This is a genomic window from Nonomuraea cypriaca (assembly GCF_015645445.1).
GTDB classification, from domain to species: Bacteria; Actinomycetota; Actinomycetes; order Streptosporangiales; family Streptosporangiaceae; genus Nonomuraea; species Nonomuraea cypriaca.
In genome coordinates, this window is sequence record NZ_JADOGI010000021.1 from 1 (window position 1) to 53489 (window position 53489).

Consider the following 53489-nt stretch of genomic DNA (forward strand, 5'->3'; position numbering starts at 1 on the left):
GAAGCGCGGCGCGCGCTCATCCAGTACATCGAAGGCTTCTATAATCCGCGGCGACTTCATTCAGGGCTCGGTTATCGACCCCCGCTCGAAGTCCTCGACGAATGGTTCGATAATCAGTCGGTTGCGTGATAGAGTCGACCATATAGTTCATTTGGGACGTGTCCGGAAAACGCCGGGCTCCTCACCAGCGGCACATCTGGACGCTTGGCCTCAGGCAGGAGGGCGTACTTACGCAGAGCCGTACGCAAGATCTCGGCGTTCGGACGGCCGGGACGGTCCTTCGTGAGAGCGGGTAGGACCGTGGCGAGGCCGTCAGAGATGCTGTCGCGCGTCTTGGCCGCCGCGTGCGGCCACTTCATGTCGATGTACGCCCTGACGAAGTCGTAGACGGTACGGGCCTCCTTGGCCTTAAGCATCGACTGAGGGAGGCCCGTTTCCAGGTCGAACAGCTCGCCCTTCTTGGCGGTCTGGCGCAGGTCTGAGAGCCAGTTCTTCGCCTGTGCCGATGTGCGGAAGGTCTTGGACTTCTCCCGTGCCGCTACGGTCCAGCGCACGGTGTAGGAGATCGTCTTGCGGTTCTCGCCGGGCTTGGTGGACTTGTTCGGGCGGATGTCCCAGAACTTCACGTCGTAAGAGGCGTTCACGCGACCTCCCGCAAGGACTCCAGCCAGACGTTGAGTTCGCTTCGGTAGATGCGCAGTTCGCCGTTAGGCAGGCGGATGCCGTCGGGTGCCTTGCCGATCTCGCGCCAGCGGTAGAAGGTGCGGCGGGAGACTCCGCCGAGCTCGTTGAGGACCTGGCGGACGGTCAGCAGCTCGTCGTGCTTGGTCATGCGGCCCTCCCCGTGTCCTCGATTGCCGAAAGTTCTTGTCCGGCTGCTCTGGCCTCCAGTTCGCGGAGGTGAGCGCGCCAGCGTTGGCGTTCATGGACTGATCGGAGAAGGCGAACGGCGAGAGGTAGCACGTTGGAGTCTCCGACCGGTACGGGGCGCCAGACGTAGCGGTGTGGGTCAGAGGGCTTGTCGGCCTGGCCGAGGGCTTCGAGGACCCAGGTGCGGCGGTCCTGCTTGTGCTCGGCCAGAGTCTTGTTGGACCACTTGCGAGAGACGAGGATGCGGCGTCCGGCGTAGCCGAGGTGTTCGGGCTTGTGGGCCTTGCCCCGGCAGCGGCCGGGCTTCATGCCGGGCTTAGCGTCCTTGGGCTGGATGCCGTAGCGGAGCCAGTTTGGGCAGGTGGGTGAGCAGGGTTCGTAGCGGAGGGCGTCCAGCATGCGGGTCGCGTGCTGTTTCTGAGCCTGGCCGCCGTCGAGGGCGTCGCCGATGGACTTGGTGAGGTACTTGGACAGGTAGCGGATGCACTGGTCGGCGTCTGGGGTGCCAGCCAAGACGCCTTGGACATCGACCTGTTCGCCGAAGCGGATGACGTGCAGCGGTTCGGCGTCCTCGTCGAGTGTGTCGAGGGCCTCGCCCCAGGTGGGCAGAACTTCACCGGTAGCCGGGTTCAGGTAGCCGGTGCCGTCCTGCCAGACGGGCATGTGATCGCCCTCGAAGAGCACTTCGTCAGCTTGGGGCCACCAGACCTGGTGGTAGGTGGCGGCGGCGATCTGCTTGATCTCGGCTCGTGGGAGCGTTCCACGGATGGCCATGTGCAGGTGCGGGGCGAGCCGCTTCTGAGGCTCCACAGCGGCGAAGTACTGCACGTCATAGCCCGCGACGCGGCGTAGGTTCTGCACGAAGCGATCGACGAGCTTGGAGAAGTGCAGCGCGTCCCGTGCGGCGCGGCGGTAGTCGTAGGCGTCGGGGTCGATGGGTGCGCCGTCGCGAACCTTGCCGTACGAGGGCAAGGTGAGCGTGACGAACAGGGACGGCCGGTAGGTCTTGCCGTCGGTGCCGTGGAAGGTGCGTCCAAGGGTGGTGTGGGTCATCTTGCGCTTGGGCAGGTCGGGCGCGTCCTGTCGCCGCTTGGTGGAGCGGGAGCGCTTGGCGGTGGTACGGCCCAGGACGTTGCCGCGCATGCCTGCGGCGTTGATCTCCTCGTCCAGGCCGGTGATGATCGCGTCGAGTTCGGTGGTGTCGTCGCCGGCCTTTTCGGCGGCCTCGCGCTGGGCTTGGTAGTCGGCGCGGAACTCCACCAGCCAGCGCTGTTCCTCGTTGGCCTCGTCGGGTGTGATGGCGGGTTCGGCGTCCAGATGCCAGCCCTCGCGGCACTGGGCCTTGCGCAGTTGCTTGTTGCGCTTGGCGCACGGCGGGCACTTGCTGTCGAGGGTGGCCCCGCACGGGACGTCGATGATCTCGGACGTGCCGGTGACGATGTCGAGCCGCTTGAGTGGGATGGGACGGATGCAGACGCCGTGGAGCTTGGCGACCTCTACGAGCACGTCGCGGGCCATCGGCATGGCCTGTCGGACGGCCCGGGGGAGGGCGCGGTCGTGCGGATGGGTCATGCGGTCCTCCCTTCGTCGGCGTCGGTGACGATGAGCGCGGTCTGGCCGCACTCGGAGCACTCGACCAGGGCGCGGACGGGATCGAGCCAGAGGACGTTCAGGGCGAGGCAGGTGGCGCAGCGCAGGCCGTGGAGCAGGTGAGTCATGCGGCCTGCCCGTAGTAGGCGACCATGGCGCGGATGTCGGCGTCGGAGACATAGGCGGCGCGGACCCGGATCGGTTCGGGTGAGCTCTCCAGCCGCATGTACGCGACGCCTGCACCCAGCTCCGGGACGGGTGAGATGTGATCGGCCAGAGCGCCCCGGTCGCGTGCGCCGTCGCCGAGGACCATGTCCACCTGCTCGGACTCATCCAGCCGGAGCGCGATCTTGTCGGGGAACAGGTTGCGGATGTTCATGACCTCCTTGCGCGGGTCCTGGAGAGCGGCCATGACGCCGACGCCGACCGATCGGCCTTGGGTGGCGAGCGTGGCCAGGGCAGCGGAGATGCGCTGCCGGAGTTGCCGGTCGGGCTGGTAGGCGGTCAGGAACGCCACCTCGTCGACGAGCACCAAGACGAACGGGTCCTCGATCGTTGGGATGTGGGAGCGCTGGAGACCGGCGAAGCGAGTCGCGCGCTTCTGCATGACGGAGACGGCCTCGTCGAGCAGGTCGGCACAGTCGGCGGGATCGGCGGCGTAACGGCTCTCGAATAGCTCGCGTCCGAAGGACAGCTCCATCAGCTTGGGATCCAGCGCCCAGACTTCGGCCAGGCCCGCCCGCATCGCGGGGAGCAAGCCGCGGATGGTGTCCCACAGGAACGAGCCCTTGCCGGCCCCGGTTGCGCCCGCGATCAGGACGTGGGTGCCGTGGACCTTGAGCCGGAGTGGTCGGCCGTCCTCCTGCTTGCCGATCTCGACTGGTCCGACCGATGGCTCATCCGGGATGGGCAGGGCGGGCATGGGCGCGGCCAGCGGATCGGTTCGCGGGACGGTCAGCAACAGTCGGCCGCCCTTGATGAGCGCGATTCGGCAGGAGGTGGCGCCGAAGCCTTGGGCGAGGTTGTCGATGCGGTCGGACCAGTCCTTGACCGCCTGGCCGCCGAGCATCCGGATGGTGATGCGGTCGGCCCAGCCGTCGCAGGTGATGCGGACCAGACGGGGCATGTAGACGCGTCCGTTGACGCGCTTGGCCAGGCCGGAGACGTCCATGACGCCGTGCCAGTGACGCCGGTAGACCGACATCAGCCGCCACCAGGACAGCAGCCGGAAGCCGATGAGGCGGGAGAAGGAGTCGGGCTCGGTGAAAGCCCAGGCGAGCAGGGACAGGACGACGAAGCCGAGCGTGGACACTGCGGCAGGCCAGCCGTACCAGGTCCACACGACTCCCAGGGCGACCGGGACGGCGACCGCGACCGGATGCCGCCAGGTGGTGCGGATGAGGGCTGACAGGAAGCGCCAGCCGTAGACGAGGAAGGTGATGATGGCGGGTGTCTTGAGCACGGCCGGTCAGAAGACGACGGCCGTATCGGGCGTGGTGGAGACGAGGTTGCGCGCCTCATCGCCAGGCAGCCGCTTGAACATAAGCTGGGTACCTCTCGTGATGTGGAGTCAGGGGAGAACCGAGGGGCCGCCGGAAGTTGCCGCTTCCAGCGGCCCCGCCTCGTAGGTCAGGCCGCCGTGTCGGTGGCGTCCTTGGCCGGCTCTTCGGTGTGCAGCAGTTCGCAGTCGGCCAGGTAGCGAGCGGCGGCGTTGAAGATCTCCCGGGCGATGTCCAGGTCGGCGTCAGTGACCGGCCCCGCCCCGGTGGTCGAGATGTGCACGCTGGCCTCGTGAGAGGCGAACTCCAAGTACGGGCGCGGATTGCTGACCAGCAGTCCGGCGCGGATCTGGAGGCGCGGCGTGTGGAAGGAGACCCCGACGTGCGGGTCGGAGTCGGGTCGCATGGACACGGTGACGTAGGTGTACGGCCGGTGCTCGCTCACGCCGCCACCCCGCGTCCGTCGGGCAGGCCGTAGAAGCTGCGCTCCATGGAGCGGGCGAAGCGGTGAGCCTCGCGGGCGAGCTGGCGCGCGAACTCCAGGTCCTTGACCGTCACGGGTCCGCTCGTGGTGACTAGGACGGAGGTGGCGCCGAAGTCGAGCGCCAGGACGGGCTCACGGCGGGTGAACGGGTGGTTGAGCGTGCGCGCGGCGTTCCCGGTGGTCAACCGGATCACGCTGTTACGTGGGGTACGGCGACGGGTCATCAGGCGGCTTCCTTTCCGGCCTTGGTCGTCGAGGCGGTCTGAGTGGGTTGGGCGGTCTGGCGGGGAGCGTGCATCTCCTGAACCTTGATCGAGAAGGCGAGACGGCCTGCCGCGTTGACGTACGGTGTGACCGTGATGCCGTGGAACTCGACCGGCGTGAACGGCAGCCCCGGCATCGGCTGCGGCGGAACCGGCTGGACCGGCGCGAGGATCTTGACCGCCACCGTCTTCTGAGCGGGCTTGAGGGTCGGGTCACCGTCCATGACCGCGACCTGCCAGACCAGCTCTGCGGTCTGCTTGTCGCGGGCCTGCACGAACCGGCCGTTGGACGAGGCGTCGAAGTCCTTGACGGGCTCGACCTCGCCGACGATGTAGCAGCCGTGCGGGAACACCATGGCGAAGGTGACGGGGATGGGGCCTTGCAGAGCCATAAGGCTTATTCCTCCCTTGGCTGACAGGCACTTAACCTATCAAGTGATGCTCTGAGATTAGGCAGTTCAAACTTGCTAGGTCAAGTGCCTGTGGCGAAGTTGTTTGGCAAAGAGTCGCACGTCGGCGGCACATTGGTGACGATTGCCAGCCCTTCCATCTATTGGAGACAGACCGGGCAATGATGTAGCAATGGGGGAAACCCGTACGGAGCGAGAGACCAGAATTTCGGTCGTTATCGGCCTGCTCGCCGCTCTGTGGCTTGTCGGGACGACGACACTCCTGAGCCTGGCCCTCAAGGAGCTGCTACGGCTGCGATACGCCGTACAGTTCACCGATCAGGAACCGGATTCCCTCCTGGAGGAGTACGCCATTGCCGCCGCGATTATCGGAATCGCCGCGCCCGCCGCAGGTGCCATAATCGCGGAGAAAACAGGCCGAGGCGGCATCGCCGCACTCTTCGGCGTCGGAGCAGCCCTATGCATGATCGTTGTATTGGCCTTCGTGAGCGGGATGCAGGGCAGTCCTCAAAATGCGGACCGCATCAGGAGCGTCCACACGGAACCTGCGATGGTTTGTACCGTCCCACCCGAAAAGGTGCTGGAGGTCCCAGGATGCTGAGCCCTGCTGCAAGAACTCAGGCGATCGGATAGGCGTCTTCGAGTTCGTGGCGATCAGCGGGAAGTAGCACCTCAACCACGGCAAGAGGCCGGCCGGAGGCATCCCGGACAGCTCCGAATACAGCCAGGAGCGGCGTGTTCTTGGGCATGCCCAGTTGCTTGGCCTCCTGGGCGGTGGGCATGCGCGCGGTGATCTGCTCCACGATGTGGTCGAAGCGGACGCTCTTGCGTGCCTGAAGATGCTCGCGGAAGCCCTGACGCAACGGCTCACCGCTGGTCAGATCTGTCCCCTCAGACAGTTCCAAAGGCAGCCAAAGCGACACCAGCTCGGTCGGCTCACCCTCGCGTGTCATCAACCGCCGACGAAGGAACGCTTTGCTCTTGGGCTGCACGTCGAGCAACACGCCGACCCGATTCGGCACGGCGACCGCGCCCACTTCGACGACCTCGCCCGTGGAGTCGGTCTCCGGCTTGGTCAGGTACGCCTGCCCGGGACGCTTCTGCTCCATCGAGGCCATCGCCGGACGGCCGCGCACGAAGCGGCCCTTGCCTTGCTGGGACTCGATCCAGCCCTGCTCACGCAGCACGCGAAGAGCGGCGACCACGGTGGGACGAGAGACGCTGAACTCCTGGATGAGCTGGTTCTCGCTGGGGAGGAGTGTGCCCGGCAGGTACTCTCCCGCCTCGATGCGCCTTTGGAGAGTCTGCACAAGCTGCGCATACTTAGGCGGAACGGACTCAAGCGACATCATGACCGTCCAACAGCCGACAGGTTGTTTTACCAAGTTTGAGCGTATCCGGCTCGTCGCCGGCTGTCTACGCGGTTCGCGGGAGCCGTGCACGAGGAATCCGGCAGGCAGCGCAGTGACCGGGCTGGGAAGGTTGCCGCGGGGGCTGCAACTGCAACTGCCTGCCGGGAGAAGGCGCGACGAGCCAAGGTCACGGCCCCCACCCCCTCCGGAAGGGACCGCGCCCGCCTTGCCGCGCCCGTCATCACCTGGCGATGTACTCAGCCAGGACGTTCGCCGCCCCCTCGACATCAGTGGTCGGGTGCCGCCTCTCGGCGTTCTGCCAGGAGTAGTAGGCCCCGCCGTACCCGACGAACACCCACACCGGCATCCCTGGCACGGGCTTGTGCACCATGAGCGCACTGTTGTTGTCCCGCAGCTCGGCGTTGACGCCGAGGTTCGTGAGCTTGTCGCGCAGCCGGACGAGCAGGTCGCCCTCTTCCTGACCCTGCGAGAAACCGCTCACCGCTGCTTGAATGATCGAGTTCATCTTCCGCTCCCTTCGGCCCGGCCGTCTCCGAGGCAGTCGAGACACTCCCGCTCCCCACTCGCGTCGCAGCTTGATCCCGCGTCCCCGGCAAGCAGGGCAGGGCGACGTCTTGCTTGTCTCGTCTGGCCGGATCACCGTCGCCATCTCCTCGTTCATCCGGCGTTCCCTGTGGCGGGAGGCCGCGTGACGTACCGTGGTTGATTGATGACAAGTCCACCGGCAACCGCGTCTGAGCAGGACCCCTGAACGGCCCCCTCATTTCCCCTTTCGAGCCCCCAGCCGGGAGGAAGACCCGAAGATGCCCGACTACATCCCAAACGTGCGCCTTCGCGCCTGGCGCAACCAGGAGCAGCTCAACCGCGCGCAGATGGCCGAAAAGATCAACGCCACGCCCATCGGTGTCGCACAAAGGTTGGCCTGCGATGAGGAGCGAATCCGGCGCTGGGAAGCAGGCGAAGTCAGGTGGCCACGCACCGAATATCGGCTGGCCCTGACCCAACTGACCGGGAAGGCACCGGAAGAGCTCGGGTTCTTGCAGGGGAGGCAGAGCGAGAGCCGTCTCATTGAAGCCCAGGTAATGCCCACCGACGCACTACGAGCCGAAGCCGACTTGTACGGGACGATGGAGCTTGCCCAGCAACTCCAGGCATCTGACGTCGGAACGGGCACCTTGGAGGCTCTCGCCGAAGCCGTCAATCTGCTGTGCCGCGCCTACCCGGTGGTGCCCGCCGGCACCCTGCGGGATCGCACGCAGAAGCGCCTGGCCCAGATCAATCACCTGCTCGCCGGGCGCCTCACCCTGGACCAGCATCGTGAGCTGCTCGTGATCACCGGTTGGCTCACCGCCTTGCTGGGATGTGTTCATTACGACTTGGGGGAGAGGGAGGAAGCCGAAACCGCCCGTCGTGCAGCCTTCGAGATGGGACGCCAAGTAGGTCACGGAGAACTCATGGGATGGGCACACGAAATGTCAGCCTGGTTCGCCCTCGTCGAAGGCCGCTACGAAGACGTCGTCACCGCCGCCCGCACGGGCCAGGCCGTGGCCGGCACCAGCAGTGCCATGGTCCAGCTCACGCTCCAGGAAGCCCGCGGTCTGGCTCGCATCGGCGACCGCCGGGAGGCCGACCGCGCCCTGACCCGCGGAGCCGAAGTGCTCGGTGTCCTGCCTGTGCCTGACCATCCAGATCACCACTTCATCTTCGACCACGCCAAGTGGATCTTCTACGCCGCCACTTGCTACACCTGGCTCGCCGATGATGACCGCGCTGAGGAACACGCCCGCGAAACCATCCAGATGCACACCCGCTCGGATGGCACCTCCAAAGCCCCCATGCGCATTGCCGACGCGCGCATAGACCTGGGCATCATCCACGCACGACGAGGCGACCTCGACGCCGCAGTTGAGGAGGGCATGGCCGCATTCGACATCGACCGACGGTCTCTCACCGACCTGGTCAACCGGGCGGGAGATCTCCATCGCGTCCTACGACAGCGCTACCGCCGAGAACCGCTTGCCGAAGAGTTCCACGCACGGTTTGTGACTGCCAGACGGGCGCTTGCCAATCGTTGTCCAGATCTGCTCGATTAGCTTCGAGGGTTCCGCAAGCCTGTGCAACTTGAAGCTCGCTACCTGAGCTGCCTTACGCGACGAGTCCACGGCGTACGAGGTGATCAGACGATTCGCTGGCTCCGCGTAGGCCCCCGGTTTGGGGTTGCTGGGGTGAAGTCCCTACCTGCGGCTTGAGCAGCAATGGTGAACGTTACATATTTATCGATTGCGGCTGACCGGAACCCCTCACGGTGGATAAAACATAAGCCAGTCGCATTTAGGATCTAGACATCTGCAAAGCTATGGGTTTACGTTTCCCAGGTGGATGATGTTGAGCCTCCCCTTGAGGGGCCCCTGGGCCAACGGCCTGAAGAGGACCGCGGCCATGAAACGGCACGGTGGTTTGCCTATCAATATGCATGCACAGTACAAGACTGCCTTCGAATGCTGATCGAGCCAATCCCATGGGTGCTCTGCGAGTGGCATACAGACTTCGTATGCTCAGGCACAGACGGCATCGGTCCACATTGGCTTGTTTCCGTCAAGCATAGGCGGCCCAACCAGGGCGCGTGGCCGCTGTCAGAACTCTGTGGTCGCGGCGGCCTTGGAACGCTCTATAAGCGCTGGAAAGCGAGCGAGTGTGAGCACAAGTGTCGTCTAATCACGAATTCGCCCTTGCAGCCGGGGAAGAATCAAGCAGGAGCTCTTGCGAAGCTCTTGGATCGGGGGAGTGCTTATATCAATTTCGAAGATGAGATTGCCCACTACGCCTCCGCCCTGCAATCTGGACTGGGGGCGGAAGATGCACCATCGGTCATTCAGTTCCTTCGATCACTCAAGATCTCGACCACATCAGGCGACGAGATTGGGATGAGAGCTTTCGTTATAGAAGAAGTCGCTAGACCAATCCTCCTTCGCCTCGGGATTCAACCGGCATTAGCGCGTGCGGCGTATAATGCCGCATTTTCCCTGGTAGAAGACGCTGTGCAAGGTCTCGATCCGGAAGTGCCAAACCCGATCTGGGCTAGCAGCGAAAACCTGCTTGAGGTAGAGCGTGGTCATAGAACTTTAACCCGCGACCGTTTGATCAGAGCGCTTGTCGATGCCGGGCTACCCATAACCAGCGATACCGATACAGGAGGAAGGTTAGCGATAAGTGCAATGAGCCGAAAGCTAAGAGCAGGTTGCGTGGGGCCTACAGTGACAAAAAGCGCGCCGCGTCTTCGCCGCGATTGGTTTGAGGTGGAAGCAGCCTACCGTGCCGATGTGCCCACAAGATTTAATGACGAAGTGCGACGAATAAGGTCCGAAGTTGCGAATCGCGCAGGAATAGCCGAGAGTACTACGAGAATGCCTGGTCAGACCTATGGCATGAAGATGCATAGCGAACTCAGCAAGTTGCTGAGTGACTCGGGTTTCAAACCCAATCTCCCAGTTGGCCCCCCAGAGCTTATGGGATGTGCTTACCAGTTGACCGATGAGTGTGAGGTTTGGTGGTCCGATGAATTTAACCCGAGTGGAGAGGCTCCTTGGACGCTGGTGCAGGCTCCCCCAGAACAACTAGCGCTCCTTCCAGAAGATTTCAACTCAGCAAACGGCAAGGATAATTCGTTATGACCTCAGATCATAGAGGCAGATCAAGTGCGTTGGATTATCATGCGGCGCGGTTGCTGATACTCATCACTAGCTTCACAAGGCCGCGAGGCGGGGGCATCGACGGATTGACAAAGCTAGCTAAGTTGGACTTCTTGATCCGCTATCCCGTTATGTTGGAGAAGCTTTTATCGGTTCTAGATGAAAGGCTGGATCTCCACATTGCTAAACCCACACGCAGCGAGCGCCTTGCCGTAGAGAGTCGTATGGTGAGGTATAAATTCGGCCCGTGGGATGATAACTATTATCCAATAATAGGAACATTGATAGGTCTAGGTCTGATTGAGAAAGCTTCTGGCCGAGGTCGCATCGCAGTCAGGTCAACAAGAGCCGGCGTGGAGCTTTCTACCCGACTTTCTAATGATGAAAATTGGTCGGCGATTGCGGCAAGATGCCGATTCGCAGCACAGCATTTTGATATGAGTGGAAACCAGCTTAAAGAGCTAATCTATGCCAACTTGCCGGATGTAATCGATCGACCACACCGAACCTTGATCTGATCTATCGGAGAGAGTACAGAGGCATGAGTGTCTACTTGCAGTTCCACAGCATAGATCTGAATACCGATGTGGATAGCAGCAGTTACTCGTTCACATCAGGTCTCAACGCTGTAATTGGTAGCTATGGCACAGGCAAGAGCAGCCTCTTCGAGCTGATTAAATTCGCACTTGGTGCGCGGAATGTCAAGATCATGCCTACGGTCAAGCAGCGTTTGCGATCGGTGGTCCTTAATGTGACTCTAGGATCGAATCGAATGCAGCTGCAAAGGAACGCAGGCGAGAATCACATACTGGTTTCCAATTCAGACGGCACAACAGAGCGGTGGACCGCCACGGGTGGAAAGTTGCCAGCGGCAGGCGACCGCTTACTTGAAAGGGTGGGAATTCCTTCAGTGCGCCTCAGCAAGAAGGGAGCGGAGAAGGGTGACCCTCTGACCTTCTTTGACTTGTATCGGTACGTTTATCTGCCTCAATCGGATGTCAACTTGTCTGTTGCTGGGCACGCCGATCGATTCCTAAATCGAAAAAGGAAAGCTATCTTCGAGCTTACTTATGGCTTGTCGAGCGAGGAGATTAGAGAACTCGAGCTTGAGATTTCTTCTCTTGAGACCAAGCGTGACAACATGCGCCTATCCGCTAATGCGGTAAAGCGGTTTCTTGGCGATGTAGGAGCTCCAGAGGAGTCGGAGCTTCATGCTGCCGAGCTTGAAGCCAGGGCTGCTCTTACGGAGGCCGAACAGCGTCTCCAAGCAGTAAAATCCCTTGCATATGACGCACTGCCGGGAGATCAGGAGAGTCTACGATCCCGAATATCTGCCCTTCGTGTCGCCGCAGCGGACACTGAAGCGGCGCGGTCCGTAACTGCTGCGGCCGTTGGGCGAGGGGAATCTCTGCTAGCTCAACTCGACCTTGACGTCAGCCGCGAAATGAAAGCCAACATTGCCTCTACGGCATTATCAGGGCTTGAGTTCTCAACGTGCCCTCGGTGCCTGCAATCTGTAGGCGATCGTGAGATTCCCGTCGGGCACTGTCTGCTCTGCCAACAAGTTCAAACGTCAGCAGACCCTGCCAAACATCAGCAGGTGGTTGAGAGATTAACTGCGCAGCGTGACGAAGCCGCAGCCTTGCTTAAGCAAGATAGTGAGCAGCTGAATCTCATTACTAGCGAGCTGGATCGGCTACGGTTGGAGCTCAATCACGCTGCTTCAGAGCTTGAGCGCCAGGCAGATCCTGCGAGGCTCGTACCTAGTATCGATCTCGCAAGCGATGCTGCAACAGAGCGCGAGCTCGCGCGTGCACGGCTCCGGGACATTGCACGGTTCCACACTCTGTGGGACCAGTACGGACGGCAGGAGGCTGAAATCGCTGAGGTGCAGCGCACAATAGAATCCAAGCGGCGCCTTCATCGTGAGTTAATATCGGCATTAGAGGCACGTCGTATTAGACTAAGTGAACTTGGTGAGATCTTTAATTCGGAGATAGAAGCTCTGCAGTTTGCGGGATACGAAAGAGCCAGTATCGACCCAGAGACCTACCTGCCCTTAATAAACGACGACTCCTTTGAAGAGCTAAGCGTCAGTGGTGCAAGAAAAACGCTAGCTAACGTTGCCTATTATCTGTCAAATCTGGGCTACTCTCTGAGTAGCAGAGAGATTAAGATGCCGAGCGCACTTATACTCGACAGTCCCCGGACGAGTCTGGGCAACACGCAGGAAGATATCGCTGCGGGCAAACGTCTCTACTATAGGATGCATCTCCTGTCATTAGCTTATCCCGCTTGTCAGATCATCGTGGCCGATAATGGTCTTCCCGGCTTCAATGTACGTAATGATCTGGAGCGCGAGGTTGCCCGTTCGATTCGGGTTACCGAGCTCACGTATGAACGACCGCTCCTTCGGGGAGTGCCACATCCTGGTCGGGGTAACGTTGAGACTATCAAGTGATCTACAACTGAGAGGTGCGCTGGATTTAGGCCTACAGCATGATCGATCAGACTTGAGCCAGCAATCCGCTATCACAGGGACCCGCTTCTAGGAACGTCCGGCGCCTTTATGTGTCTGCTACGGTTCCGGCAGTTGTCTGCTCGCTGCCGAGTTGTTCTTATGGGGATCAAGCGGCGGCGCGGCGCGCCGCCGTACCCCCGGCCCTCCGCCCGCCCGCCGTCCGGGCGTGCGGCCTGGGGGCCGGTCCCGGACGGCGGCGGGACACCGGGCCGGGCACCGCGCGCCGGCCCCGCCGTACCAACCGAACGCGCCGATCGGGGTTGCCGCGCCGCCGTGCAGATGCGGCCCTACGATCGCCACGGCATGGCTGGACGCCGTACGTGCTTGGGGGCGATCGACGATCCAGGGTTCGTTCCTCACCCTGGCTCACCGAAGAGCGTGGCTGATCTCTGATGTCAAACTCCGTCGAAGCGTCTCACGTGCGTAAGCGCTTAGATCCAAAACTGGATCTTGTATAGCTCGATCCGGGCGAAAGCGTGGGGGAAGCCGGGCTCCTGTTCGGTCCGAAGGATCTTGGTGGATACCCGTGTGGACCAGGTGTTATCAGCTTTCCCCAGGTCGAACTCCATGTCGTGCGAATAGCCAGTCGCCCAGGCTACGACACCGATCAGCCCGGATCTCAGTGAGAGCTGGCCAGCCCACAGCCCTTCCCAGTCATCCACAGGTGGCGGCCCGTCCCACCGCTCGAACCGGTTGTGGACCGTATGCACATACCCATCGGAGTATGCCGTCTGGATGATCAGCCCGTCGTGACCTGCTGCGATCCTGCCGTCCGGTGGCTCCATCTCCCCTTCGACTGCCGAGCCCACTAATTGGCCGTCGACAACGCTCGCGATGGCGAAGAGTCTGTAGTCGGGTCTTACCTCGTCCGTGAGTGAGCGAAGAAGGCTGCTCATAGTCTCTCTCTTTCCCAGTGCATGCCGTCGGAGCCAAGCCGATCCCACAGCTCAAGGCCGTGATCGTCGTGCCATTAGCGTGCTATTAAGGGCGGCTGCCAGCGGTCAATCACGGTCACTCGCGGATCATGTGCTGCGCAGGTCGAGGCCGCTGTCCTCGAAGATCAGACCGATGGGCAAGCAGGATGTCAGGAGTTCGAATCTCTTAGGCTCCACCAGCACTAGATTGGCTCGCGTGCAGGATCGGCGGCGGAGCTATGGGTACGTGGGACCGGCCGACGTGAAGGCTGCGGTCCGCTCCGGCAATGAAGGCCACCCCATCAGGTTGAGGGCGGACTTCGACCGCTGGGTCGCGGAGCGCTCGGGGGCGGAACTCGCCGAGCCGTTCACCTTCGTGGTTGACATGGACGGGGTCCTGCGCCTGGCGCCCCGCCGTAGCGAGCATGTCACATGTGCTGGCGGCGGACGGGTGCTGAGCGCCGGTGAGATCGCTTTCAGCCGCGAGACAGGCCGCTGGGCGGTGCTCGGTGTCAGCAACCACTCGACTGGATACTGCCCGGACACCAGTTCGTGGCCGGCGGTCGCCGAAGCCCTGGACCGGGCTGGCCTGGGGCATCCGCCCGGCTTCACATCTGAGGTGGTGTTCCGGCGATGCCTAACCTGCCAGGAGCACAACATCGTGCGAGAGAACTACTTCGTCTGCGTCTTCTGCGAGAACGACCTGCCTGCGCTGTGGAACGTGGACTCATGCGATGAGCGCCCATGAACCAGCCGATCGTTAGGCGCTTCGCCAGGCGTCGCTACCGCGAACGCGGTGTGCTGCTGGAACGTCACGAGGAGAAAGACGCCGCATGACCGCTCCCGGCCGCTACGACTACTGCGGGCTCTTCCTACGCGGCGCCAGCCAAGAGGCCGCGATCGAGCTGACCGCCCGAGCCACCGGCGCGACACGCGATGGTTGCCTGCTGCGCGTCGGCACCATAGAGATCGAGGTCCGGCGCAACGACAACCGCACTCATGATGGAGCCGACTTCCCCACCTGGCCGATCAAGATAGATATCGAAAGCGGGAACGCCCCCAGCCACCAGGTCATCGACACGGTCTCCAAGATCCTCACCCAGGCGTGGCAGGCAGGCCATGACGCAGTCGCTGCCTGCGACTACGAAGACGAACTACCCGACCTCGGCGGATACCCCCGCTACCGAGACTGACCACCCACCCGATCCACAGGTATTGACAATTGCTCCCGGCTGGTGGTCGAGGCGGGCTGGGGCGTAGAAGTAAGCAAAGGTCGCGGGGCGATTTTTGGGAGCCACCTTGGGAGCCATCCGAACGGACGATCATGAACGGCGGGGGACGGAGACGAACGGCGAGGATGCCAGCAGATGAGGTTGCGGACGACTACGAACGCTCACGAAGATCGTTTGGGGACCTTGCAAACAGAAGGTCCGCAGAGGACACCTCGCGGAGTATGCACGGAATGATCTTCGGCGGGCGTTCTCCCGTGACCGCCGTTGTCGCAGGTCATGAGCGAGCAGCCCGAGAGAACGGTCACGCCCTGTAAAACCGTCGGCTCAGCCTACGCAAGTTCGAACCTTGCACCTGCCACACGCATTTAGCGCAGCTCAGAGGCTCTCCGGGGCCTCTTCTGCGTTTCAGGGGTGTGCAGCCGGATGCCGCCGAGAGCGGCCCGTTGTCGCAGGGCCACCAATATGACGTGCAATGATCTTGAGTGCGTTTCCGCAGGTCGGACCCTGGTTTGTCGATGTGAGCGCGGTTCTTTAGCGGGCGCGCTAGGGTTATGACGTCCTGCTTCGCAGGTGTCTGGCCGACACCGCTCGGACGTAGCGCAGCTTGGTTGCGCACTTGACTGGGGGGCAAGGGGCCGCAGGTTCAAGTCGTCTCCAGCCTGAGGTCCTGGAATGAGAGGGGCCCCGCTACGCTGCCGGGGCCCTCTGGATTGGCTTTCTTTCACGCCGCAAGCGCATCGCCGATCCGCTGGTTGGCGATCTCCTTCTGGCCGTCGATGCACTTGGCGTAGACCCTCAGGAGGACATCGACGCCGTGGCCCGCTCGTTCGGCCACATCCGGGGCTGAGACGCCTGCGTTCAGCCAGAGCGAGACAGCCGCGTGCCGGAGATCGTATGGGCGCTTGGCGAGCGGAGAGGCGACCTGGGCGGGGGTGAAGGCCAGGAGGCGGGAGTCCTGCCGACCTCGGTGTAGGCGGTGGATGCCACGACACCGCCTCGTTCGCTGGAGAAGATACGGCCGTCCTTGGCGGTGCCGTACTCGGCGATGTGCTCCCGGAGGATCTTGACCAGCTCTGGTGGGATGGGCACCGGCCGGACGTCTTGTTTGCCCCGGTGCTTCAGCCCACGTTCCTCGTGGGCGTTGCCGCTGTCGGTCCACTGGGTGTTGACCTCAGGGCGGGATACGTCGATTGTGAGCCGTCCCCAGCCCGATACAGGTAGTTGGCGTCCTGGATGCGAAGTCCGACCGCTTCGGCCGGGCGCAGGGCGGCGTAGTACATGCAGGCAAAGAGAGCCATCAGCCGCCGGCCTCTGCCGCGCCGTCCTATGTAGGTCACCGCTGTCAGCAGCTCTTGCGCCTGGCGAGGATTCACCACGACGCGAGGGTCCACGGTCTCGGTCGTCTTGGGCGGCTTCCACTTGACCTTGTGCAGCGGATTTGCCGAAAGCTCCTCCAACTCCACCGCGTACTCCAAAAGCGCATGGAAGACGGCGCGCTTTCGGGCGATCGTCGTTGAGGCCGCCGCCTTCCCGTCGAGGCACAGGGTCAGGGCGTGCAGAGCGAGCCGCGCCATCTTGGCCTCCTCCAGAGCCGCTAGGTCGAGCGAGGCCGCTTCCACGCCGCCGCACGGATACAGCCCTACGATCGCCACGTGTGGGCCGACCTCCGTCGTTGGTCGGGGGCGATCGACGATCCGCTGCTTCGTTCCTCAGCACCGGCTCACCGGATGGCGGTCGTCTCTCCGTCCTTCCACGCGCATTACCCGTAGCCGTAGGCCTGTCAGCGGGCCGATTCAGGATTACGCCCTCGTCTACAGGAGCGCACGCATGAGCCTGGTGGGGCTTGGTGTGGTGCCGCACCGATGGATGGGGGCTATGCGGGGAGCAGGGTGGAGGCGCCGACGTGCGCTGGCCGGACCGCCGTGAAATGGCGTACGTCGAGCGTGAACACCTCGTTGACCTTCAGGCGCTCGGCTATGGCGACGACTGACGCATCGACTGCGCCAAGTGGGAAGTCCGCATACTGCTCGACCAGCGAGGCAGCTCTGGAGAGGTCACGCTTGGTCAGCTCGACAAGCGTGAAGACGTCCGACTCAAGAGCGCGGAGAAACGCAGCCTCCGGCGCAGCGCCGCCGAATCGAGAAATCATGTAGCACACTTCGGCTGTGACGAGGCTGGGGACGAGGAGCTCGTTACGCGCGTCGTGGAGGCGTTGGAACTCGCGGACACAGCGTTCGTGATGGGCATCGTCAGCGAGCGCGGCGGCCACGAGCGGGCCGGTGTCGACGACGATCACTCCTCGCGCCCGAAGCCCTCGGCAAGAATTTCCTCGGTACGGGCGGCCACGTCCGAGCGGCCGGCATGGACGGAGCCGAAGAACGCCGGAGGCCATGGTTCGCTCTCGGCGTGCCCGGAGGAGTGGACCAGCCGCAGCGTGTGTGCGCGGATCTCCTGGAGCTGCTCTCCGGTGAGCTGGTCGACCAGCCGATGCAGGTCCTCGTACTCTTCAGAGGCGGCAGCCGTCATGCGTCTGATTCTACGCGCTGGAACCGATCGATTCCGAGCCGTGCAATATGCGTGCAATGATCTTGTCGGCCCAGGCCGAGCGGGTGGGCGTCGGCGCAGGTCAGGAGCTTAGTGGAACCCGGAACGGTCACGCGCTGTAAAACCGCTGCAGGCTTCGCAGCGTAAGACTGCGGCAGGGGAAAACCAGTACAGCGGGTGGGATTACCGTCACCCAAAGCCGAGAACTTCGACCCCGTGACCGCGATGGCCGCCCCAGCGCAGGATGGCGGCGCGAGAAGAGGGACTCGACCATGCCCAAGTATCTGATTCAGGCGACCTACACCGCAGATGGCCTCAAAGGAGTGTTGCAAGATGGCGGCACCGGACGCCGGCAAGCGGTGGAGCGCATGGCGGAAAGCGTCGGCGGCCGGGTCGAGCAGATGTATTTCACGTTCGGCGAGACGGACACGTATGTGATCGTCGACCTTCCGAGCAATGCGGCTTCGGCCGCTGTGGGTCTCACAATATCGGCGTCTGGGGCGGTACGAACGAAGACGGCTGTCCTGCTGACGCCAGAGGAGATCGACGATGCCGCGCGGATGGAGGTGGCATACCGGGCTCCTGGCGCGTGACAGTCGGGTGATTGCGCGTGTCGGCGGCGGCCAGCCACGGATCGGAAGATTCAGAGTGGCCATTTTCCGGTAGAGGCCCTCATCTCAGCTGTTCGGTCAGCCGCTCCAGGCCACCCTTGATGAGTTGCCCATACTCGTCGTCGCCAAGCGCGCCGATCGTGGCCTGCGCCTGCTGGAGGTGCTCACGGGCGCGGCCGAGATCGCCCAGCTTGCGATAGCACTCGGTCAAGTTGAGGTGCAACGACGGGTACAAACCAGCCACCGAGAGCGTCACCCCAGCTTCCGCCACCCGCTCATCGGTGATCAGGTCGGCGGCGGCAAGCGCGCGCAGGTCCCAAATCAGCTCTTGGTGCACGTCGTCTTGCACGTCGGCCATCGCGTGGGCAAGGACGCAAATGTGCAGCGGGTCGCCTTGCTCGCCGCCGATGTCGTCCCAGATCTGTGCGAACAGGTCGTGAGCGGCCTCACGCTGACCTCGGTGGTGGTGCAGCTCCACCCCCTCGCCGATCCGGGTGATCATTGGGTCGGTGATCATCAGCGGCTCCTTTATCTCGTATACATAAGGTCAGGGGTTCGATTCCCCTCGTCGGCTCCCAGGGGAGTGCCCTTCGCTTGATCCCGGAGGGCTCTTTCGATCTCGTACAGCGAGAGCATCCGGGGTAGAGGACTCCTTCACCTGGCGACGTTTCCCGCCTCTCGTGGCAGGGCCCCGGTGTATTGTTCCATTGGTGTCGTCTGAGGAGTGAAGCCGGTGTCAAATCCCCAGCCTCATCAAGGAACGCCCGACGTCGCGCCGCGGACACCGTGGTGGCCGATCGTCGCGATGGCTGCCTCGTGGATCATCGGCATCTTGTGGATCGTCCTGTTCTACGTGAATCCAACCCTCCCGGTTCTCAGCGAGTTGGGGAACTGGAACCTGCTGATCGGTTTCGCCCTCCTTCTCCTGGGCGGCGCCTTCCTGCTGATCTTTGCGGTGACGGCGATAGTGATGGCACACCGCCGCGGATGACGCGCGGGGGCACTCCGACTCCGGGATGCTCGCCGCGGCGGATGCCTGGCCCGTAAGTGGTAGACGAGATGCTCAGCGTGGGCATGGTGTGCGCGTCGCCGGGTCGGGGCTGTTCGCCGGCCATAAAGAGGTCATCTCATCTGGCAAGGAGGGCTTGCACGGACGAACCGGAGCAGGTGATTCACCGTTGGGCAGCGGAGGCCTCTTGGGTTTCAGCGCGGCCTACGCCAGTAAGCGAGCTGTCCGCTCGTGCTCTTGACCGCGCGTGGTGTCGACTCGTCCTGAGGCCAGATCTGCAGGAGATAGCGGTCGATGACCTCGTCGGAGGTGCCCACCTCCGCGGCCTCGCCCATGTTCTGAGCGTGGTAGCGCAGTCGGTACCAGCCCGGTCCCGTTGGCAGCGTGGGGAGTTCATGGACGTCTCCGCCGCCCCACTCGTACAGGGACAGCTGTCCGGCCTCGGACTTGAAGCTGATCTCCACGATGTCCTCGTACCCGTCGGTGTCCGCCCCCGGGTCGTGGTCGGCCACGGTCACCGAGAAACCGACCGCTCCAGTGTGCAGGCCCGTGATCAGGAAAGCGCCGCCGTCATCCACCCGTATGATCCCGGCAGGATGCACAGAATGATCGTCGGGTATTCCCTCCGGGCCCATGGCGTCGTCGGTGTCGTCGACGAGGTACGCCTGCCCATAGTGAACGCCGAGATCGAACGACACAGTGCGAGGATCGGTCATGGCCGGCAAGCCTACGATCATGAACTGACATTTCCAGCCGTGCAGGACCGCGGCTCTCTGTCGACACCTTGGTATGGTGCCCAGGTCGCACCGCTTGGACAGTACGGCAGTTGCTCAAGGGAGAGGGGCCAGGCCACGATGCAGGCGTCAGAGTTCCCGCGTGCAGCGGCTGCGGCCATGTCGACCGCCTCATCACTTGGCCTGACAGTCGACGACGCGATCGTTCTTCATGACTCGAACAAGCTCACTCTGCGTCTGCTGCCTTGTGACGTCCTGGCCCGGGTGGCACCTGTAGCGCATCAGGTCGCACAGTTCGAAATCGAGCTTGCTCAACGGCTCGCCGAATCCGAGAGCCCTGTGGCTGCTCTCGAGCCTCGAGTGGAGCCACGCGTCTACGAGCGTGATGGCTTCGTGGTCACGCTGTGGACCTACTACGAACCTGCGACACCTCGAGAGGTCTCACCAGCCGACTACGCCAATGCGCTCGAGCGGCTGCATGCCGGCATGCGCAAGCTCGATGTCCCTTCGCCGCACTTCACGGACCGAGTCGAGCAGGCCCAACAACTCGTGGCAAGCCGCGACCACACTCCGGCGCTCGCCGACGCGGACCGGGAGCTCCTCGGCAACACGTTACGAAGCCTGAGACGAGTGATCGGCGATCGCGGCGGCGCCGAGCAGCTACTGCACGGCGAGCCGCACCCAGGCAACGTGCTCACCACGAAGAACGGGCCGCTGTTCATAGACCTCGAGACGTGCTGCCGTGGGCCTGTCGAATTCGACCTCGCCCATGCGCCCGAAGAAGTCAGCGAGCACTATCGAGGTGTCAATCAAGACTTGCTACGCGAGTGCCGGATCCTCGTGCTGGCGATGGTCACAACGTGGCGCTGGGATCGAGGCGACCAATTCCCAAACGGGCGCCGGCTGGGCACAGAGTGGCTCAGCCAGATCCGAGCAGCGCTCGATAGCAACGGGCTGGATACCCATGGCTGATCACGGGCCTTCGAGGTCGTGGCCGGCTCTGTTGATGTCCTCGAGCTTGCCGGCGGGTCAGCGTTCCAGCACTGTGGTGGCTTGTCCGACCTCGATGAGGTAACCGTCCGGGTCGCGCACGTAGCAGCGAAGTTCGGATCCGCGGTTCGGCGACGGTGAGGAAGTGTGTGAGCAGTAGCCCGGTCTCCGGGGCAGGGAAATCACCGCGGCGCATGTCAGCCTCCCATCGCTTCAGGATTCGAGCGTGAGGCACCAATCGAGCGGGGATCCATGACTACTCCTTGCCGTTGTGTCAGTGGTTACCCCCTAAGGACCGGACAGCAGGGCAAGGTGTGACAGGTGCGGCGGAAGGGCCCTGCCTACCTGAGTGCGCATGGACAGCGCCGAGCGCTCGGCCGCCTTTTGAGCCGGCCGATGGTGTCACACATTCGGTGGCCGCCTGGTCTTAGGTGAAGCACGCATCCGATTCGGCGCGGTGGTGAGAAGGGCGGACCATGAGGGTGACACATCGCCGGAGATCGGCCTCGTCGGTTTTGAACGGCTACTGGCTGGACGGTCGCGGTTATGGGAGGCGTCACGCCATGACGGGCGACGAGGGGACACGTTTCTCGCCACCGAGCCGGCCGGACGAGGTCCCGACGCCGGTGGGCCTGGACGCCCTGCCCCGTCCCGTGGCGGCGGTGGTCGGGGGCGGGGGAGTGCTCGGGGCCGCGCAGGTTGGCGTCGGGTACGCGTTGGAGCAGCGAGGATTCGTCCCGGACCTGATCATCGGAACCTCGGTGGGTGCCCTCAACGGAGCGATCGTGGCCGCCCACCCCGGCCAGGCCGCACCATGGCTGGATCGCGTGTGGACCCGGCTGCGTCGCCATGAGGTGTATCCGCTCGGCTTCCTGGTCTCGCGGTCCAGCGTATTCGCCGATCGCGGCCTGCGCAGGCTGATCACCCGGGCCGAGCTGCCGTCGCGGATCGAACAGCTGGAGATTCCCTTCACTGCGGTGGCCACGGATCTGGTCACCGGCGCCGAGGTGCTGCTCGACCGCGGCGACCTGGAGTCGGCGCTGCTGGCCAGCGCGGCCATTCCGGGCGTCCTGCCCCCGGTGGATCGGGACGGCCGGACGCTCGTCGACGGCGGGGTGGCCGCTTATGTCCCGGTACGGGCGGCCCAGCAGGCGGGGGCGGCCAGCGTGGTGGTGCTGTCGGTCGGGCCGGAAGGCTCGCCGCTGTGTCCGACCGTCCCGCCCCGGCGGGCCGCCGCGGTGGTCGCCAGGGCAGGGCTGCTGCTGTTCCACCAGCAGATCGAGCGTGACTTGCACGACGTGTCCAGCCAGATTCCGACCGTCGTGGTACCGACCGGCATCGAGACCTGGCCCGCCCCGTGGGACTTCCGGCACTCCCAGCGGCTGATCGCCACCGCAGCCCACACGGCGGGCCGCTTTCTCGACGGGCTGCGCGTCAACGGGCCCGGCTTGTACCGGGAGGCCGCCCCGGCCGCTTCAGTAGCGGGGGCCGGCCGATGAGTACCATCGCGTTCCTCAACATCCCGATGCACGGGCATGTCAATCCGACGCTGCCGGTCGTGGCCGAGCTGGTTCGTCGTGGCCACTCCGTCACGTACCACATCGCACCCGCGTTCTCGAAGGAGATCGAGGCCGCCGGTGCGACCGTGTGCCTCTACCCCGAGGCTGACCGGCCGCTCGCCGATCCGCCGATGCCGGTCACGATGATCGAGGGGCTCACGCGCACCGCCGTCGACCTGCTGCCCGGTGTGCTTTCTGAACTGCGTGACATCCGGCCCGACCTGATCGTCCACGGCTCGGCCTGCCTGTGGGCCGCGGTCGCCGCCCGCGAACTCGGCGTGCCGGCGGCATCGTTGTTCACCACGTTCGCCTACAACCGCTATGTGCCAAGCCCCACAGGCGCCTCGTGGAAGCTGCTGGCCGCGGCGGCAGGCCGGCCTCGCACTGTCCTGGACTATGTGCGGGCGCGGCGGAGGTTGCGCCGCCGCTACGACATCCGTGGGTTGCCGCCGCTCGACCTCCTGAACGTACGCCAGCCGCTCAACCTGGTGTTCACCTCGCGCGATTTCCAGCCCGGCGCCGGCGCCTTCGACGAGTCGTTCCAGTTCGTCGGCCCCAGCCTGGGCGCGCGCCCGGCCGACCCGTCGTTCCCGGTCGATCGGCTGCGGGCCCCGGTGCTGTACGCATCGCTGGGCACGGTGTTCAACGCCGGCCCGCAGGTGCTGCGTACCTTCGCCGCCGCGCTGTCACCGCTGGGCGGCACCGTGGTCATCGCCACCGGGGAGACCGATCCGGCCGCGCTGGATCCGCTGCCGGACAACGTGATCGCCCACCGCTTCGTGCCGCAACCAGAGGTGCTGGCCCGTGCCGCGCTGTTCGTCACCCACGGGGGGATGAACAGCGCCAACGAGGCCATGTACGCCGGGGTCCCGATGCTGGTGATCCCCCAGGGCGCAGACCAGCCGCTGGTGGCCCGCCGGGTTGTCGAGCTCGGCGTCGGCCTGGCGATCAGTACCAGGGACACCGGCGCGGAACTCGTGCACGCCCTCGCCAAGCGCCTGCTCGACGAGCCACGCTTCCGGGCCGCGGCGGACGGCTTGCAGGTCGCACAGCGCGAGGCCGGCGGCTATCAGCGCGTCGCCGACGAACTCGAGCGCTACCTGCACCGGGCCGGCCGGGTCAGCCGGCCGGCCCCGGCAGACTCGCCACAGGAGCGCTGAGCGATGTCACCCCTCGTTGTCGTCCTGCTGCTGCTCGCCGGGCTGTCTGAGTCCGCGGGCCGGGTCCTGCCCCTGGTAGCTCGCCGGCCCGGCGTGTCGCGGCCCCATGCGATCTTGTTCCTGCTGGCCGGTGCCGTGGTCGAAGGTACCGTGATCGCGCTGTGGCCACTGACCGCAGTGACCCTGGCCGAGCTGATGCTGTCCGCTCCACCGCCAGGCGCCGCCGCGTTGACCTGGACGCCCGGCCTGCTCGCCCCGCTGGTTCTCGCCGCCATCATCGCGTTCCCGCTGCTCGGGCCCCTGCTGCACCTGCTGCTCCTCGTGGGAGTCGGGGCCGGCCTCATCGCCCCGCTCGCCGCGACGACGGGGCTGGGCTGGTGGGCTGCCGCGGGCTGCGTGGCCATCGCTGGAGTGGGGCTTGCCGCCGCCGTCGATGCCGTACGGCGCGTGGTCGCGAAGGTCATCGCCACCAGGTCGCAGGAGCTGCTCACATGACCGAGCTCCTGTTCCTTGTCCTGGTGCTGCTTGGCCCGGTCCTGCTCACCGAAGCTCTGCTCGCCCGCTACGAGGTGATGGCCTACACCGCCGGCTGGCGGACTCCTACCACCGAGCTCCCGCAGGACGTGCCCTACGCTCGGGGTGCGGACCCCGACCGTCCGCCGGAGGCCTACCTGGTCTATCTGGACGGCATCGGGAAACGTCGCTTCCGCGACACCCGCGACGGGGGCCAGCTGGTCAAGGCCGTGATCGCCGGCGCGCCGGAGCTGCGGGTGCTGGGCCAGGTTCAGCCCTACTCCCCCCTGGCCGACCCGCTCGTCGACCGCCCGGTGTGGGAGTGGCTCCGCCATCACATCGGGATCCTGCTGTTCCTGCACAACGTCATGCAGATCTTCGTCGCCGCCGACCACCGGTACCGTCCCCTGTACAACCGCGCCGTGGGCACCCAGATCGCCGGCCAGCTCCGCCTGGCCGGTTACCAGCCCGACAGTGGCATCCCCGTGGTGCTGCTCAGCTACAGCGGTGGCGCCCAGGTCGCCACCGGCGCGGTGGAAGAACTGCACGCCCAGTTGCGTGCCCAGCTCCTGCTGATCACCCTCGGCGGGTTCCACAACGGCGCCAACGATCTCACCCACGCCGATCACCTGTATCGGCTCACCAGCGAGAGCGACTGGATCGAGCGGGTCGGCACCTGGATCTTCCCCCAGCGCTGGCGGCTGTTCCGCCGCAGCGGATGGAACCGGGCCCGCCGCGCCAGCAAGATCACCGCACACTTCCTGGATCCGGCCACCCACATCGGCCGGAACAGCTACATCAGCCCGGACGCGAAGATGCCTGACGGTCGCAGTTACGTCGACCGCACCGCCGACACGGTGATCGCCCTCATCCGTGCCTATTGCGGCCGGGCTCGCGTCCCGAGCCGGGAGCCCGCACCGAAGCAGAGCATGCCGGATCCGCCTGCCTCAGCAGTCGGTTGATGATTGGGATGGCACCCTCAGCCGGCTCGCTTGAGGTCGGCGGCGAGCAGATTCTCCAGGCAGGTCAGCTCGCCGCTGCGGGAGGCCAGCGCGAACGCCCGCAGGAGACGGCTGCGGGCGAGCGAGCTGAACGAATAACGGCGAGTGGCAGTGATACGCGCACGTGCGCGCTTCACGAGTTGCCTCGCATTCGCCGTGCCGATCTGAAGGGTCTCCGCGATCTGCCGGTACGGGTACTCGAAGCCCTCGCGCAGCACATAAGCGGCCCGTTCCGAGGGCGGCAGACGTTCGAGCACCAGTTGGACGGCGAGCTCGATCGCCGCACCTCTTTCGGTCTCCACCTGCGGGCCGGCCTCGTGGTCCGCCTCTTCCTCGTGCAGCCAGGAAGCGACGTGACTCGCGGCGACTTCGCTCACCGTGGAACCGGTGCGGTGGGCCATGGCACGCTGCGCCGATGGCGGGATCATGCGGTCGTCGTCACCCGTGCCGCGAGGCGGTTCACGCGTCGGGCACGCGCTCATCCGCGCCAGGCACATGGTGGTCGCGGCCGGCGACGGCGACCGCGGATCGAACATCAGTGCAGGGTGTTTCGGCCGGCGTTGGAGCCGTATCGGCTGCCATGCGCTCCCGCGGACTTGGCTACCAGCGTGAGGCAACAGGGCCGTGGCAGATGCTGGTGCTACGGCGGGCCGGCATCCTGAGCGCAAGCTTTCCTGCCACCGTGGGCGATGGCGCAGGCCTCGTGGGATGAGTAAGGCTCGCTCTAGAGGCGGCCTACAGGTGCGGGATGTCGTGGTGGTGGCGCCGGATGTGCGCCGCGAAGGCCCGCATGTATCCGGTCAGAAGGTCGGCGGTGGCTGGCACCTGGATATGTCCGCTCTCGTCGTCGATCAGTCCCTTGGTGAACTGGATGTAGGCCTCGGGCTGACCCATCACCGGCGAGTTGGTGAAGGACAGGATGGTCTTGAGGTGCTGCTGTGCGACCGCGGTGGAGATCGCGCCGGGCGAGGCTCCGATGATCGCGGACGGCTTGCCGTTCAGCACGTTGGATCCATAGGGCCGGGTCGCCCAGTCGATGGCGTTCTTCAGCGCACCCGGGATGGACCGGTTGTACTCCGGGGTGACGAACAGGAGGGCGTCGGAGGCTTTGATCGCGTCCTTGAACTCCTGGGCCACGGCGGGATAGTTCGGGTCGTGGTCGTGGTTGTACAGGGGCAGCCCGCCGATGGGGATCTCCGCGAGGCGGAGTTCCGGCGGCGCGAGACGGCTCAAAGCCAGAGCGAGCTTCCTGTTGATCGATTTTTGGGACAGGCTCCCGACGATATAGCCAACGTTGTAAGTCATTGCATTTCCTCTCAAAGTTATGAACTTGGCTTCATCTACACCTCGATCGGTGTTGATGATCCCTCTCCGTGGGCTAGCCCCCGACGAACATGACCGTCTCGTCGAGCGGTGCCCGGCCCGTACGGGCGTAGTCCACCGTGACGTCCTCGAATCCGATCGACATGCCGCAGAAGAGAAGCAACTCGTCCGGAGGGGACAGGATCTCCGCGACGGTCTTGTGATACTTCGACCACGCCATCTGCGTGCAACTGTGCAGCCCTTCGGCGCGCAGCAGCAGCATGACGGTCTGCAGGAACATGCCGACGTCGGACCATTGCGGCAGGCCCATGTCGCGGTCGATGTAGCAGAACAGGGCGGCGGGCGCGCCATAACATTCCCAGTTCTCGGCGGCGGCCCGCTGGCGCGCCTCCAAGTCCTCGCGCGCGATACCCAGCGCGCCGTAGTGCTCCTGGCCGAAGGCGAATTTGCGCTCGTGGTACGGGGACTTCAGAGCGGCCGGGTAGTTCTCGTACTCCGGCTCGTCCCAAGGGTCGCCCGCGGCCAGGCGCTTGCCCATGCGCTCCTTGAGCTCGGCCAGCGGCCTGCCGGTAAGCACGTAGGCGTGCCAGGGCTGGATGTTCGATGCGGACGGCGCCCAAGCCGCGGCGGACAGCACGCGCTGGAGCACCTCCCTCGGGATGCGCCGGCCGGTGAATCTGCGCACCGCCCGTCGGCTCATGACCGCCTCATAGACGTCCAAGATCATTCACCTTCTACCCGCTCAACGCGCCCTAGTCTGTCGCGTTTGTAACGCTATCATTCACGATAGTATCATTCAATACGATATAGCGCGCGCGGACTTCTGGCATCGAGGCTCCCGTCCGGTTCGGTAGTGGCGGCGAGCGCCTACGCCTCACCGTCCGCGGGGTAGGCAAACCGGGTCAACAGATCCCTCAGCTGCTCGGGCTCTCCGGGACCCAGCTCCGCGACCAGACTTTTGGCCAGTGGCTCCGCTGCCACATGGGCTGCATCGAAGAGCTCGACGCCTTGAGGTGTGATCTCCACTGCCCGTACCCGCCGGTCCCCCGGAACGCTCTTGCGTACGGCCAGCCCCTTACGCTCCAGGTCGTCCACGACTCGCATGATCGCTGCCTTGTCCGACCCCGTCGCTGCCGCCAAGTCCCGCTGGACCGTGGGCCCGCGGTTGACCAGCACGATCAGCACGGCAAAATGCCGCATCTCGATGCCGAGCGGCCGAACCGCCTCCGTCATCACCGTGGCCGCACGCCAGTGCGCCTGCCGCAGCAGCAGGCCGAGAGCGAAAGGCGAGGCGTCTCCAGGGCGGTCGGTTGCACGCGAGGCCGTAGTTGCGCGGGGAACGTTGGTGCTCATAAACCCATATTAACAGCACTCTTTCATTCGATACCGTATCACTTGATACAAATATGACTTGGTGCCGTGAGGAGAAAGGGCGCACCACGACCGCCTCTGCCCGAGGGCGGTACCGATCGACGGGGTGTCGCCTTCGTTGTGTGTCGTTGTGCACGCTCGCGCTGATGTGTGCGTTTGTACGCAGAACGCCGGGTCGTGACTGCCTAGATTGAGCGTCGTCCGGAGCGATCAACACGGATCGCGTCGGACGGTGAAACCCCCGAACACTCCTCACATCCAGGGACAGGTCGTCATGTTGAAGCTTCGTAACGTTCTCGCCGGCACGGTTCTTGCCGGCGCGGTGCTGGCCGGTGTGGCCGCCGCCCCCGCCCAGGCCGCCACCGCCTCCACTGCCTCCACCGCGAGCGTGCTCTCTGCGGCGTCTTTCACCAAGCACTGGTTCGACGGCTACTCCGGCTACGGCCGGGGCGAGTCGCGTGGTGAGCGTTCTTACTACAAGGGCTACTACTACTTCGCCAACGGTCGCTACTACTTCGACGTCGACGTGTGGGACCGTGACCATGACCGTGAGAACACCTACGTGGACTTCTGGTACCACGACGACCGTGGCTGGCACCAGGGTCGCCGGTTCGTGACAGGCGGGCACGGCAAGTACCGCTTCAGCTACAGCGCCCGCGGCGGCTTCGACGGTTACAAGTTCCGTATCGGTGAGGGCCGTTCGGGTCACTTCGACTGGAGTCGCTACTCCAACCGTTCCTGGTGACCCCGAACGCCTCCATGGCCGGCCTTGCTCGGGCGAACGGTCACGCCCTGTAAAACCGTCGGTTCAGCCTGCGTACGCGATGATGGCCGCCCTTTTGAGACGGTCGAGGGCGCGGCGTGGTTTACCCCGGACGGCGGCCCCAGGCCGACACCATCGGCGCGGTGGCCAGGTCCATGCCTCCGGCCGCCACGTTGGCCAGGTGCCGCTCGACCTCGTCCTCGGTCGCGTGGCCGCCGGCGACCAGGCCGTCGCGGATGTGTGCGATGGTCGCTGTCTCCAGCAGGTCGCAGGCGGGAGAGGCGATCGGGAAGTAGGCCTCGGCCGCCACGTCGACCAGTCCGGCGGCGCGGAGCAGCCCGGGAAGCCGCCGTCCGTACGCGAGGTCGGCGCCGCGCCCGGCCAGCATCGCGCGGAACCCGGTGCGGATCCGGTTGGCCAGCCGCTCACGTTCCCCGTGCTCGTACGGGGAGCTCAGCGGCTGCAGCGCGGGGTCGGCGTCCTCGAGAAGGATGCGGCCACCAGGTTTCAGGGCCGCGATCATCGACCCCAGGGCCCGCTCGCGGTCGGCTACGTGCACCAGCACCAGGCGGGCGTGCACGAGGTCGAACGCCTCATCGGGAGGGTCGTCGCGGGCGACGTCGTGCCGGCGTACCTCCATCACCGGGCCGGCCGCGTCACGGGTCCAGGAGACGTCGATGTCGGTCGCCAGGACCCGGCCGGTGGGCCCGACGCGTTCGGCCAGCCCGCGCGGGACGGACGGCCCCCCGGCCCCGACCTCCCAGCACCGCCACCCGGGCCCGATTCCGAAGTCGTCGATCCGCCGGAACGTCGGTGGATCGAAGATCGCCGACAGCGCCGCGAAACGCACCCCGGCCTCCGCCCGCGCGTTGTCGAGCAGGTAACCGATCTCGTCCGTCATGGACCGATGATGCATCATTCCGGGCCTTCCGCGTTCCTCGTGGGGGAGCCGCCCGGTCGTCACGGGCTGGAGCAGACGCGGTCCGGCGCCGAGCGCGCGGGCGGAGCCACGCGCCGCCTCAGCGCAGCCCGTGCCTGCCCATCCAGCCGGCGATGGCCGTGGCGATCGCCTGAGGTTGCTCTTCCGGAGTGCTGTGGCCGGCGACGCCATGCTTTTCGATCTCGAGAGCGGCCATGTTGCCGGCGCACCACTCGACCATCTCGTGGCCCATCATGGCGCCCTGGCCGGGCTCGAACGCGATCAACAGCTTGGGTACGCCGGTGCTGGTCGCCAGCCACGTGTCGTACGCCTCGACGATGGCCACGACGTCGGCAGGCTCGCCGCCGAGTGGCATCGATCGCGCCCATCGAAGGATCGGCAGGCGGCTGTCCCGGGTGGGGAACGGCTTGCGGTAGACGGCGAGATCCTCCTCCGGGAGGCCACTGCCCTCGATGAACAGGTTGTCGTCCAGGAGTATGGTCTCGCCGGCACCCTCCGTCTTGATCGCCTTGAACAGCTCCCGCCCGGCTTCGGGGAACTCCTCCCAGGACATCGGCTTCACGATCGTCTCGGTGAACGCGATGCCGCGCACGCGTCCGGGGTGGCGGGCCGCCCAGTCGAAGGCGAGCGCGCCGCCCCAGTCGTGCCCGATGAGGACCACGTCATCGAGGTCCAAGGCGTCGAACCAGGCGTCCAGATAGCGCGCATGATCGCTGAATGCGTAGTCGATGCCGGGCTTCCCGGAGTTCCCCATTCCGATCAGATCGGGTGCGAGCCGCCGGCCGGGGTCACCGACGGCGGGCATGATGTGACGCCACAAATAGGATGAGTGCGGGTTCCCGTGCAGGAAGACCATCGGTGTTCCCGTCCCGAGTTCCCGGTAGAACATCGTCGAGTCGAGAATGTGCGCGGTTGGCATGGCAGACCTTTCTGTTGCGACAAATCACGTGTTGAGGTTCATCACCAGGTCGACGGCGATCTCGACCACCACCCGCCCGGGTGGGTTGGGCGGTGATGATGAGTAGCGCCTGGTGTATCCCCGTGCTCCTTCGGCGACCCGCAGCGGGTCGCCGGACACGGTGGCCGTACCTTCGAGTGTGATCCAGCGGAAGCCCGCGACCTGGCAGAGCGCGGCGCGGCTTCCGGGGGCCGACAGGAGGTTCCTGGCCTTGCGGGACGAGCCGGCCGTCATGACGCGGGCCAGTCCCGCGTCGCGGTCCCAGGTGAAACGGACGGCCACCACGTGGGGAGACCCGTCCGGCCGGAAGGTGGTCAGGGTGGCGAGATGCGGCTCGGCCAGGAAGCGCTCCGCGGAGGCCGGCAACGGCAGTGTGGTCATGTGAAGGCGACGACGTTCCACGCCGCCGCGACGAGGAGGAACAGCACGTCGGCGCCGTCGAGTACGGGGCGAAGGCTTTCCGGGTCGGCGAGATCGGCCTGCCGGTGCCCCGGCAGTTCGGCCGGTCGCCGGGAGACGGCCGTTACTTGCTCACTTGCCTGGGCGAGCGCGTGGACCAGCGGTTGCCCGGCATTTCCTGTGGCGCCAGTTACTACGATCACGAACAGCTCCGTTCCGAATCGGCGACTCGGGGAAGCTAACATCCTTCGTATAGTAGGTACCTAAAGGAAAGTGACTATGTCAGAGGGTGTCCACGTTGCTGCTGTGCCATAAGCGCAGGTGGCCGCGACCGCGAGGAAGACCTTGGTCGTGTCTGCAGATCTGCCGGCGAGGGGATGGCGATCAGACGCAGCGCGGCGATCTCGGTGAGCGCCTGACTGGAGAGATGCCTGACCTCAGCCCATCCGGGATCGGTCGCGAGTCCTTCGGGGGTCCACTTTTCTGCGTGGGCGTGACCACTCATCAGCGATAGGCGGTCGTCGATGCGCTGCAGAAGATCATGGAGCGCTCGGGGCAAGAGTCCTGGCGATCTCTCTTCGACACTCCACGGCACCCACCCCTTCGCCCAGTCGAAGTCGAGCGCAAATTCGTCCGTTTGCCACTGGTGCCGGTCAATCCACGCGACCTGTTCGTCGGCGGAGGCGGCCAGCATGACCAAAGTCTCCGCCAGCCGCAACACCGAGGTCGGCACGTCATACATCGAGGCCTCGGGCAGCGGGTTGCTTGTGCTTCATCTTGTTCAGGGGATCCTCGTACGCGTCCTGAGGAGGGATGATCCGGGCGACGGCGGTGTGTGGCGCTGTCAGGATTGGAGTATGTCCCGCGATCTTCGGCTGCGAGCCACCTTTGACAGTGTGGCAGCCTTCTATCAAGACGCACGCCCCGACTACCCGGACGAGCTGTATTCCGACCTGCTGGCGACCACGGGGGTCACGCCACCCGCGCACCTGCTCGAAGTCGGATGCGGCCCGGGGAAGGCCACGCTGCCATTGGCGCGGATGGGTTTCCGGATCAGCGCGGTCGAACTCGGCGGTGCCCTGGCGGCGGAGGCGCGGCACCGCCTCGCCGAATTCGCCGACGTCTCCGTGGTCACGTCGTCATTCGAAGGTTGGGAGCCGCCGACAGGGGTCCGCTTCGATCTCGTGTACGCGGCCACGGCGTGGAAGTGGGTGGACCCGGAGGTCAAGTACGCGAAGGCAGCCGCCCTCCTCACCCAGGGCGGCCACTTGGCCGTATGGAACGCCGACCACCCGTTTCCGGCGGGCTTCGACCCGTTCTTCACCGAGATTCAGCAGGTCTATGAGGAGATCGGCGAAGGCCATGGCGGCCCGTGGCCCCCGCCACCGCCAGAGGACCAGCCTGACCCCATCGCTGCCGAGTTCGAGGCCTCCGGACACTTCACGGTGGTCGGTTCGAAGCTCTATGTATGGGCCGTGCGCTACACGGCAGACGAGTACATCGCTCTGCTGGACACGTTCTCCGGCCACATCGCCATGGACCCGGCCAAGCGTGAACCCCTCTACCAGGAGATACGCCGCCGCCTCGCCGCACGCTCGGACGGAAGACTCACCCGCCACTGGTCGGCCGTCCTCACAGTCGGCCGACGCCGGCGCGCCGCCGTTTCGTGATGTCGATCCACAAAAGGGAAAGGGGAGCATTCACGCCTTTCCACTCTCAACGTATAGCGCACCGGGGGGCTTGCGGCAAGGCCCGGGTCATGCCGCAGAATCGTCGGCCGAGGCCAGAAGCTGCGGAAATGGGGGACGCGAAGTGCGGGTGTTGTTGTCGACGTATGGGTCTCGCGGGGACGTCGAATCGCTGGCGGGGCTAGCGGTCGCCAGCGGACCTGCCCCGGCGCCGACGGCCACGGGTCCACGTCAGGCGGAACGTTGCTCTCCCTGGCCACGAGGCACGCCGGTCCAGACGCCTTGCGTGCAAGTGACCTCAGATCGGAGCTGAAGACGTGGACCCCCTGACTATGAGCGCGTTCGACCTTCCCGACCACCTTTCCCCCAAGGCCGACCCGAAGCTGATCGCCGCCGATGAGCGGCACTTCGCGGCCATCGCGGAGAGCCTCGAGCAGTCGATCGCCGACCTGTCCGACCGCCTCGACGCCGAGCGCAGGTCGCCCGGTGGCGTAGGCAGGCAGGCGTTGGACCGGGACCTGGAGGTCCACCGGCTGACGGCTCGCCTGCGCGCACTGCGTCGCTTCGGCCTGGACCTGTGCCTCGGACACATGGTCAGCGCGGACGACCCCGAGCCCGTGTACGTCGGACGACTCGGCCTCACGGACAGCACGGGTCGCCGGCTGCTGCTCGACTGGCGTTCCCCCGCGGCTGCGCCGTTCTTCGGAGCCACCCACGCCAACCCGATGGGCCTGGCGAGCCGCCGCAGGTATCGCTGGACCCGCGGCCGGATCAGCGACTACTGGGACGAGGTGTTCACCTCGGACGGGTTTGAAGGGCACGCCGCGCTCGACGACCAGTCCGCCTTCATCGCCAGCCTGGGCGGCAACCGGTCGGCACGGATGCGAGACGTGCTCGGCACCATCCAGGCCGACCAGGACGCCATCATCCGTGCGGGATCCCGCGGCGCTCTCGTCGTCGACGGCGGTCCGGGTACGGGGAAGACCGTCGTCGCCCTGCACCGCTCCGCCTACCTCCTCTACTCCGACCCTCGCCTCGGTCACCGCCGGGGCGGCGTGCTGTTCGTCGGCCCGCACCAGCCGTACCTGGCCTACGTCGCCGACGTCCTGCCCAGCCTCGGAGAGGAGGGCGTGCAGACCTGTACCCTGCGGGACCTGGTCGCCGAGGGAGCCGCGGCAGCGATCGAGACCGACCCGGACGTGGCCCGCCTGAAGTCGTCCGCGAACATGGTGAAGGCGATCGAGCCGGCCGTCAGGTTCTACGAGAACCCGCCCACCAAGGGGATGACGGTCACGACCCACTGGTCCGACATCTGGCTGAGCGCCGACGACTGGGCCGAGGCGTTCGAGGCACCAGAACCCGGCACTCCGCACAACGATGCGCGCGACCAGATCTGGGAGGAGCTGCTCACGATCCTGGGGGACAAGCACGACGGCGACGCCTCGCCTGACCTGCTTCGCAAGTCGCTGCTGCGGAACAGGGAGCTGCTCACGACGTTCAACCGCGCGTGGCCGCTGATCGAAGCGGCCGACCTGGTGGGAGACCTGTGGTCGGTACCCGCCTACCTGCGGATGTGCGCTCCCTGGCTCAGCCCCGACGAGGTTCGGCGGTTGCGGCGCGGGGACGCCCACGCCTGGACGGTGTCCGACCTTCCGCTTCTGGACGCGGCACGGCAGCGGCTCGGCGACCCGGAGGCGTCACTACGTGAGCGCCGGCACAAAGCCTCTGTCGCCGCCGAACGCGAGCGCATGGCGCAGGTCGTCGACCACCTGCTCGAGGCCGATGACGACGGTGAAGGCGCGGTGACGATGCTGCATGGACAGGACATGCGGGACGCCCTGGTCGACGAGACCGCAGCGCCCGGCACCGAACCCGACCTGCTCGCCGGCCCTTTCGCGCACATCGTCGTGGACGAGGCTCAGGAACTGACCGACGCCGAGTGGCGGATGTTGCTGATCCGGTGCCCGTCCAGGAGTTTCACCATCGTCGGGGACCGTGCGCAGGCCAGGCACGGGTTCACGGAGTCGTGGCAGGAACGGCTCGAGCGGATCGGGCTCGACCGGATCAACCTGGCCTCCCTGAGCATCAACTACCGGACGCCGGAGGAGATCATGGTGGAGGCCGAGCCGGTCATCCGGGCCGTGCTCCCCGACGCCAACGTGCCGACCTCCATCCGCAGCGGCGGCGTTCCCGTCGTACACGGATCTGCTTCGGATCTGGGCTCGATCCTCGGCACCTGGCTCGCCGCACATGCCGACGGGATCGCCTGCGTCATCGGCGATCCCACGTTCCAGGAGACGTCCCGCGTCCGGTCGCTGACCCCGGAGCTGGCGAAGGGGCTGGAGTTCGACCTGGTCGTCCTCGTCGACCCGGAGACGTTCGGCGAGGGCATCGAAGGAGCGGTCGACCGTTATGTCGCGATGACCAGGGCGACGCAGCAACTCGTCATCCTCACGAGCTCCTGACGTCGCCGGCGCCCGTCCAAGCTCTTGAGGGAAGGCCGGATCACGTTTGGGTCGCTTGGGCGGGCAGGCGCAGGGTCAACGTCGTGCCCTCGCCCGGGACGCTGGACGCCGAGACGGTGCCACCGTGCGCCTCGACGAGCTTGCGGACGATGGACAGCCCGAGCCCGCTGCCGCCCGTCCGCCGGTCGCGCGAGGCGTCGGCTCGCCAGAACCGTTCGAAGACCATGGGCAGGTCCTCCGGGGCGATCCCGACGCCGGTGTCGACGACGTCGATCACCAGTTGCCCGCCCTCCCGCCGGGCGGTGAGGGTCACCGTGCCTCCGGACGGCGTGTGCCGGATCGCGTTCGACACCAGGTTGCCCACTGCCTGCCGCAGGCGTACCGGATCGGCGAACACCTCAAGCTGAAAGGAGCACGGTTTCGACGTGAAGATCGTGTCGGCCGCCGGCTCTGACCCGAACGCCATCTCCTGGACCTACAACAGCGTCCCGGCCGAAGGGGTCGACATTTCGGGGATCCAGAACCGGTGCCGGGTGGAGGGCTTCGGGGGAGGAGAGGCCCTGGAGCCGGCGCCGCAGTAGCGCTCAGGCCGGCTCGACCACGCCCGCCCCTGGCCAGCGGGGGCGGGCGTGGCCGGTTCAAAGCCATGTGGGGCTCCGGAGCTGATGGTTACTGTTCGTAAGTTGCCTCATGATGCTTGAGAGGCTTACAAAAGGCACATGCGTGTGCGTTACGCACAAGGGGCTGTCATGTCGCAGTACGAGCACACCTGCATGATCCGCGGAGACGGCGGCCGGACGATCCGCACGATCCTCGACCGGATCTGCGACAAGTGGACCCTGCTGGTCGTGGCGACCCTTGATCAGCAGCGGCTGCGCTTCACCGATCTGCATCGGCAGATCCCCGGGATCTCCCAGCGGATGCTGACGCTGACGCTCCGGAACCTGGAGCGCGACGGCCTGGTCTCCCGTACGGCGTACGCGGAGGTTCCGCCGAGAGTCGAATACGAGCTGACCCCCACCGGGCGGAGTCTCATTCCGCCCGCGCTGGCCCTTGCCGGCTGGGCCATCGAGCACATCGCGGACATCGAGGCCAGCAGAACCGCCTACGAGACCCGTACCGGATGAGCCTCTGAGTCCTCACGTCAGGACGCTGAGAGGCCGGTCAGGCGGCACAGCGCGGTGAATCCGTCGTCCGTGCCCGGCCAGTGACGGCGAACCGCCTCCAGGCCGGCCCGGCGAACGACGGATCGCAGTACGGCGGTGATGATGATGGCGTCGTCCGCGTATCCGAGGATCGGGATGAAGTCCGGCACCAGGTCGATGGGCATGGCGAGGTAGGCCAGCAGCAACGCGAGCCGGACGCGTACCCCGCGCGGCAGGTCGGAATCGGCCGCGAGGCGGCGTACCAGGCGCAGCACGTCAGGCAGTAGTCGCAGCGCCTCGCGCAACAAGCCGCCGCGAGGCCGGGCGATCGCCAGCGTCGCGATGAGCGCCAGCCAGGCGACCATCAGCGCGGACGCGATCCCGATCAGCAGGTCCCAGCCCCAGGATCCGGTCATGGCCGCTCGCTCCCAGCCGCGCCGCCGGGGTATTCGGCCGCCAGCGCGTCCTGCTCGAAGGCGGCCAGGTCGGCGGCGGCCTCCTCGATGGCGGCCCGCGCCGTCGCCCCGGCCGGGGCCGCGAAGTAGTCGCGTGCGGCGATTTTGGCCATCCAGGCGCGGAAGCGTTCCAGGTCCGCTTCTGACTCCTCGACCTCGGCGTAGGTGGCGCGGCCGCGTTCGCGTTCGTGCGTCAGTTCCTGGCGGAAGGCCGGCAGCCGCTCCAGCACCTCGTTGTACTCGGCGTCGCGGGCGGCGTCGAACTCGCCGATGATCTGCCGCTCCTCGGCCTGGTCGGTGAGGGTCAGGCGCAGCATGCGGCCGGTCCCGCCCTGCTGGTGTACGCGGTCCAGCAGGCGGCGCACCTGCTGGACGGTGTACTGGCGCTCGGGCAGCAGGCACACCGACTGCTGCAGATACAACGCGCCCAGCGAGCGCAGCTTGCGCCAGACCTGAACGCGAAGGGTCGGCGCGGCGCCGGCGGTGGACACGCTGATCAACAACCAGCCGGATCCATCCGTATTGTCCGTCACATAGCCATGTTACGGATGTAACACGCAGGAGGCAACTTGAAGGCGTCGAACGAGCCGAAGTGCTCGTCGATCGCCGCTCCCAGTTCGCCGTCGGGGCGATCGGGCCTGATCGCCGTCGGCGCGTGTGCCGCAGCACCGTGGCCACGGCGTACGCGTGCGCCGCTCGGCCGTCGGCGCCCTGTTCAGTGGCTGCCGGACAGCTCGCCGGACAGGGTGGCGTGCATGCGGGCGCTGGCCTGGTTGAGTCCGGTGATCTGTACGGTCTTGCCGCGGGCCGCGTACTTGGCCTCGACGGCGTCCAGGGCGGCGACCGACGAGGCGTCCCAGATATGGGCGTCGGTCAGGTCGATGACCACGTCGTCGGGGTCGGTGGCGTAGTCGAACTGGGTGACGAGGTCGTTGCTGGAGGCGAAGAACAGCTCGCCGGTGACGGCATAGACGACCTGGCGGCCGTCGGGGTCGAGGCAGGCGGTGACGTTGGCCAGGTGGGCGACCCTCCGGGCGAAGATGACCAGGCCGGTCAGCGAGCCGACGACGACGCCGATGGCCAGGTTGTGGGTGGCGACCACGACGGCGACGGTGACGACCATGACGGTGATCTCGCCGGCGGGCAGGCGCTTGAGCGTGGCCGGGGCGATGGAGTGCCAGTCGAAGGTGCCGAAGGAGACCAGGATCATGACGGCGACCAGCGCGGCCATCGGGATCTGGGAGACCCAGGGGCCGAAGACGATGCACAGGACCATCAGCAGCACGCCGGCGGTGAAGGTGGACAGCCGGGTGCGGGCGCCGTTCTTCACGTTGATCATCGTCTGACCGATCATGGCGCAGCCGCCCATGCCGCCGAACAGGCCGGTGACGATGTTGGCGATGCCCTGGCCGATGGACTCGCGGGTCTTGGACGAACGGGTGTCGGTCAGGTCGTCCACCAGCTTGGCCGTCATCAGCGACTCCATCAGCCCGACCAGGGCGAACCCGAGCGCGTACGGGGCGATGAGGGTCAGCATGTCCAGCGTGAGGGGCACGTCGGGCAGACCGGGCACGGGCAGCGAGGAGGGCAGCGTGCCGCGGTCGCCGACGGTCGGCACGGCCAGGTGAGCGCCGACGGTGAGCGCGGTCAGTGCGGCGATGGAGATCAGCGGCGCCGGGATCACCTTGGTCAGGCGGGGCAGGAACACCATCAGGGCCAGCGCGCCGACGACCAAGGGGTAGACGATCCAGGGCACGCCGATGAGCTCGGGCACCTGCGCCATGAAGATCAGAATAGCCAGGGCGTTGACGAATCCCACCATGACGCTGCGCGGCACGAACCGCATCAGCTTGGCCACGCCGAGGGCGCCGAGCGCGACCTGGATGAGGCCGCCGAGGATGACGGTGGCGATCAGGTACCCCATGCCGTGCTCGCGTGCCAGCGGCGCCACGACGAGCGCGATGGCGCCGGTGGCGGCGGAGATCATGGCGGGGCGGCCGCCGGCGATGGAGATGACCACGGCCATGGTGAAGGAGGCGAACAGGCCGACGCTGGGGTCGACGCCCGCGATGATGGAGAACGAGATCGCCTCGGGGATCAACGCGAGCGCCACGACCAGCCCGGACAGAATCTCGGTGCGGGCCACTGCGGGCTTCAGCCAGGCGGGGCGGCCGGGTCGCAGCCGTGCGGTCAGGCGTTGGGGCCGGTGGGCGGGCATGGGGGCGGAGCTGGGCAACACGACATCCTTAGAACGGGTGGACAAGCTCTCCTGCCGGACCCGTCCTGGCCGTCGGCAACTCTACCCTAACGTTAGAGTAGAGATTCGGAGGGGCGGCCACGCTCGCCCTCACCACCTCAGCCACCCGAGCAGTGAGGTCATGCGAAAGATGGACGGATCAGCGCTTTCCGCTGCGGGCGAGGGGGTTCCGGCCTCCCCGGACGGTGGCGGGGATCACATGCACATCGGGCAGGTGGCCGCGCGAACCGAGCTGTCACTGCGGACCATCCGCCACTACGACGAAGTGGGTCTGGTACGGCCCTCAGCACGCAGCCAGGGTGGGTTCCGCTTGTACACCGAGGCCGACGTGGCCCGGCTGATGGTGATCCGCCGGATGAAGCCGCTCGGCTTCACGCTGGAGGAGATGGGCGAACTGCTGGCCATCACCGACCGCCTCGACGACACCGGGACGGCGGCGTCGCTCGGCGCGGCCGAGCGTGAGCACCTGCTGGCGCGGTTGCGCCGGTTCGAGCAGGCCGCCCACGAGAGGTGCGAGGCGTTGCGCACGCAGTTGGGCCGGGCCGAGGAGTTCGCCGCCGACCTGCGGCAACGTGCCGGCCAACTGGTCGCGGACTCCGCCCGCGAGGTTTAGCAGGGATCGTCCACCCGGGATTGGAGAGACTGATGGACGTTCGTGCCGGTTCAGTCGCGGTTCTGGACGCGGACAGTGTGGCGTTGTTCGGGACCTGGCGAGTGGGCTCGCCGCAGCGGCAGGAGGCGACGGTACAGGCCATCCAGGCCCATCGTGATGCCATGGAACAGCGTCCACCCCAACTGGAGGACGACCCGCAGTGGAGAAGAGCCCACCAGTGGCCGGGCCTGATCTCCACCACCTTCCAGCGCTTCCAGCCGCGACTGCACCTGCTTGCCGCCTGACCGGTCAGGCGGCGGCGCTCTTGATGGCGCACTTCGGGCACGGCCCGGAGGGCGTCAGCTTGTCGCGCGGTCGGCGTTGGCGATGATGGCGTCGTGGATGTAGCGGGACAGGCCGGGTGCCATGTCGTCGTAGTTGCGGCCGATGCGCTCGTTGGCCAAGTACGACTTGGCGAGGGTCCGGTGGGTGTCGTGGTCGCAGTCGTGGAAGCGGCGGTCGAGATGCAGCCGATGTTCCTCTGCCAGGTCCATGACGGCCGGGTCGGTGGCCGGGGTGCCGGCGTTCATGGCGTCGAGCAGGCGCAGGTGGATGCCGGACTGTTCCCTGCGGATCTCGTCCCAGTCCTCGGCTGAGTAGCGTAGGGCCCGCTGCTGTTGCTGCCGCCACGATTCGGTCCCGCCCCACTTCTCCTCCGCCTGTGCGGCGTTGTCCTCCAGGCGGGTGCTGCCGAAGACTTCGAGCCGCTCTTTCAGGGTGAGGGCGATGCCGATCTTGCGTGCGTCGAGTTCCTTGTCGATCACGGCGACCATGGTTTGGTGCCGGGCGATCCGATCGGTGAGCAGCCGCCGCTGCTCGTGCAGCCGGTCGACGTCGGTACGCGCCGGATCGGCCAGGATGGCCCCGATGGTGTCCAGATCGAAGTCCAGTTCCCGGTAGAACAGGATGCGCTGCAGCCGGCGCAGGTCATCGCCCGAGTAGAGCCGGTAACCGGCGGCGTTGCGATCGCTCGGCTCCAGCAGACCGATCTCGTCGTAGTGGTGCAGCGTCCGGATCGATATCCCGGCCAACTCGGCGACCACACCCACGGTGTGCTCTTGTGCGTTCATGTCACCACTGTGTGGCCTGACGCCACGTGGGGGTCAAGCCGTACGCAGGGTCTGGAGGGCCGCGGTGATTTCCTTTCGTCGAATACCGGGCACGATGTCGACCGCATGAAATAGACCAGCACGGCATGAATGCCGTGGTAATCGGACAAGCGGACGGCGTTGCCGTCGGGGTCTTCCAGCGCTACAGCGAAAGGATTTCACCTTTTCGGGAACCGGAAATCCCGTTGTCGACGGAGTGGGGCTCTTCCTAGAGTCGCGCCATGACGATCGCATACGTATGGCGGGGCCACTTCGACAACGCGGCGATCAACGCGCTGCACGCGGAGGGCTTCGGCCATGCGCCCATGGAGGACGACTTGTGGGCTCAGGTCAACCGGCACAGCCTCGGGTGGGTCTGCGCCAAGGAGAACGACGAGCTCGTGGGCTTCGTCAACGTGGCATGGGACGGCTCCGTACACGCCTTCGTCCTCGACACCATGGTGGCGGAGCGGTTTCGGCGGCGCGGGGTCGGGAGCGAGCTTGTCGCCGTCGCCGTCGGGCAGGCCCGCGCGGCCGGGTGCGAGTGGCTCCACGTCGACTTCGACGACGACCTGAAGGACTTCTACTTCGGGTCCTGCGGGTTCCGGCCGACACACGCCGGACTCATCGCCCTGTAGCGAGATCAGCTCGGCTCCTGCCCTCCGCGACGGTGTCCACGGATCTCTCCGCCCAGCTGATCGCGGAGTTCGCGGAGGAGGGCTGGAGCGGAGACGACCGCCCACCGGTCGCCGCCGAGGTAGGTTCCGCCGTACGGCTCCGCCTCGTCGAGCCAGGCGTCCTTACCGGCAGGCGCCGCGAAGGTCATGATGGTGTAGCGACCTTGCGGGGACTGGCACACCACTTGACGGAACTCGGCGCTGTGCCCCTGTTCCTGCGGGCGCGGGCATCGAGCCGCCGCGATGATGCGTTCCATGGTCGCCGTAGGACGCGGCCCCGGCCCGGCCTGGTGATGGTCGTGGCCCGCGGCGTCGATCGGCTCAGGGCTCCAGGCCGACGCCAGGACGAAGCCCACGCCCAGCGCGGTCAGGCAGCAGGCGGCGATGATCCGTAGCCGATGCAGTACGTTCGTCACGTTGTACCCGGTGTCTCAGTCGCTTTGTACGTGGGTACGCAGCGGTGCAGGCCAGGGTTCACCTCGGCCACGCTTCTCGCGACAACACCGGCCTCAGCAAAGAGCTCGAACAGCATTCAGAAAGTGCGCCGGAACCAGCCTTCCGTCCGCGGCGACACTCATTAGGCTCGCCACCTGACCCTGGACGAGATACGAAGGGCTGAATGCCATGTCACACCCGACCACGGTGGGACGCACGCGACGTGCGGCCGGCTGCGTTCTGCTGGCCCCGCTCACCGCACTGGCCGTGGCCGGATGCGGCAGCGATCCCGGCGAGGGCACAGAAAGCGTCAAGCCCTCATTCTCGCCCGCCTCCGCCTCCGCCTCCGCCTCTGCCTCTGCCCCGGCTCCCGCCTCCGCCTCTGCCCCCGCCTCGAGCCCGTCGCACGCCACGCTCGCCCCGTCCCCGGCAGTTACAGACGCTGCCGAGAGTGATCCCGAGGCATGCGCCGACGGGAACTGCGAGATTGTGGTGTCCGAACCGGTGACGATCCGCTTCGACAGCCCTGACGGCCCCGTGAAGCTGTCCCTGACCAAGGTCCGCGAGAACGAGGTCGGCTACCTGGTGACCTCGGGGAGCAACCAGACGAGCGGCGACACGAGTGGCGATGGCAGCAGCTGCGTCGCCGTCTTCTCCGGCAGCGGCAGCAGGAGTGCGTGCGGCATGGTCGTGCGGAAGCCTCCGGCCAGGAAGGACGGGGCAGTCGTCCTGCAGGTGGTGGCACAGGCGGACGGCACCGCGATCCTTCGGCTCGTCTCGGGCTGACGACCCGGCCCGATCTCCAGGACGCTCCGGTGTACTCCCGCGAGGACAGGGGGGCTGTGGCCGGCGCCGGGTCGGCAGCACTGTGGCGCGGAGGCCGTGGGCCGCCGCGCCACAGGTGTTCGGAGGTCAGCCTGCGCTGCAGGAGACCGTCGGCCAGGTGTAGTTGCCGTTGTGCTGGATCGTCACGCCCCAGTTGTTGCCGTTGCCGTTGGGTCTGGCCGTCATGACCTGGCTGCTGGGGTAGCTGGCGCTGACGTTCCACGTCGAGAGGACTCTCGCCGGGGACGGTACGTTCATCGTCACGGTCCAGTTGCTCGAGCCGCTGACCGAGACGGCGAGGTTGTAGCGATCACTCCACTGCTGACCCGCGGACAGCGTCGCGGTGCAGCCATCACCCGGGTTTCCGGGGTCACCGGGGTTTCCCGGGTTGCCGCCGGTGGAGCCGCCCACCGTGATGTTGGAGTTTCCGCTGCTCTGGTATCCCTCCGTTGCCATGATCATGTAGTCATGGCTGCCCAGGCTCATTCCGTTACGGGCCCATGCGTCGAAGTGGTTGCCGGCGGTTATGGTTCCGCCGGTCTTCTTCGACTGCCGGACGCTCCAGTACTGGTTGAAGGTCCTGGTGCCCTCGATGGAGGGGGCGTTGTATCGCGTCGTCTGGTAAATGTCGTACGTGCCGCCATCGCTGGTGACCGTGCCCTTGTACGTTCCGGTGGGCCGATAAGTGCCCCAGTTGTCGACGATGTAATATTCCACGAGTGGGTTTCTCGTCCACCCATAGAGAGTCAGATACGAATTACCGGACGGATTGAAGCTGCCCGAGTAGGTCACGGTCCTGCGCCCGCCGGGGTTCCAGCCCTTACCGGCGACGAAGTTACCGGTGTTTCGCCACGAGGTGCTGTAATTTCCGCCGGACCCCAGTTCCATGGAGACCGTTCCATTGCTGTCGGTCCAGAAGGAATAGAAGTAGCCGTTATTGTTGCCAGTTTGGTTGGACGTTATGGCGGCGTTGGCGATGCCGGGCACCATCGCGAGGACCGCGGCCAGCACCACCGCGCAGGCACGGCCGACGTGCAGCCTGATGCGGCCGCGTCTGCGGCTCTTCGGGTAGGCGGGGGCGTCGTTCATGTGCGTGCTACCTCCTCGAGAAGGCTGGCGGGAGGCCAGGCAGCGTGCTACACCCAGCGGGGCTGTCGGTGGCCGGGGTGACGGCCGGCGGCGTTGCCGGTTGACGACAGGAGGGGCCGGGTCGCGGTGGGTGACCCGGATCGACAGTGGTTGCGGTCTGTCGATGGCGACAGTGTTCGTCTGACCTGTCGGGCTGTCAACGATCCCCGTAAGGTCGCGATCATCTTCCTGTTTTCGGTACGTCTCGAAAACGCATATGACCTGTTCATTGGCCCTTCTTAGCCGAGCAGGTTCGGTGGTGCCAAATGAAACTTTCAGTGATCTTCCGAAACATTCTGTCCGGAGTGCAGCCAGGCCGACCACGTACCTCTCAAGGGCCACACCAGGGACGACAGCGGGACCGAGAGCAGCGGCCGACGGTCGCGGAGGCGGCGGTCCTGAGCGGCCCGTAGGCCGTCGGAGGCGTTCCGGAAGCCCTGCTGGGCGGGGCGTGCGCGGCGGTGAGCGCGCCGTGCCCGGACTAGGCGACGATGGGGCAAACATCAAAATCGTGGTTGAATGACACCTTTGGGTTTTACGGGTTGTTTGGGTTCGAGGAGGTAACTGAGAATATCTGTATGGGTATGTCTGCTTCCGTCTGAGTGCTCACCGAAATGGGGAGTGCCGGATTTCGAGCCGATCTATCCATGAACGGAAGCAAAGCAGTGAACACTGAAAGTCGGCGGTCGCGAACGCCACGCCATGGGCGGTTCGCGACACTAGCTCTCACCGGCGCGATCGCCGGTGTCATGTTCCTTCCACTCGGCCAGGCGGCAGCCGGAGCGAGCGCGGGTTACCCCGCCGTTCAGGCCGGCGGCCCGCCGGCGCCCGCGCCGCGTGTGATCACGCGCCCGGCGCCGAAGCCTGTGGTGGTGCACCACGTCAAGAAGGAGAAGCGGGTCCCGCCTCCTCGGCGGCACTCGCACCGGCGCCACTGGGAGGACATCCAGGTAGACATCCACAACCGCAACGGCAACTTCAACAGGGAGCACCGTAGGAACCGCTTCCACCGGCACCACGACCACTTCAACCACGACTTCCACCACGACTTCAAGCCCGACTTCCACCACGACTTCAAGCCCGACTTCAAGCCCGACATCAAGCCCGACATCAAGCCCGACATCAAGCCCGACCATGAGGTCGAGGAGCCGGCAGCTGACATGCCGTCAAATGACCTGTGGGACAGTGTCAATGGATCATGAGGGCGCCCATCGCTGATACCACGGTCGGCGCAGGGTGAAAATCGCTCGCGCCTTCTGGGGAACAGTGGATGATCTGGCGCGATTGATCGCCGAGATCTGTTTCAGTTGTCGGCATACTTGACTCGCGCAGCCTTCGACGCCCATCGCCGGGAGCGCCCGGCACGCACCACCTGCGAGATCGAGCTGTCGTAGATCCCAGATCTACGACAGCTCGATCATGTCTGGCTCGCATTCCCACACCTCCGCCGCGCTCACCCACCGCGGCCGGGTTCGTCGCGGAGCGCGTCCTCCCAGATAAACATGCACATTATGCATGTATGCGCATCGTGCATCTTGTGTAGCCTGGCTTGCAGACCCAGCCAGCGACGGGCGTACCTGCCCGAGAAGAGGATGTGGTGATGACGGCTTCCGGCCAGCGGTCCGAAACCAGCCCGACCATGGAATCACCCACCGCGATGCGTCGTCTGCTGTCGGCGGACATGGTGGAGCGGGACGGATGCCCGTTCGATCCGCCGCCGGGCGTACGGGAGCGGCGCGGCAAGGGATCGGTGCAGCCGCTGAAGCTGCTCAACGGCGCTTCCGGCTGGCTGGTCACCGGCCTCGATGAGGCCCGCACAGTCCTGAGTGACGTCCGCTTCAGCTCCGACAGAGTGCGTCATCGTGACGCAACCCAACTGCAGGCGCACGAGGTCGAGCAGATGGCCACGACGGCCGCGCCGGAGGTGGAGAGCCGCACCGACGGGATGTTCGTCTTCATGGATCCGCCGGAGCACACGCGTCTGCGGCGGCCGCTGACCGGCTGGTTCACCGTCCGGCGGATGCGCGCGCTGGAGTCACGCATCCGCGAGATCGCCGTGGAGCACATCGAGGCGATGCGGGCCGCTGGCGCCGAGGCCGATCTCGTGCCCGCGTACGCGCTGCCCATTCCCTCGCTGGCGATCTGTGAGCTGCTCGGCGTCGACTACGCCGACCGGGCTGAGTTCCAGGAACGCACCGCCATCGCGCTGAACTCCAACACCAGTGACGACGAACGGGCCCGCGCCGGCCTGGAGCTGTACGGCTTCATCCAGGAGCTGGTGGCGGCCAAGCGGGCCAAGTCGGCCGACGACCTGCTGTCCGGGCTCGTCCACGACGCCGATCCGCCGCTGACCGACGCGCAACTGGTCGACGTGGCGCTCGTGCTGCTCGGCGCCGGTCACGAGACCACCGCCAACATGCTGGGCCTGGGCACGTTCGCGCTGCTGGAAAACCCCGACCAGCTCGCCGCGCTGCGCGCCGACCCCGCTCTCCTGGACAATACGGTCGAGGAGCTGCTGCGCTACCTGTCCATCATTCAGATGGGCGTCAGCCGGGTGGCCACCGAGGACATCACGGTCGCCGGCGTGGAGATCCCCGCAGGTTCCACCATGATCATCGCTACGCCCGAGGTCAACCGCGATCCCCGCCACTGGAGCGACCCCGACCGGCTGGACGTGCGCCGGTCCCGCACCTCGCACCTGGCCTTCGGGCACGGCGTCCACCAGTGTCTGGGCCAGCAGCTGGCCCGGGTGGAGATGCAGGTCGGCCTGGGCGAGCTGTTCACGCGGCTGCCGAACCTCCGCCTCGCCGTACCCGCCGACCAGGTGCCGCTGCGCAACGAGATGCTCATCTTCGGCGTGCACTCCCTGCCCGTAACGTGGGCATGACCAGCCTCGCAGGCTGCGGCTGAGGGCCCTGCCGGGAGCGGCCGAGAGCCCGTCTCGATCGGCTGAGAGCTGGTCTTGATCGGTTCAGGGTCCATCTTGAACGGCTTAGGGCCTGTCGGAAACGGCTCAGGTTTCGGGAACGGGCGAGAGATCGTCGGGGAACGGCTGAGAGCCGGGAAGTCACGCGAGGAGGGTCCACCATGGTCCGGACTGACCCGGGGGTCACCGCCACCCCGGCGGTGACCGGGCGGCGCGAGCGCAAGAAGCTGGCCACCCGCGCCGCCGTGCGTGAGGCGGCGCTGCGTCTGGCGGCACGCCACGGTGTGGAGAACGTCACCATCGACCAGATCGCCACCGAGGCCGACATCGCGGTGCGGACCTTCTTCAACTACTTCTCCAGCAAGGAGGAGGCGGTGGTCGCCACCCTGGCGGCCGGGGCCGAGGCGCTCATCATCGAGTTCCGCGCCCGGCCGCACACCGAGTCGGTGTTGCGGGCGCTGCGTGAAGCGGTGCTCATCGTCATGGATTACGGCGACGCCACCAGGCGCGATCAGATCGACGCGCTACGGCTGATCACTCAGGCGCCCTCGCTGGTGCCCCAGCGGCTGGCCGTGTTCGCCGCCCAGGAGAAGGCGCTCGCCGAAGCCATCGCCGAACGCGTCCACCCGTCTCCGCCCGACGTCGACGGCGTCAGCACCGCCGACGGAGCCGGCCTGCAGCAGTCTCCGGAGTGGCGGGATCGAGCCGCGCCCGATCCCATCTATCCGGCGCTGTGCGCGGCGACGGCGCTGACGGCGTTGCGCGTCGTCCTGGACCGGTGGCTGGATCGCGCCACCGGCACCCGTGACCTCCCATCCATGACCCTCCTGCGGGAGGAGGTCGACGAGGCGCTCGGCGAACTCGCCGCCGGCCTGGACCGTCCAGGGCCGGCCACCGCCCCGTCCCCGACTCCAGCGGATGTCCATGCAGGTGAGGCAGACCTCCGTGCCGACGAAGCGAGCGTCCGTGCGGGCGAGGCTGATGTCCGTGCGGACTAGGCAGGCGTCCGTGCGGACGAATTAGGCATCTGTTCGGCCGAGGCGGATGTCCGTGCGGGCAGAGCGTCCATGGTCGGTGTTTGGTGTCGGATCGGGTGGCCTGGCGTGGCGATCCACCTTTTCAGGGCAAGGCATATCCGTCGTTATTGTTGGCGCTATGTCGCTTCTGCGCCTCGCTGGCCCCTATGACCTCGACTGGATTGTGGCGATGGAGTCCGACCCGGCGGTGGCCGGGTGGCTGGGCCGGACCGGTCGCGACTGGCATGAGCCGGCGCTGGCGGACTCGGCGACCGAGCACCTGGTCACCGCTGACCGGAGCGCGTTCGCCGTCATCGTGCGTGACGGCGACAGCGTGGAGATCCGGCGCGTCGTCGTCGCGCCCGAGCGGCAGGGCGCCGGTCTGGGGCGTCGGGTCCTGGATGAGCTTCTCACCCGCACTTATGCGGCGGGCGCTGCACGAGTCTGGCTCGACGTCAAGGAGGACAACGACCGGGCCCGTGCTCTTTACGACTCATGCGGATTCGTCACTGAGCAGGTCGTGGACGCGGAGGAAGGCGGTTTGGTGATCATGGGTCATCGGGCAGGGGAGCGGGTCATCGGGGTGGGCGTCGTTCTCACCGGGTCTGATGGCAGGATCCTGCTCGGGCGGCGGATCAAGCAGGGGGAGGAGCCTACCTGGTGCCTGCCGGGCGGGGCGGTCGAGCCCGGGGAGTCGTTCGAGGCGGCGGCCGTACGGGAACTGGCTGAGGAGACCGGCATCAGCGATGCGACGGAACCGGTCGTCACCGCGGTGCTGCTTGATCATCCCGGTGGCGGCGTGCGGGTGACCGCGGCGGTGACCATGACCGCCGGCACCACCGAACCGAGAGTGACGGAACCGCGGGTCTTCGCCGACTGGCGCTGGTTTCCCGCCGACCGGCTCCCGGAGCCGCTGTTCCCGGCAACCGCGCAAATCCTCGCCCCGACGGCGGGCGGCCATCCCACGGCGGGCGGCCATTCCACGGCGGGCGGCCATTCCACGGCGGGCGGCCACCCGACCGCGCAGATCCTCGCGCCGACCGCCGGCCGCTACCCGGTCGCGGGCCGGTGACCTTGTCGCTCGGAGCGAAGCGAGGGTCGCGGTGGCCCACTCGGCAAGCTGTACGCCGCCGACTGGGACGGGGCCGTCGCCCGGGCCCGCGCACGCGGCTCCGGCAGCTCGGCCCGCATCACCTCTTCGGCTTGAAGTAGTGCGCGAGCATGTACGCGGTGACCTTCCCGCCGATCTCGGCGCCGCGCACGTCGGCCGTTCGGGTGTGGATGCCGCCCCAGACGCGCGCCTCGATGACCTCGGCGAGCGCATGTGAGAAGCCGCGGAAGTGCCGGGTGGTGCCCGAGTCGGCGCTGAACCCGCTGAAGGCGATGTCGTCCCTGCCGAAGAAGTGCCTCAGCGCCGACATGCTCGCCGCCGTGAAACAGGTGTGCCCGGACGTGAAGTCGGGGTGCGGCGGCGTGACGAGCAACGGCGTCCAGCCTGGATCGGCCTCCGTCTTCGGGTTGCCGTCGCCGCCGGCCAGTTGGATCGCGCTGATCGGCCGCCAGAAGCTCCACGCCGCCTTCTCGTTGTAGCAGGCGATCGTGGCATCGGCCTCGGCCAGATCCACCATCGCGAACATCCGCGCCGTCTGGAGCGTGTTCAGCCGCTGCGTCGTCGCGAGCCGGCGCTTGATCTCCCATTCGACCAGATGCCGGTCATGCCACCAGATCGCGGCCTGCGTCTGGTCGGCCGTCCTGACCGTGCTGGTCGCCGAGCCGATCGTCTTGACCTCGTTGAAGTCCCGGGCGTAGCGGTCGCTGGTGAGCGAGGGCGGCCCGGACGTGCGGAACATGGACGCGCTGGGGATGAGGAACGGTCTCATCTGACCGACCCAGGCCCCGTCGAAGGTGAACCCGGGAGGCGTCGGCCGCCACTGACCGGGCTCGGTGCCGACGGCCCAGGTCTGGCCGCCGAACGCCCCGTCGTTCCGCCGCGCGGCGATCATCGCGGAGGCCGCCTGGGTGCCCACGGTGATCCCGCGCCGCTTCGCGGTGCCGTCGGGGATCGCGGCCAGCGACTCGTCGTACTGGGTTCTCAATCTCGCCTGCTGATCCGGGAACAGCGCGTTCAGCACCCGGAAGCCCGCGGTGGCGACGGCCGCGTCCGTCGACTCGGTGCCGTTGGCGGCCGGTGCTCTGAGGTACGGCTGGTAGGGGGTGCCGGCGATCGCGTTGACCGCGTCGTAAACGGCTCCGTGCACCATAGCGAAGCTGCGTGCCTGCACTTGCGGCTGCTGAGCGGCGACGTCCCAGATCGCCGTCTGGGCGTTTTCGTCCCAGACGACGACGGCATTGGATCGCGTACGCGAATCCGACGCGTACGCGAATGACGACCCGGCCGGTAACCCGGCGATGACCACTCCGGCGACGACCGGCCAAACGGCCTTACGCCGCAGGCCGGCTGCCCAGCTCGTTTCACAGGATTCAACCATGGCGGCAATTTACTATGCCTGTCACATTCGTTACAGTGACCCCACGGCGAAATGCCGTTAATGACGTAACCGAAAATACGAGCCGCGCATGTTCCGGTCATCACCTAAAGAATTGGCGCGGCTGTTTCCGCTGATCGATCGGCGACAGCGCCGCGGTTACCCTGGAGTGTGGACGAAGCGCGCGTGACCCGGCCAGGCCAGCTCCTCTACGTCATCGTCTGCGCCGCGGGGCTCGCCTCCGACGTCGGTCATTTGGTGACCCTGGCCCAGGACGCCGGCTGGACCGTGCAGATCGTCGCCACCCCGTCCGCGCTGGACTTCATCGACGTTCCCGCACTGGAGAAGCAGACCGGCCGGCCCGTCCGCAGCCAGTACCGCAAACCCCATGAGCCCAAGCCACCCCGCGCCGACGCCATCATCTGCGCCCCCGCGACCTACAACACCATCAACAAGTTCGCTCACGGCATCGCCGACACGTACGCGCTCGGCCTGCTCTCCGAAGCACCGGGGCTCGGCATCCCGGTCGTCGTCCTGCCGTTCGTCAACACCGCCCTGGCCGCACGCGTCCCCTTCCAGCGCGGCGTCGACCAACTCCGGGCCGAGGGCGTACGCGTTCTCCTCGGCCCCGGCGAGTACGAGCCCCACCCGCCGAGCGCCGGAGCCGACGACTACCCCTGGGCGCTCGCCCTGGAGAGCCTGCCGGCCCCGGACTGATCAGCGAGCCATGGAGTCAGGCGACCCACGGAGTCAGGCGACCCACGGAGTCAGGCGAGCCATGGAGTCAGGCGGGCCACGTGGTCAGTGGCCGGTGGCGCCGTCGATGCGTTCGCGCAGCAGGTCGGCGTGGCCGTTGTGGCGGGCGTACTCCTGGATCATGACGGAGTAGACCCAGCGCAGCGACATCCTGATCTCGCGCCGCGGATCCATGAACGTCTCCTCCAGCGATCGGCCCGCCACCGTCCGGCGGACCGACTCGATCTCGCGGACGTACGCAGCCAGGTCCGACTCGGCGTCGGCGCCGTCCACCTCGAACTCGGCGTTCAGGTCGTCGTCGGTGCAGTAGAGGTAACCGACCCGCTGCCCGGCGAATCTGGTGCGGAACCAGTCGCGTTCGACCTCGGCCATGTGGCGGACCAGGCCCAGGAGCGACAGTTTCGACGGCTCCACGCAGCGGAGTTTGAGCTGCTCGGCGGTGAGGCCGCCGCACTTCCAGAGCAGGGTCTCGCGGTGTGAGTCGAGCCAGGCGTCCGCGAGCGTGCGCTCGTCGCCCTCCACCGCGGCGAGCTGCTGGCGGGTCAGGGTGATCTCCGGAGCGCGCCAGCTCATGGGGACGTACCCATCGCGTCCAGCAGGACCAGCCAGCTCCGTCCCGGGCAGCGGCGCTCGATCTCGTGGCGCGGCAGCCAGTCGGCGCGCGTGCTCTCCGACGCGGCGGGCGGCCGGGTCGGACGGCCCGGCTCGCCCAGCACGGCCAGGAACATGGCCATGTACGTCAGCGGCGCGTACCGGTAGCCGGCGGGCGGCGGGTCCAGGAGCTCGATGCGCTGCCAGGCGAAGACGGACAGGGCGGCGGCGGGGAGCAGCAGGCCGGTCTCCTCGTGCAGCTCGCGGGCCGCCGCCTCGGCCGCGCCTTCGCCCGGCTCCAGGTGGCCGCCGGGAATGTCCCACCCGCGGCCCTCCCGGTCCACGTGCGTCATGAGGGTCCGGCCGGTGCCGTCCGAGACGAACGCGAACGCCGACGTGGTCTGGCCGGCGGGCGGGAGGGTGCGGGAGAGGATCACGTCCAGCCGGTGCGCCACGGGGATCCAGGACATGGTGCTCGTCGCGATCACTTCGGTCATGGGACATTGTCTCCCGGACGGGTGCCGGGGGAGGATCAGACGATGCCCCGGCTCATGGCCCGGTTGCCCAGATAGAGGCCGATCGCGGCTGTCAGGCAGGCCGCGGCGGTGCCGTACAGGATGGAGGGGTTGGTGAGGTCGCCCGCGAAGAGGGATCGCTGCGCGTCCACGACGTACGTCACCGGGTTGACCAGCCCGACGGCGCGCATCCACCCGGGCGCCGTCTCCAGCGGGAGCAGCACGCCCGACAGGAGCAGCAGAGGGAACATGACCGACTGGGTGACGACGTAGAACATCGTGCCGCCCGGCGCAGACTTGATCGCCAGGACGAACGAGAGCGCGCCCAGGCCGACGCCGAAGACCACCAGCTGGGCCAGGCCGGCCAGGACACCCGCCGGGAACAGCTCGAAGCCCAGCGGAAGCGCCAGCAGGATGATCAGCACCGCCTGCACGAGCAGGGTGAGCACCGCCTTGGCGCTCTTGCCGACCAGCATGGCGGTACGGTTCAGCGGCGTCACCATCATGCGCTCCATCGAACCGCCGATCAGCTCGACCAGCAGCGTGTAGCCGGCGCTCATGGGACCCGTCAGGCACATCATGACGAGGATCCCCGGCACGAACCACTGCCACGACGACCCGACCGCCCCGCCCAGCAGCGACCCGAACAGAAACAGGAACAGCAACGGCTGCCCCATCTCGAAGACGAGCGCGGCCGGGTTGCGCAGAGCCGGCTTGAACTCGCGGGAGAAGACGGTGACGGTGTCACGCAGGAATGTTGTCATCGGTAATGCTTCTCCCGGTAAGAGCGAGGAACACGTCATCGAGCGTGGGGCGGGCGGTCTCGGCACTGGTGACCTTGATGCCGGAGTCCTCCAGAGATCTGAGGTAGCCGGGCAGCGTGGCGGCGGCGTTGGCCACGCGGAGGCGTACGGTCGTGCCCTCCGCGGTCCCCTCGCCGATCCTGGCGGCGGTCTCCGCCTCGGCTTCTGTGCCGGTGGTGACGGTGATGTGGTCGCCGGCCAGATCGTTCTTGAGCTGTGCCGCCGTGCCGTCCGCGATGATCGCGCCGCCGTCGATGATCACCACCCGTTCCGCCATGTTGTCGGCTTCCTCCAGGTAGTGGGTGGTCAGGAACAGCGTCGTGCCGTACGTCTCCCGCAGGCGGAGGATGTGCTCCCAGATCTCGGCCCGGCTCCTCGGGTCGAGACCGGTCGAGGGCTCGTCGAGGAAGAGCAGGCTGGGGCGGTGGATGAGGCCGAGGGCGATGTCCAGGCGGCGGCGCTGCCCGCCGGACAGGGTGGCGGGCGTGCGCTTGGCCAGCGGCCGCAGGTCGAGCAGGTCGAGCAACTCCTCGGCGCGGGCGGTCGCCTGCCTGGTGCCGAGGCCGTAGCAGCGGCCCTGGGTGATGAGCTCGTCGCGTACGAGGTAGTCCTCTCCTGCGCTGTTGCGCTGGCCGACGTAGCCGATGCGGGCGCGTACGCCCGTCGGGTCGGCGTTCACGTCACGGCCCGCCACCATGGCGGTGCCGGACGTGGGCTTCAGGAGCGTCGTGAGCATGCGCAGGGTGGTGGACTTGCCCGCGCCGTTGGGGCCCAGGAAGGCGACGAGCTGGCCGGTTTCGACGTCGAGGTCGATGCCGCGTACGGCTTCCACCTTCTCCTTTTTGACTTTGAACACTCGGG

64 protein-coding genes and 1 pseudogene (1 of these 65 running past the window's edge) are annotated in these 53489 nt (G+C 66.3%); 28 read left to right on the plus strand and 37 right to left on the minus strand.

The features are described from left to right. Positions 1 to 113: 113 nt before the first annotated feature. From ITP53_RS09485 to ITP53_RS09520, 8 genes are all read right to left on the minus strand, one after another. A complete protein-coding gene (locus tag ITP53_RS09485; RefSeq protein WP_195894957.1) occupies positions 114 to 644 on the minus strand; it encodes a hypothetical protein in 531 nt (176 codons plus the stop codon). After that, positions 641 to 832, minus strand: a complete 192-nt coding sequence (locus tag ITP53_RS09490; protein ID WP_195894958.1) for a helix-turn-helix transcriptional regulator — start codon at positions 830 to 832, stop codon at positions 641 to 643. Before ITP53_RS09490 ends, ITP53_RS09485 begins: the two co-directional genes overlap by 4 nt. Then, entirely contained in the window at positions 829 to 2442 is a 1614-nt protein-coding gene (locus ITP53_RS09495; RefSeq protein ID WP_195894959.1) for a replication initiator, read from the minus strand. Before ITP53_RS09495 ends, ITP53_RS09490 begins: the two co-directional genes overlap by 4 nt. Further along, positions 2439 to 2588, minus strand: a complete 150-nt coding sequence (locus ITP53_RS09500) for a hypothetical protein (RefSeq protein ID WP_195894960.1) — start codon at positions 2586 to 2588, stop codon at positions 2439 to 2441. Before ITP53_RS09500 ends, ITP53_RS09495 begins: the two co-directional genes overlap by 4 nt. Then, on the minus strand, positions 2585 to 3922 hold the full coding sequence (locus ITP53_RS60170; RefSeq protein ID WP_328814331.1) for an FtsK/SpoIIIE domain-containing protein: 1338 nt from the start codon (positions 3920 to 3922) through the stop codon (positions 2585 to 2587). Before ITP53_RS60170 ends, ITP53_RS09500 begins: the two co-directional genes overlap by 4 nt. A gap of 167 nt (positions 3923 to 4089) precedes the next feature. Next, the gene (locus ITP53_RS09510) at positions 4090 to 4404 is read right to left on the minus strand and encodes a hypothetical protein (RefSeq protein ID WP_195894961.1); all 315 of its coding nucleotides are present in this window, start codon (positions 4402 to 4404) and stop codon (positions 4090 to 4092) included. After that, the gene (locus ITP53_RS09515) at positions 4401 to 4667 is read right to left on the minus strand and encodes a hypothetical protein (RefSeq protein ID WP_195894962.1); all 267 of its coding nucleotides are present in this window, start codon (positions 4665 to 4667) and stop codon (positions 4401 to 4403) included. Before ITP53_RS09515 ends, ITP53_RS09510 begins: the two co-directional genes overlap by 4 nt. Beyond that, a complete protein-coding gene (locus ITP53_RS09520) occupies positions 4667 to 5098 on the minus strand; it encodes a plasmid replication, integration and excision activator (protein WP_195894963.1) in 432 nt (143 codons plus the stop codon). The genes ITP53_RS09515 and ITP53_RS09520 overlap by 1 nt, the downstream gene beginning before the upstream one ends. A gap of 190 nt (positions 5099 to 5288) precedes the next feature. On the opposite strand from ITP53_RS09520, the gene ITP53_RS09525 reads away from it, so the two are divergent. After that, positions 5289 to 5717, plus strand: a complete 429-nt coding sequence (locus ITP53_RS09525) for a hypothetical protein (protein WP_195894964.1) — start codon at positions 5289 to 5291, stop codon at positions 5715 to 5717. 16 nt (positions 5718 to 5733) lie between these two features. Here ITP53_RS09525 and ITP53_RS09530 read toward each other — a convergent pair whose 3' ends face one another. Further along, complete coding sequence (locus ITP53_RS09530) at positions 5734 to 6468, minus strand: GntR family transcriptional regulator (RefSeq protein WP_207755727.1); 735 nt, start codon at positions 6466 to 6468, stop codon at positions 5734 to 5736. Positions 6469 to 6709: 241 nt separating this feature from the next. Then, positions 6710 to 6994: a hypothetical protein gene (locus ITP53_RS09535; protein ID WP_195894965.1), complete on the minus strand. Its 285-nt coding sequence runs from the start codon at positions 6992 to 6994 to the stop codon at positions 6710 to 6712. Positions 6995 to 7292: 298 nt separating this feature from the next. On the opposite strand from ITP53_RS09535, the gene ITP53_RS09540 reads away from it, so the two are divergent. The 4 genes from ITP53_RS09540 (at position 7293) to ITP53_RS09555 (ending at position 12639) form a co-directional block, all read left to right on the plus strand. Further along, a complete protein-coding gene (locus tag ITP53_RS09540) occupies positions 7293 to 8582 on the plus strand; it encodes a hypothetical protein (RefSeq protein WP_195894966.1) in 1290 nt (429 codons plus the stop codon). A gap of 636 nt (positions 8583 to 9218) precedes the next feature. Beyond that, positions 9219 to 10160: a hypothetical protein gene (locus ITP53_RS09545; RefSeq protein WP_195894967.1), complete on the plus strand. Its 942-nt coding sequence runs from the start codon at positions 9219 to 9221 to the stop codon at positions 10158 to 10160. Positions 10161 to 10291: 131 nt separating this feature from the next. Further along, on the plus strand, positions 10292 to 10696 hold the full coding sequence (locus ITP53_RS09550; protein ID WP_195894968.1) for a hypothetical protein: 405 nt from the start codon (positions 10292 to 10294) through the stop codon (positions 10694 to 10696). A gap of 23 nt (positions 10697 to 10719) precedes the next feature. After that, the gene (locus tag ITP53_RS09555) at positions 10720 to 12639 is read left to right on the plus strand and encodes an AAA family ATPase (RefSeq protein ID WP_195894969.1); all 1920 of its coding nucleotides are present in this window, start codon (positions 10720 to 10722) and stop codon (positions 12637 to 12639) included. A 491-nt stretch (positions 12640 to 13130) separates the two neighbouring features. Here ITP53_RS09555 and ITP53_RS09560 read toward each other — a convergent pair whose 3' ends face one another. Next, positions 13131 to 13595: a hypothetical protein gene (locus ITP53_RS09560; protein ID WP_195894970.1), complete on the minus strand. Its 465-nt coding sequence runs from the start codon at positions 13593 to 13595 to the stop codon at positions 13131 to 13133. Positions 13596 to 13767: 172 nt separating this feature from the next. Here ITP53_RS09560 and ITP53_RS09565 point away from each other — a divergent pair, with 172 nt between their 5' ends. Both ITP53_RS09565 and ITP53_RS09570 read left to right on the plus strand, forming a co-directional pair. Further along, positions 13768 to 14361 carry a hypothetical protein gene (locus ITP53_RS09565; RefSeq protein ID WP_236050642.1) on the plus strand — a complete coding sequence of 198 codons (594 nt, stop codon included), beginning with the start codon at positions 13768 to 13770 and terminating at the stop codon, positions 14359 to 14361. 85 nt (positions 14362 to 14446) lie between these two features. After that, entirely contained in the window at positions 14447 to 14806 is a 360-nt protein-coding gene (locus ITP53_RS09570) for a hypothetical protein (protein WP_195894971.1), read from the plus strand. Positions 14807 to 15963: 1157 nt separating this feature from the next. Here ITP53_RS09570 and ITP53_RS57155 read toward each other — a convergent pair. The 3 genes from ITP53_RS57155 to ITP53_RS09585 all read right to left on the minus strand — a co-directional run bounded on the left by ITP53_RS57155 (position 15964) and on the right by ITP53_RS09585 (position 17371). Then, the gene (locus ITP53_RS57155; RefSeq protein ID WP_236050643.1) at positions 15964 to 16497 is read right to left on the minus strand and encodes a hypothetical protein; all 534 of its coding nucleotides are present in this window, start codon (positions 16495 to 16497) and stop codon (positions 15964 to 15966) included. Between the two features lie 221 nt (positions 16498 to 16718). Further along, positions 16719 to 17141 carry a type II toxin-antitoxin system VapC family toxin gene (locus ITP53_RS09580; RefSeq protein WP_195894972.1) on the minus strand — a complete coding sequence of 141 codons (423 nt, stop codon included), beginning with the start codon at positions 17139 to 17141 and terminating at the stop codon, positions 16719 to 16721. Next, positions 17138 to 17371: a hypothetical protein gene (locus ITP53_RS09585; protein WP_195894973.1), complete on the minus strand. Its 234-nt coding sequence runs from the start codon at positions 17369 to 17371 to the stop codon at positions 17138 to 17140. The genes ITP53_RS09580 and ITP53_RS09585 overlap by 4 nt, the downstream gene beginning before the upstream one ends. 290 nt (positions 17372 to 17661) lie before the next feature. Between ITP53_RS09585 and ITP53_RS09590 the strand changes: the two genes are divergently transcribed. Then, positions 17662 to 17982 (plus strand): GYD domain-containing protein, encoded by a 321-nt coding sequence (locus tag ITP53_RS09590; protein ID WP_195894974.1) that lies wholly within the window; start codon positions 17662 to 17664, stop codon positions 17980 to 17982. Positions 17983 to 18061: 79 nt separating this feature from the next. Here ITP53_RS09590 and ITP53_RS09595 read toward each other — a convergent pair whose 3' ends face one another. Further along, entirely contained in the window at positions 18062 to 18517 is a 456-nt protein-coding gene (locus ITP53_RS09595; RefSeq protein ID WP_195894975.1) for a hypothetical protein, read from the minus strand. A 216-nt stretch (positions 18518 to 18733) separates the two neighbouring features. Here ITP53_RS09595 and ITP53_RS09600 point away from each other — a divergent pair, with 216 nt between their 5' ends. Next, complete coding sequence (locus ITP53_RS09600) at positions 18734 to 18991, plus strand: cell division protein CrgA (RefSeq protein ID WP_328814333.1); 258 nt, start codon at positions 18734 to 18736, stop codon at positions 18989 to 18991. Positions 18992 to 19203: 212 nt separating this feature from the next. Here ITP53_RS09600 and ITP53_RS09605 read toward each other — a convergent pair whose 3' ends face one another. Continuing rightward, on the minus strand, positions 19204 to 19587 hold the full coding sequence (locus tag ITP53_RS09605; RefSeq protein WP_195894976.1) for a hypothetical protein: 384 nt from the start codon (positions 19585 to 19587) through the stop codon (positions 19204 to 19206). A gap of 27 nt (positions 19588 to 19614) precedes the next feature. Here ITP53_RS09605 and ITP53_RS09610 point away from each other — a divergent pair, with 27 nt between their 5' ends. From ITP53_RS09610 to ITP53_RS09630, 5 genes are all read left to right on the plus strand, one after another. Then, positions 19615 to 20715, plus strand: coding sequence for a phosphotransferase enzyme family protein (locus tag ITP53_RS09610; protein ID WP_328814335.1), 1101 nt, complete (start codon positions 19615 to 19617; stop codon positions 20713 to 20715). A 581-nt stretch (positions 20716 to 21296) separates the two neighbouring features. Next, positions 21297 to 22232: a patatin-like phospholipase family protein gene (locus ITP53_RS09615; protein WP_195894977.1), complete on the plus strand. Its 936-nt coding sequence runs from the start codon at positions 21297 to 21299 to the stop codon at positions 22230 to 22232. Next, a complete protein-coding gene (locus ITP53_RS09620) occupies positions 22229 to 23452 on the plus strand; it encodes a macrolide family glycosyltransferase (protein ID WP_195894978.1) in 1224 nt (407 codons plus the stop codon). Before ITP53_RS09615 ends, ITP53_RS09620 begins: the two co-directional genes overlap by 4 nt. 3 nt (positions 23453 to 23455) lie before the next feature. Next, on the plus strand, positions 23456 to 23947 hold the full coding sequence (locus ITP53_RS09625; protein WP_195894979.1) for a hypothetical protein: 492 nt from the start codon (positions 23456 to 23458) through the stop codon (positions 23945 to 23947). Further along, on the plus strand, positions 23944 to 24927 hold the full coding sequence (locus tag ITP53_RS09630; protein WP_195894980.1) for a hypothetical protein: 984 nt from the start codon (positions 23944 to 23946) through the stop codon (positions 24925 to 24927). The genes ITP53_RS09625 and ITP53_RS09630 overlap by 4 nt, the downstream gene beginning before the upstream one ends. A 17-nt stretch (positions 24928 to 24944) precedes the next feature. Here ITP53_RS09630 and ITP53_RS09635 read toward each other — a convergent pair whose 3' ends face one another. The 4 genes from ITP53_RS09635 to ITP53_RS09650 form a co-directional block, all read right to left on the minus strand. Beyond that, positions 24945 to 25502 (minus strand): sigma factor-like helix-turn-helix DNA-binding protein, encoded by a 558-nt coding sequence (locus ITP53_RS09635; RefSeq protein ID WP_195894981.1) that lies wholly within the window; start codon positions 25500 to 25502, stop codon positions 24945 to 24947. A 199-nt stretch (positions 25503 to 25701) separates the two neighbouring features. Beyond that, positions 25702 to 26271, minus strand: a complete 570-nt coding sequence (locus tag ITP53_RS09640) for an NADPH-dependent FMN reductase (protein WP_195894982.1) — start codon at positions 26269 to 26271, stop codon at positions 25702 to 25704. A 73-nt stretch (positions 26272 to 26344) separates the two neighbouring features. Further along, the gene (locus ITP53_RS09645) at positions 26345 to 27010 is read right to left on the minus strand and encodes a nitroreductase (protein WP_195894983.1); all 666 of its coding nucleotides are present in this window, start codon (positions 27008 to 27010) and stop codon (positions 26345 to 26347) included. A gap of 146 nt (positions 27011 to 27156) precedes the next feature. Beyond that, positions 27157 to 27642, minus strand: coding sequence for a MarR family winged helix-turn-helix transcriptional regulator (locus ITP53_RS09650; RefSeq protein WP_195894984.1), 486 nt, complete (start codon positions 27640 to 27642; stop codon positions 27157 to 27159). 292 nt (positions 27643 to 27934) lie between these two features. Here ITP53_RS09650 and ITP53_RS09655 point away from each other — a divergent pair, with 292 nt between their 5' ends. After that, positions 27935 to 28405, plus strand: coding sequence for a hypothetical protein (locus tag ITP53_RS09655; RefSeq protein WP_195894985.1), 471 nt, complete (start codon positions 27935 to 27937; stop codon positions 28403 to 28405). A 121-nt stretch (positions 28406 to 28526) separates the two neighbouring features. On the opposite strand, the gene ITP53_RS09660 is transcribed toward ITP53_RS09655, so the two are convergent. The 5 genes and pseudogenes from ITP53_RS09660 to ITP53_RS09680 form a co-directional block, all read right to left on the minus strand. After that, positions 28527 to 29324, minus strand: coding sequence for a methyltransferase domain-containing protein (locus tag ITP53_RS09660; protein ID WP_195894986.1), 798 nt, complete (start codon positions 29322 to 29324; stop codon positions 28527 to 28529). Positions 29325 to 29442: 118 nt separating this feature from the next. Beyond that, positions 29443 to 30285: pseudogene (locus tag ITP53_RS09665) on the minus strand (haloalkane dehalogenase); the annotation flags it as partial. Between the two features lie 21 nt (positions 30286 to 30306). Next, on the minus strand, positions 30307 to 30702 hold the full coding sequence (locus tag ITP53_RS09670; RefSeq protein WP_195894988.1) for a pyridoxamine 5'-phosphate oxidase family protein: 396 nt from the start codon (positions 30700 to 30702) through the stop codon (positions 30307 to 30309). Further along, positions 30699 to 30923 carry an SDR family oxidoreductase gene (locus ITP53_RS09675; RefSeq protein ID WP_195894989.1) on the minus strand — a complete coding sequence of 75 codons (225 nt, stop codon included), beginning with the start codon at positions 30921 to 30923 and terminating at the stop codon, positions 30699 to 30701. Before ITP53_RS09675 ends, ITP53_RS09670 begins: the two co-directional genes overlap by 4 nt. A 74-nt stretch (positions 30924 to 30997) precedes the next feature. Then, positions 30998 to 31414, minus strand: coding sequence for a hypothetical protein (locus ITP53_RS09680; RefSeq protein ID WP_195894990.1), 417 nt, complete (start codon positions 31412 to 31414; stop codon positions 30998 to 31000). Between ITP53_RS09680 and ITP53_RS09685 the strand changes: the two genes are divergently transcribed. After that, the gene (locus ITP53_RS09685) at positions 31413 to 32390 is read left to right on the plus strand and encodes a class I SAM-dependent methyltransferase (RefSeq protein WP_236050644.1); all 978 of its coding nucleotides are present in this window, start codon (positions 31413 to 31415) and stop codon (positions 32388 to 32390) included. The two genes, ITP53_RS09680 and ITP53_RS09685, sit on opposite strands and share 2 nt — an antisense overlap. 350 nt (positions 32391 to 32740) lie before the next feature. Continuing rightward, positions 32741 to 34873, plus strand: coding sequence for an RNA polymerase recycling motor ATPase HelR (gene helR / locus ITP53_RS09690; protein ID WP_207755733.1), 2133 nt, complete (start codon positions 32741 to 32743; stop codon positions 34871 to 34873). A 40-nt stretch (positions 34874 to 34913) separates the two neighbouring features. Here helR and ITP53_RS09695 read toward each other — a convergent pair whose 3' ends face one another. Next, a complete protein-coding gene (locus tag ITP53_RS09695; RefSeq protein WP_456238095.1) occupies positions 34914 to 35270 on the minus strand; it encodes a sensor histidine kinase in 357 nt (118 codons plus the stop codon). Between the two features lie 28 nt (positions 35271 to 35298). On the opposite strand from ITP53_RS09695, the gene ITP53_RS09700 reads away from it, so the two are divergent. Both ITP53_RS09700 and ITP53_RS09705 read left to right on the plus strand, forming a co-directional pair. After that, positions 35299 to 35454, plus strand: a complete 156-nt coding sequence (locus ITP53_RS09700) for a hypothetical protein (protein WP_195895038.1) — start codon at positions 35299 to 35301, stop codon at positions 35452 to 35454. 168 nt (positions 35455 to 35622) lie between these two features. Then, positions 35623 to 36000 carry a winged helix-turn-helix transcriptional regulator gene (locus ITP53_RS09705; protein ID WP_195894993.1) on the plus strand — a complete coding sequence of 126 codons (378 nt, stop codon included), beginning with the start codon at positions 35623 to 35625 and terminating at the stop codon, positions 35998 to 36000. Between the two features lie 17 nt (positions 36001 to 36017). Here the strand turns inward: ITP53_RS09705 and ITP53_RS09710 are convergent, their stop codons facing one another. The 3 genes from ITP53_RS09710 to ITP53_RS09720 form a co-directional block, all read right to left on the minus strand. Beyond that, positions 36018 to 36434, minus strand: a complete 417-nt coding sequence (locus ITP53_RS09710; protein WP_195894994.1) for a YkvA family protein — start codon at positions 36432 to 36434, stop codon at positions 36018 to 36020. Further along, positions 36431 to 37006, minus strand: coding sequence for a Chromate resistance protein ChrB (locus ITP53_RS09715; RefSeq protein ID WP_195894995.1), 576 nt, complete (start codon positions 37004 to 37006; stop codon positions 36431 to 36433). Before ITP53_RS09715 ends, ITP53_RS09710 begins: the two co-directional genes overlap by 4 nt. 182 nt (positions 37007 to 37188) lie before the next feature. Then, positions 37189 to 38691 (minus strand): SulP family inorganic anion transporter, encoded by a 1503-nt coding sequence (locus ITP53_RS09720; protein ID WP_195895033.1) that lies wholly within the window; start codon positions 38689 to 38691, stop codon positions 37189 to 37191. A 238-nt stretch (positions 38692 to 38929) separates the two neighbouring features. On the opposite strand from ITP53_RS09720, the gene ITP53_RS09725 reads away from it, so the two are divergent. Beyond that, a complete protein-coding gene (locus tag ITP53_RS09725) occupies positions 38930 to 39343 on the plus strand; it encodes a MerR family transcriptional regulator (RefSeq protein WP_195894996.1) in 414 nt (137 codons plus the stop codon). A 32-nt stretch (positions 39344 to 39375) separates the two neighbouring features. Further along, complete coding sequence (locus tag ITP53_RS09730) at positions 39376 to 39627, plus strand: hypothetical protein (RefSeq protein ID WP_195894997.1); 252 nt, start codon at positions 39376 to 39378, stop codon at positions 39625 to 39627. A 54-nt stretch (positions 39628 to 39681) separates the two neighbouring features. Here the strand turns inward: ITP53_RS09730 and ITP53_RS09735 are convergent, their stop codons facing one another. Further along, on the minus strand, positions 39682 to 40452 hold the full coding sequence (locus tag ITP53_RS09735) for a MerR family transcriptional regulator (RefSeq protein ID WP_195894998.1): 771 nt from the start codon (positions 40450 to 40452) through the stop codon (positions 39682 to 39684). 260 nt (positions 40453 to 40712) lie between these two features. Here ITP53_RS09735 and ITP53_RS09740 point away from each other — a divergent pair, with 260 nt between their 5' ends. After that, positions 40713 to 41108 (plus strand): GNAT family N-acetyltransferase, encoded by a 396-nt coding sequence (locus ITP53_RS09740; protein WP_195894999.1) that lies wholly within the window; start codon positions 40713 to 40715, stop codon positions 41106 to 41108. Between the two features lie 5 nt (positions 41109 to 41113). Here ITP53_RS09740 and ITP53_RS09745 read toward each other — a convergent pair whose 3' ends face one another. Continuing rightward, positions 41114 to 41563, minus strand: coding sequence for a hypothetical protein (locus ITP53_RS09745; RefSeq protein ID WP_195895000.1), 450 nt, complete (start codon positions 41561 to 41563; stop codon positions 41114 to 41116). Between the two features lie 208 nt (positions 41564 to 41771). Between ITP53_RS09745 and ITP53_RS55900 the strand changes: the two genes are divergently transcribed. After that, complete coding sequence (locus ITP53_RS55900) at positions 41772 to 42368, plus strand: hypothetical protein (protein ID WP_207755730.1); 597 nt, start codon at positions 41772 to 41774, stop codon at positions 42366 to 42368. 126 nt (positions 42369 to 42494) lie between these two features. Here the strand turns inward: ITP53_RS55900 and ITP53_RS09755 are convergent, their stop codons facing one another. Then, the gene (locus ITP53_RS09755; protein WP_195895002.1) at positions 42495 to 43496 is read right to left on the minus strand and encodes a glycoside hydrolase family 11 protein; all 1002 of its coding nucleotides are present in this window, start codon (positions 43494 to 43496) and stop codon (positions 42495 to 42497) included. A gap of 788 nt (positions 43497 to 44284) precedes the next feature. Here ITP53_RS09755 and ITP53_RS09760 point away from each other — a divergent pair. The 4 genes from ITP53_RS09760 to ITP53_RS60175 all read left to right on the plus strand — a co-directional run bounded on the left by ITP53_RS09760 (position 44285) and on the right by ITP53_RS60175 (position 48549). Then, on the plus strand, positions 44285 to 44737 hold the full coding sequence (locus tag ITP53_RS09760) for a hypothetical protein (RefSeq protein WP_195895003.1): 453 nt from the start codon (positions 44285 to 44287) through the stop codon (positions 44735 to 44737). Between the two features lie 398 nt (positions 44738 to 45135). Continuing rightward, complete coding sequence (locus ITP53_RS09765; RefSeq protein ID WP_236050645.1) at positions 45136 to 46422, plus strand: cytochrome P450; 1287 nt, start codon at positions 45136 to 45138, stop codon at positions 46420 to 46422. Between the two features lie 200 nt (positions 46423 to 46622). Continuing rightward, positions 46623 to 47459 (plus strand): TetR/AcrR family transcriptional regulator, encoded by an 837-nt coding sequence (locus ITP53_RS09770; protein WP_195895004.1) that lies wholly within the window; start codon positions 46623 to 46625, stop codon positions 47457 to 47459. A 157-nt stretch (positions 47460 to 47616) separates the two neighbouring features. Continuing rightward, positions 47617 to 48549 carry a GNAT family N-acetyltransferase gene (locus tag ITP53_RS60175; RefSeq protein ID WP_195895005.1) on the plus strand — a complete coding sequence of 311 codons (933 nt, stop codon included), beginning with the start codon at positions 47617 to 47619 and terminating at the stop codon, positions 48547 to 48549. 118 nt (positions 48550 to 48667) lie between these two features. Here ITP53_RS60175 and ITP53_RS09780 read toward each other — a convergent pair whose 3' ends face one another. After that, on the minus strand, positions 48668 to 49966 hold the full coding sequence (locus ITP53_RS09780; RefSeq protein WP_195895006.1) for a vanadium-dependent haloperoxidase: 1299 nt from the start codon (positions 49964 to 49966) through the stop codon (positions 48668 to 48670). 168 nt (positions 49967 to 50134) lie between these two features. Between ITP53_RS09780 and ITP53_RS09785 the strand changes: the two genes are divergently transcribed. After that, positions 50135 to 50680 carry a flavoprotein gene (locus ITP53_RS09785; protein ID WP_328814336.1) on the plus strand — a complete coding sequence of 182 codons (546 nt, stop codon included), beginning with the start codon at positions 50135 to 50137 and terminating at the stop codon, positions 50678 to 50680. A gap of 84 nt (positions 50681 to 50764) precedes the next feature. Here the strand turns inward: ITP53_RS09785 and ITP53_RS09790 are convergent, their stop codons facing one another. The 4 genes in view from ITP53_RS09790 to ITP53_RS09805 are tightly spaced (at most 35 nt apart) and all read right to left on the minus strand, a layout consistent with a single transcriptional unit that may run on beyond the window. Beyond that, positions 50765 to 51292: a DinB family protein gene (locus ITP53_RS09790; protein ID WP_195895007.1), complete on the minus strand. Its 528-nt coding sequence runs from the start codon at positions 51290 to 51292 to the stop codon at positions 50765 to 50767. Next, on the minus strand, positions 51289 to 51807 hold the full coding sequence (locus ITP53_RS09795; protein WP_328814337.1) for an NUDIX domain-containing protein: 519 nt from the start codon (positions 51805 to 51807) through the stop codon (positions 51289 to 51291). Before ITP53_RS09795 ends, ITP53_RS09790 begins: the two co-directional genes overlap by 4 nt. A 35-nt stretch (positions 51808 to 51842) precedes the next feature. Then, positions 51843 to 52589: an ABC transporter permease gene (locus ITP53_RS09800; RefSeq protein ID WP_195895008.1), complete on the minus strand. Its 747-nt coding sequence runs from the start codon at positions 52587 to 52589 to the stop codon at positions 51843 to 51845. After that, positions 52570 to 53489, minus strand: partial view of an ATP-binding cassette domain-containing protein gene (locus tag ITP53_RS09805; RefSeq protein ID WP_195895009.1) — the 3' portion only. The gene runs 22 nt beyond the window's last position; only the last 920 of its 942 coding nucleotides appear in the window; its start codon lies off the right edge, out of view — the gene reads right to left on this strand; it ends in the stop codon at positions 52570 to 52572. Before ITP53_RS09805 ends, ITP53_RS09800 begins: the two co-directional genes overlap by 20 nt.

Coding starts and splice junctions, on each gene's coding strand:
- ITP53_RS09555 (WP_195894969.1), top strand. CDS start 10,720: ATGAGTGTCTACTTGCAGTTCCACAGCATAGATCTGAATACCGATGTG.
- ITP53_RS55900 (WP_207755730.1), top strand. CDS start 41,772: ATGTCACACCCGACCACGGTGGGACGCACGCGACGTGCGGCCGGCTGC.
- helR (WP_207755733.1), top strand. CDS start 32,741: ATGAGCGCGTTCGACCTTCCCGACCACCTTTCCCCCAAGGCCGACCCG.
- ITP53_RS09735 (WP_195894998.1), bottom strand. CDS start 40,452: ATGAACGCACAAGAGCACACCGTGGGTGTGGTCGCCGAGTTGGCCGGG.
- ITP53_RS09625 (WP_195894979.1), top strand. CDS start 23,456: ATGTCACCCCTCGTTGTCGTCCTGCTGCTGCTCGCCGGGCTGTCTGAG.
- ITP53_RS09565 (WP_236050642.1), top strand. CDS start 13,768: ATGGGCAAGCAGGATGTCAGGAGTTCGAATCTCTTAGGCTCCACCAGC.
- ITP53_RS09795 (WP_328814337.1), bottom strand. CDS start 51,807: ATGACCGAAGTGATCGCGACGAGCACCATGTCCTGGATCCCCGTGGCG.
- ITP53_RS09620 (WP_195894978.1), top strand. CDS start 22,229: ATGAGTACCATCGCGTTCCTCAACATCCCGATGCACGGGCATGTCAAT.
- ITP53_RS09560 (WP_195894970.1), bottom strand. CDS start 13,595: ATGAGCAGCCTTCTTCGCTCACTCACGGACGAGGTAAGACCCGACTAC.
- ITP53_RS09540 (WP_195894966.1), top strand. CDS start 7,293: ATGCCCGACTACATCCCAAACGTGCGCCTTCGCGCCTGGCGCAACCAG.
- ITP53_RS09680 (WP_195894990.1), bottom strand. CDS start 31,414: ATGCTGGCCGCCTCCGCCGACGAACAGGTCGCGTGGATTGACCGGCAC.
- ITP53_RS09790 (WP_195895007.1), bottom strand. CDS start 51,292: ATGAGCTGGCGCGCTCCGGAGATCACCCTGACCCGCCAGCAGCTCGCC.
- ITP53_RS09660 (WP_195894986.1), bottom strand. CDS start 29,324: ATGACGGACGAGATCGGTTACCTGCTCGACAACGCGCGGGCGGAGGCC.
- ITP53_RS09740 (WP_195894999.1), top strand. CDS start 40,713: ATGACGATCGCATACGTATGGCGGGGCCACTTCGACAACGCGGCGATC.
- ITP53_RS09670 (WP_195894988.1), bottom strand. CDS start 30,702: ATGACCACACTGCCGTTGCCGGCCTCCGCGGAGCGCTTCCTGGCCGAG.
- ITP53_RS09590 (WP_195894974.1), top strand. CDS start 17,662: ATGCCCAAGTATCTGATTCAGGCGACCTACACCGCAGATGGCCTCAAA.
- ITP53_RS09720 (WP_195895033.1), bottom strand. CDS start 38,691: ATGCCCGCCCACCGGCCCCAACGCCTGACCGCACGGCTGCGACCCGGC.
- ITP53_RS09705 (WP_195894993.1), top strand. CDS start 35,623: ATGTCGCAGTACGAGCACACCTGCATGATCCGCGGAGACGGCGGCCGG.
- ITP53_RS09730 (WP_195894997.1), top strand. CDS start 39,376: ATGGACGTTCGTGCCGGTTCAGTCGCGGTTCTGGACGCGGACAGTGTG.
- ITP53_RS60175 (WP_195895005.1), top strand. CDS start 47,617: ATGTCGCTTCTGCGCCTCGCTGGCCCCTATGACCTCGACTGGATTGTG.
- ITP53_RS09635 (WP_195894981.1), bottom strand. CDS start 25,502: ATGTTCGATCCGCGGTCGCCGTCGCCGGCCGCGACCACCATGTGCCTG.
- ITP53_RS09610 (WP_328814335.1), top strand. CDS start 19,615: ATGATCGTCGGGTATTCCCTCCGGGCCCATGGCGTCGTCGGTGTCGTC.
- ITP53_RS09650 (WP_195894984.1), bottom strand. CDS start 27,642: ATGAGCACCAACGTTCCCCGCGCAACTACGGCCTCGCGTGCAACCGAC.
- ITP53_RS09595 (WP_195894975.1), bottom strand. CDS start 18,517: ATGATCACCGACCCAATGATCACCCGGATCGGCGAGGGGGTGGAGCTG.
- ITP53_RS09615 (WP_195894977.1), top strand. CDS start 21,297: ATGACGGGCGACGAGGGGACACGTTTCTCGCCACCGAGCCGGCCGGAC.
- ITP53_RS09770 (WP_195895004.1), top strand. CDS start 46,623: ATGGTCCGGACTGACCCGGGGGTCACCGCCACCCCGGCGGTGACCGGG.
- ITP53_RS09765 (WP_236050645.1), top strand. CDS start 45,136: ATGACGGCTTCCGGCCAGCGGTCCGAAACCAGCCCGACCATGGAATCA.
- ITP53_RS09500 (WP_195894960.1), bottom strand. CDS start 2,588: ATGACTCACCTGCTCCACGGCCTGCGCTGCGCCACCTGCCTCGCCCTG.
- ITP53_RS09655 (WP_195894985.1), top strand. CDS start 27,935: ATGTTGAAGCTTCGTAACGTTCTCGCCGGCACGGTTCTTGCCGGCGCG.
- ITP53_RS09520 (WP_195894963.1), bottom strand. CDS start 5,098: ATGGCTCTGCAAGGCCCCATCCCCGTCACCTTCGCCATGGTGTTCCCG.
- ITP53_RS09755 (WP_195895002.1), bottom strand. CDS start 43,496: ATGAACGACGCCCCCGCCTACCCGAAGAGCCGCAGACGCGGCCGCATC.
- ITP53_RS09530 (WP_207755727.1), bottom strand. CDS start 6,468: ATGATGTCGCTTGAGTCCGTTCCGCCTAAGTATGCGCAGCTTGTGCAG.
- ITP53_RS09570 (WP_195894971.1), top strand. CDS start 14,447: ATGACCGCTCCCGGCCGCTACGACTACTGCGGGCTCTTCCTACGCGGC.
- ITP53_RS09585 (WP_195894973.1), bottom strand. CDS start 17,371: ATGACGGCTGCCGCCTCTGAAGAGTACGAGGACCTGCATCGGCTGGTC.
- ITP53_RS09515 (WP_195894962.1), bottom strand. CDS start 4,667: ATGACCCGTCGCCGTACCCCACGTAACAGCGTGATCCGGTTGACCACC.
- ITP53_RS09800 (WP_195895008.1), bottom strand. CDS start 52,589: ATGACAACATTCCTGCGTGACACCGTCACCGTCTTCTCCCGCGAGTTC.
- ITP53_RS09630 (WP_195894980.1), top strand. CDS start 23,944: ATGACCGAGCTCCTGTTCCTTGTCCTGGTGCTGCTTGGCCCGGTCCTG.
- ITP53_RS09710 (WP_195894994.1), bottom strand. CDS start 36,434: ATGACCGGATCCTGGGGCTGGGACCTGCTGATCGGGATCGCGTCCGCG.
- ITP53_RS09490 (WP_195894958.1), bottom strand. CDS start 832: ATGACCAAGCACGACGAGCTGCTGACCGTCCGCCAGGTCCTCAACGAG.
- ITP53_RS09725 (WP_195894996.1), top strand. CDS start 38,930: ATGCACATCGGGCAGGTGGCCGCGCGAACCGAGCTGTCACTGCGGACC.
- ITP53_RS09640 (WP_195894982.1), bottom strand. CDS start 26,271: ATGACTTACAACGTTGGCTATATCGTCGGGAGCCTGTCCCAAAAATCG.
- ITP53_RS09780 (WP_195895006.1), bottom strand. CDS start 49,966: ATGGTTGAATCCTGTGAAACGAGCTGGGCAGCCGGCCTGCGGCGTAAG.
- ITP53_RS09535 (WP_195894965.1), bottom strand. CDS start 6,994: ATGAACTCGATCATTCAAGCAGCGGTGAGCGGTTTCTCGCAGGGTCAG.
- ITP53_RS09760 (WP_195895003.1), top strand. CDS start 44,285: ATGTTCCTTCCACTCGGCCAGGCGGCAGCCGGAGCGAGCGCGGGTTAC.
- ITP53_RS09495 (WP_195894959.1), bottom strand. CDS start 2,442: ATGACCCATCCGCACGACCGCGCCCTCCCCCGGGCCGTCCGACAGGCC.
- ITP53_RS09685 (WP_236050644.1), top strand. CDS start 31,413: ATGACCAAAGTCTCCGCCAGCCGCAACACCGAGGTCGGCACGTCATAC.
- ITP53_RS09525 (WP_195894964.1), top strand. CDS start 5,289: ATGGGGGAAACCCGTACGGAGCGAGAGACCAGAATTTCGGTCGTTATC.